Origin of the sequence: Streptomyces sp. NBC_00236, from assembly GCF_036195045.1 — a bacterium.
GTDB lineage: Bacteria > Actinomycetota > Actinomycetes > Streptomycetales > Streptomycetaceae > Streptomyces.
Genome location: NZ_CP108100.1, coordinates 7540316 through 7597986, shown reverse-complemented (window position 1 = coordinate 7597986; position 57671 = coordinate 7540316). Strand labels below are relative to the sequence as shown.

General features: G+C 71.2%; 51 protein-coding genes and 1 riboswitch (2 of these 52 running past the window's edge). Of the genes, 17 read left to right on the top strand and 34 right to left on the bottom strand.

All coding sequences use genetic code 11. From position 1 onward, the window contains the following. Together OG446_RS33820 and OG446_RS33815 are read left to right on the top strand one after the other, a co-directional pair. Positions 1 to 681: the 3' portion of a transketolase gene (locus OG446_RS33820; RefSeq protein ID WP_328897602.1), read on the top strand. Its footprint begins 21 nt before the window's first position; the window shows 681 of its 702 coding nt (coding positions 22-702); the start codon falls outside the window, past its left edge; its stop codon occupies positions 679 to 681. A 57-nt stretch (positions 682 to 738) separates the two neighbouring features. Then, entirely contained in the window at positions 739 to 1641 is a 903-nt protein-coding gene (locus OG446_RS33815; RefSeq protein ID WP_328897601.1) for a transketolase family protein, read from the top strand. A 127-nt stretch (positions 1642 to 1768) separates the two neighbouring features. On the opposite strand, the gene OG446_RS33810 is transcribed toward OG446_RS33815, so the two are convergent. Continuing rightward, positions 1769 to 2716: an NAD-dependent epimerase/dehydratase family protein gene (locus OG446_RS33810; protein WP_328897600.1), complete on the bottom strand. Its 948-nt coding sequence runs from the start codon at positions 2714 to 2716 to the stop codon at positions 1769 to 1771. Between the two features lie 144 nt (positions 2717 to 2860). Between OG446_RS33810 and OG446_RS33805 the strand changes: the two genes are divergently transcribed. Beyond that, positions 2861 to 3592, top strand: coding sequence for a TetR/AcrR family transcriptional regulator (locus OG446_RS33805; RefSeq protein WP_328897599.1), 732 nt, complete (start codon positions 2861 to 2863; stop codon positions 3590 to 3592). Positions 3593 to 3664: 72 nt separating this feature from the next. Here OG446_RS33805 and OG446_RS33800 read toward each other — a convergent pair whose 3' ends face one another. The 5 genes from OG446_RS33800 to OG446_RS33780 form a co-directional block, all read right to left on the bottom strand. Then, positions 3665 to 5863 carry a right-handed parallel beta-helix repeat-containing protein gene (locus OG446_RS33800; RefSeq protein ID WP_328897598.1) on the bottom strand — a complete coding sequence of 733 codons (2199 nt, stop codon included), beginning with the start codon at positions 5861 to 5863 and terminating at the stop codon, positions 3665 to 3667. Continuing rightward, on the bottom strand, positions 5860 to 7326 hold the full coding sequence (locus OG446_RS33795; protein ID WP_328897597.1) for a M1 family metallopeptidase: 1467 nt from the start codon (positions 7324 to 7326) through the stop codon (positions 5860 to 5862). Before OG446_RS33795 ends, OG446_RS33800 begins: the two co-directional genes overlap by 4 nt. After that, positions 7323 to 8996, bottom strand: a complete 1674-nt coding sequence (locus tag OG446_RS33790; RefSeq protein WP_328897596.1) for an extracellular solute-binding protein — start codon at positions 8994 to 8996, stop codon at positions 7323 to 7325. Before OG446_RS33790 ends, OG446_RS33795 begins: the two co-directional genes overlap by 4 nt. A 57-nt stretch (positions 8997 to 9053) precedes the next feature. After that, positions 9054 to 9914, bottom strand: a complete 861-nt coding sequence (locus OG446_RS33785; protein ID WP_328898499.1) for a carbohydrate ABC transporter permease — start codon at positions 9912 to 9914, stop codon at positions 9054 to 9056. 82 nt (positions 9915 to 9996) lie between these two features. Beyond that, on the bottom strand, positions 9997 to 11019 hold the full coding sequence (locus OG446_RS33780) for an ABC transporter permease (protein ID WP_328897595.1): 1023 nt from the start codon (positions 11017 to 11019) through the stop codon (positions 9997 to 9999). A 339-nt stretch (positions 11020 to 11358) separates the two neighbouring features. Between OG446_RS33780 and OG446_RS33775 the strand changes: the two genes are divergently transcribed. The 5 genes from OG446_RS33775 (at position 11359) to OG446_RS33755 (ending at position 19416) form a co-directional block, all read left to right on the top strand. After that, positions 11359 to 12348: a hydroxyacid dehydrogenase gene (locus OG446_RS33775; protein ID WP_328897594.1), complete on the top strand. Its 990-nt coding sequence runs from the start codon at positions 11359 to 11361 to the stop codon at positions 12346 to 12348. A gap of 62 nt (positions 12349 to 12410) precedes the next feature. After that, positions 12411 to 13505 carry a LacI family DNA-binding transcriptional regulator gene (locus tag OG446_RS33770; RefSeq protein WP_328898498.1) on the top strand — a complete coding sequence of 365 codons (1095 nt, stop codon included), beginning with the start codon at positions 12411 to 12413 and terminating at the stop codon, positions 13503 to 13505. A gap of 158 nt (positions 13506 to 13663) precedes the next feature. Then, positions 13664 to 15022 (top strand): M60 family metallopeptidase, encoded by a 1359-nt coding sequence (locus tag OG446_RS33765; protein ID WP_328897593.1) that lies wholly within the window; start codon positions 13664 to 13666, stop codon positions 15020 to 15022. Positions 15023 to 15045: 23 nt separating this feature from the next. Then, entirely contained in the window at positions 15046 to 17445 is a 2400-nt protein-coding gene (locus OG446_RS33760) for a polysaccharide lyase 8 family protein (RefSeq protein ID WP_328897592.1), read from the top strand. 33 nt (positions 17446 to 17478) lie between these two features. Then, on the top strand, positions 17479 to 19416 hold the full coding sequence (locus OG446_RS33755; RefSeq protein ID WP_328897591.1) for a DUF2264 domain-containing protein: 1938 nt from the start codon (positions 17479 to 17481) through the stop codon (positions 19414 to 19416). 21 nt (positions 19417 to 19437) lie between these two features. Here OG446_RS33755 and OG446_RS33750 read toward each other — a convergent pair whose 3' ends face one another. The 10 genes from OG446_RS33750 to OG446_RS33705 all read right to left on the bottom strand — a co-directional run bounded on the left by OG446_RS33750 (position 19438) and on the right by OG446_RS33705 (position 28876). Then, on the bottom strand, positions 19438 to 20028 hold the full coding sequence (locus OG446_RS33750) for a GAF domain-containing protein (RefSeq protein WP_328897590.1): 591 nt from the start codon (positions 20026 to 20028) through the stop codon (positions 19438 to 19440). Then, positions 20025 to 20594 (bottom strand): GTP-binding protein, encoded by a 570-nt coding sequence (locus OG446_RS33745; RefSeq protein WP_328898497.1) that lies wholly within the window; start codon positions 20592 to 20594, stop codon positions 20025 to 20027. Before OG446_RS33745 ends, OG446_RS33750 begins: the two co-directional genes overlap by 4 nt. Positions 20595 to 20802: 208 nt before the next feature. Continuing rightward, complete coding sequence (locus OG446_RS33740; RefSeq protein WP_148017001.1) at positions 20803 to 21174, bottom strand: DUF742 domain-containing protein; 372 nt, start codon at positions 21172 to 21174, stop codon at positions 20803 to 20805. A gap of 2 nt (positions 21175 to 21176) precedes the next feature. Beyond that, positions 21177 to 21611, bottom strand: coding sequence for a roadblock/LC7 domain-containing protein (locus OG446_RS33735; protein ID WP_148017000.1), 435 nt, complete (start codon positions 21609 to 21611; stop codon positions 21177 to 21179). Between the two features lie 7 nt (positions 21612 to 21618). After that, entirely contained in the window at positions 21619 to 23595 is a 1977-nt protein-coding gene (locus tag OG446_RS33730; protein ID WP_328897589.1) for a sensor histidine kinase, read from the bottom strand. A gap of 382 nt (positions 23596 to 23977) precedes the next feature. Then, positions 23978 to 24973, bottom strand: coding sequence for an alpha/beta hydrolase (locus tag OG446_RS33725; protein ID WP_328897588.1), 996 nt, complete (start codon positions 24971 to 24973; stop codon positions 23978 to 23980). Continuing rightward, the gene (locus OG446_RS33720) at positions 24970 to 25686 is read right to left on the bottom strand and encodes a C39 family peptidase (RefSeq protein ID WP_328897587.1); all 717 of its coding nucleotides are present in this window, start codon (positions 25684 to 25686) and stop codon (positions 24970 to 24972) included. Before OG446_RS33720 ends, OG446_RS33725 begins: the two co-directional genes overlap by 4 nt. 226 nt (positions 25687 to 25912) lie before the next feature. Further along, a complete protein-coding gene (locus OG446_RS33715) occupies positions 25913 to 26935 on the bottom strand; it encodes an ArsR/SmtB family transcription factor (protein WP_328897586.1) in 1023 nt (340 codons plus the stop codon). A 141-nt stretch (positions 26936 to 27076) separates the two neighbouring features. Then, entirely contained in the window at positions 27077 to 28336 is a 1260-nt protein-coding gene (locus tag OG446_RS33710; RefSeq protein ID WP_328897585.1) for an MBL fold metallo-hydrolase, read from the bottom strand. A 99-nt stretch (positions 28337 to 28435) separates the two neighbouring features. Beyond that, positions 28436 to 28876: a PPOX class F420-dependent oxidoreductase gene (locus OG446_RS33705; protein WP_328897584.1), complete on the bottom strand. Its 441-nt coding sequence runs from the start codon at positions 28874 to 28876 to the stop codon at positions 28436 to 28438. Between the two features lie 317 nt (positions 28877 to 29193). Here OG446_RS33705 and OG446_RS33700 point away from each other — a divergent pair, with 317 nt between their 5' ends. Next, positions 29194 to 30402, top strand: a complete 1209-nt coding sequence (locus OG446_RS33700) for a glutamate dehydrogenase (protein ID WP_328897583.1) — start codon at positions 29194 to 29196, stop codon at positions 30400 to 30402. A gap of 80 nt (positions 30403 to 30482) precedes the next feature. Then, complete coding sequence (locus tag OG446_RS33695) at positions 30483 to 31073, top strand: TetR/AcrR family transcriptional regulator (protein ID WP_328898496.1); 591 nt, start codon at positions 30483 to 30485, stop codon at positions 31071 to 31073. A 51-nt stretch (positions 31074 to 31124) separates the two neighbouring features. Here the strand turns inward: OG446_RS33695 and OG446_RS33690 are convergent, their stop codons facing one another. Continuing rightward, positions 31125 to 32126, bottom strand: a complete 1002-nt coding sequence (locus tag OG446_RS33690) for a DUF6745 domain-containing protein (RefSeq protein WP_328897582.1) — start codon at positions 32124 to 32126, stop codon at positions 31125 to 31127. A 70-nt stretch (positions 32127 to 32196) separates the two neighbouring features. Beyond that, positions 32197 to 32523, bottom strand: a complete 327-nt coding sequence (locus OG446_RS33685; RefSeq protein ID WP_328897581.1) for a hypothetical protein — start codon at positions 32521 to 32523, stop codon at positions 32197 to 32199. A gap of 174 nt (positions 32524 to 32697) precedes the next feature. Here OG446_RS33685 and OG446_RS33680 point away from each other — a divergent pair, with 174 nt between their 5' ends. Genes OG446_RS33680 through OG446_RS33655 form a run of 6 tightly spaced genes read left to right on the top strand, consistent with a single transcriptional unit; the run spans position 32698 to position 38865 of the window. After that, positions 32698 to 33651: an STM4015 family protein gene (locus OG446_RS33680; RefSeq protein ID WP_328897580.1), complete on the top strand. Its 954-nt coding sequence runs from the start codon at positions 32698 to 32700 to the stop codon at positions 33649 to 33651. 7 nt (positions 33652 to 33658) lie between these two features. Beyond that, positions 33659 to 34633, top strand: a complete 975-nt coding sequence (locus tag OG446_RS33675; protein ID WP_328897579.1) for an STM4015 family protein — start codon at positions 33659 to 33661, stop codon at positions 34631 to 34633. Continuing rightward, positions 34614 to 35756, top strand: a complete 1143-nt coding sequence (locus OG446_RS33670) for an STM4014 family protein (RefSeq protein WP_328897578.1) — start codon at positions 34614 to 34616, stop codon at positions 35754 to 35756. Before OG446_RS33675 ends, OG446_RS33670 begins: the two co-directional genes overlap by 20 nt. A gap of 37 nt (positions 35757 to 35793) precedes the next feature. Continuing rightward, a complete protein-coding gene (locus OG446_RS33665; protein ID WP_328898495.1) occupies positions 35794 to 36609 on the top strand; it encodes an STM4013/SEN3800 family hydrolase in 816 nt (271 codons plus the stop codon). After that, complete coding sequence (locus OG446_RS33660) at positions 36606 to 37970, top strand: STM4012 family radical SAM protein (protein WP_328897577.1); 1365 nt, start codon at positions 36606 to 36608, stop codon at positions 37968 to 37970. The genes OG446_RS33665 and OG446_RS33660 overlap by 4 nt, the downstream gene beginning before the upstream one ends. A 7-nt stretch (positions 37971 to 37977) precedes the next feature. After that, entirely contained in the window at positions 37978 to 38865 is an 888-nt protein-coding gene (locus OG446_RS33655; RefSeq protein WP_328897576.1) for an STM4011 family radical SAM protein, read from the top strand. 14 nt (positions 38866 to 38879) lie between these two features. Here the strand turns inward: OG446_RS33655 and OG446_RS33650 are convergent, their stop codons facing one another. Both OG446_RS33650 and OG446_RS33645 read right to left on the bottom strand, forming a co-directional pair. Next, positions 38880 to 39716 carry an SGNH/GDSL hydrolase family protein gene (locus OG446_RS33650; RefSeq protein WP_328897575.1) on the bottom strand — a complete coding sequence of 279 codons (837 nt, stop codon included), beginning with the start codon at positions 39714 to 39716 and terminating at the stop codon, positions 38880 to 38882. A gap of 262 nt (positions 39717 to 39978) precedes the next feature. Beyond that, complete coding sequence (locus OG446_RS33645; protein ID WP_328897574.1) at positions 39979 to 40920, bottom strand: M23 family metallopeptidase; 942 nt, start codon at positions 40918 to 40920, stop codon at positions 39979 to 39981. A 3-nt stretch (positions 40921 to 40923) separates the two neighbouring features. Continuing rightward, positions 40924 to 41082: riboswitch (cyclic di-AMP (ydaO/yuaA leader) on the bottom strand. Between the two features lie 484 nt (positions 41083 to 41566). Between OG446_RS33645 and OG446_RS33640 the strand changes: the two genes are divergently transcribed. Continuing rightward, complete coding sequence (locus OG446_RS33640) at positions 41567 to 42379, top strand: tyrosine-protein phosphatase (RefSeq protein ID WP_328897573.1); 813 nt, start codon at positions 41567 to 41569, stop codon at positions 42377 to 42379. Between the two features lie 69 nt (positions 42380 to 42448). On the opposite strand, the gene OG446_RS33635 is transcribed toward OG446_RS33640, so the two are convergent. The 14 genes from OG446_RS33635 to OG446_RS33570 form a co-directional block, all read right to left on the bottom strand. Further along, positions 42449 to 42625: a DUF6126 family protein gene (locus OG446_RS33635; RefSeq protein ID WP_168713529.1), complete on the bottom strand. Its 177-nt coding sequence runs from the start codon at positions 42623 to 42625 to the stop codon at positions 42449 to 42451. A 47-nt stretch (positions 42626 to 42672) separates the two neighbouring features. After that, positions 42673 to 43281, bottom strand: coding sequence for a helix-turn-helix domain-containing protein (locus OG446_RS33630; RefSeq protein WP_328897572.1), 609 nt, complete (start codon positions 43279 to 43281; stop codon positions 42673 to 42675). Between the two features lie 84 nt (positions 43282 to 43365). After that, positions 43366 to 44763, bottom strand: coding sequence for an aspartate aminotransferase family protein (locus tag OG446_RS33625; protein ID WP_328897571.1), 1398 nt, complete (start codon positions 44761 to 44763; stop codon positions 43366 to 43368). Beyond that, a complete protein-coding gene (gene dxs, locus OG446_RS33620) occupies positions 44760 to 46688 on the bottom strand; it encodes a 1-deoxy-D-xylulose-5-phosphate synthase (RefSeq protein WP_328897570.1) in 1929 nt (642 codons plus the stop codon). Before dxs ends, OG446_RS33625 begins: the two co-directional genes overlap by 4 nt. Positions 46689 to 46861: 173 nt before the next feature. Next, positions 46862 to 47881: an adenosyl-hopene transferase HpnH gene (hpnH, locus tag OG446_RS33615; protein WP_328897569.1), complete on the bottom strand. Its 1020-nt coding sequence runs from the start codon at positions 47879 to 47881 to the stop codon at positions 46862 to 46864. Positions 47882 to 47886: 5 nt separating this feature from the next. Continuing rightward, entirely contained in the window at positions 47887 to 48546 is a 660-nt protein-coding gene (locus tag OG446_RS33610; RefSeq protein WP_328897568.1) for a phosphorylase family protein, read from the bottom strand. Next, entirely contained in the window at positions 48546 to 50549 is a 2004-nt protein-coding gene (shc, locus tag OG446_RS33605; protein ID WP_328897567.1) for a squalene--hopene cyclase, read from the bottom strand. Before shc ends, OG446_RS33610 begins: the two co-directional genes overlap by 1 nt. 107 nt (positions 50550 to 50656) lie before the next feature. Beyond that, positions 50657 to 51760, bottom strand: a complete 1104-nt coding sequence (locus OG446_RS33600; RefSeq protein ID WP_328897566.1) for a polyprenyl synthetase family protein — start codon at positions 51758 to 51760, stop codon at positions 50657 to 50659. Beyond that, on the bottom strand, positions 51757 to 53145 hold the full coding sequence (gene hpnE / locus OG446_RS33595) for a hydroxysqualene dehydroxylase HpnE (protein ID WP_328897565.1): 1389 nt from the start codon (positions 53143 to 53145) through the stop codon (positions 51757 to 51759). Before hpnE ends, OG446_RS33600 begins: the two co-directional genes overlap by 4 nt. Positions 53146 to 53264: 119 nt before the next feature. Next, complete coding sequence (hpnD, locus tag OG446_RS33590; protein ID WP_328897564.1) at positions 53265 to 54185, bottom strand: presqualene diphosphate synthase HpnD; 921 nt, start codon at positions 54183 to 54185, stop codon at positions 53265 to 53267. A 29-nt stretch (positions 54186 to 54214) separates the two neighbouring features. Next, on the bottom strand, positions 54215 to 55135 hold the full coding sequence (hpnC, locus tag OG446_RS33585) for a squalene synthase HpnC (protein WP_328897563.1): 921 nt from the start codon (positions 55133 to 55135) through the stop codon (positions 54215 to 54217). 446 nt (positions 55136 to 55581) lie between these two features. Beyond that, complete coding sequence (locus OG446_RS33580) at positions 55582 to 56367, bottom strand: ABC transporter ATP-binding protein (RefSeq protein ID WP_326656260.1); 786 nt, start codon at positions 56365 to 56367, stop codon at positions 55582 to 55584. Next, positions 56360 to 57289 (bottom strand): ABC transporter permease, encoded by a 930-nt coding sequence (locus OG446_RS33575; protein WP_328897562.1) that lies wholly within the window; start codon positions 57287 to 57289, stop codon positions 56360 to 56362. Before OG446_RS33575 ends, OG446_RS33580 begins: the two co-directional genes overlap by 8 nt. A 108-nt stretch (positions 57290 to 57397) precedes the next feature. After that, positions 57398 to 57671, bottom strand: partial view of a glycosyltransferase family 2 protein gene (locus OG446_RS33570; RefSeq protein ID WP_328897561.1) — the end only. It continues 599 nt past the right edge of the window; the window shows 274 of its 873 coding nt (coding positions 600-873); its start codon lies beyond the right edge, outside the window; it ends in the stop codon at positions 57398 to 57400.

Here is a 57671-nt window from a genome sequence, read left to right as displayed (position 1 = left end):
CCGGCGTCCACTTACACCGACCTGCCCCGCCTGATGAGCCTGATGACGGGCGACGAGAAGCACGGCCCCGCCGCGACCTCGACCCTGGACGCACTGTGGGTGCTGTACGACCGGGTGCTGCGGGTGTCACCGCAGACCGCCGACGCGCCGGACCGCGACCGGTTCCTGCTGTCGAAGGGGCACGGCCCGATGGCGTACTACGCCGTCCTCGCCGCGCACGGGTTCTTCGACGAGGCACTGCTGGCGGGCTTCGGCTCGTACGGCTCGCCGCTCGGTCACCATCCCGACCGGCTGCTGGTGCCCGGCGCCGAGGTCGGCAGCGGCTCACTGGGGCACGGCCTGCCCCTCGCCGTGGGGAGCGTGCTGGGACTGCGGGCCCAGGGGCTCACCGGACCGCGGGTGTGGGTGCTGACCGGCGACGCCGAACTGGACGAGGGCAGCAATCACGAGGCGATCGCCTACGCCGGTCCGGCCGGCCTGGAGCAGCTGCACACCGTGGTGATCGACAACGCGTCGGCAACATACGGACGCCCCGGCGGGATCGCGGAGCGGTTCGCGACCGCGGGCTGGTCGGTCGCGTCGGTGGACGGACGCGACCACGAAGCTCTGTACGCCGCCTTCACCGCGGCGCATCCCGGGCAACCGCGGGCCGTGGTCGCCCGGGTCGCCCCCAAGAACTGAGTCGCGCAGCACACGCAACCGCTCGAAGCCTGCAACGGAAGAAGAGGTACCACCCCCATGGACACGATGCGTGACCGCTTCATCGCCACCACCACACGGCTGCTCGACGAGGATCCCCGTCTGGCACTCGTACTCGCCGAGATCAGCCGCGACGGATTCGGCCGGGCCGAACGGGACCATCCCGACCGGGTCGTGAACGTCGGCATCCGTGAGCAGCTGCTCGTCGGGGCCGGAGCCGGGATGGCGCTCACCGGGATGCGGCCGATCGTGCACACCTTCGCGAGTTTCCTGGTGGAGCGGCCGTTCGAGCAGGTGAAGCTGGACTTCGGGCATCAGGGGGTCGGCGGGGTGCTGGTGAGCGCCGGCGCCTCGTACGACTGGCCGGCCGGCGGGTTCACTCACATGGCCCCGGGAGACGTCGCGCTCATGGACACCCTGGACGGCTGGACGATTCACGTTCCGGGCCATCCCGACGAGGCCGAGACACTGCTGCGGGAGGCAGCCGCCGGGGACGGGCGGGTCTACGTGAGGCTGTCACTGCAGTCCAACGACCGGGCACGCCCGGTGGGCGGGGCGGGCGGGTTCACCACCGTGCGCGAGGGGACGGGCGGGGTGGTGATCGCCGTCGGGCCGATGCTCGACAACGTTCTCGCCGCGACGGAGGGACTCGACGTGACCGTGTTGTACGCGACCACCGTGCGGCCGTTCGACGCCCGCGGACTCCGCCGGGCGGCGGGTGACCGGGCCACCGCCGACGTGGTGATCGTCGAGCCGTATCTGGCGGGTACCTCGACGGGCCCGGCCAACGACGCGCTCGCCGCCCTCCCCCACCGGATCCTGGGGCTCGGCGTGGCCCGCGAGGAGCTGCGGCGGTACGGGCAGATGGACGAGCACCTCGCGGCGCACGGTCTGGACCCGCGCGGCCTGCGGGACCGGATCAGCGGCTTCCTGGGCGGGTGAGGAGGGGGACGCGGGCCGGAACCGGCCCATTGACGCGTGGACCACGCGCGGACCCGCTCGCCCTCGGCAGGCTCCGCTCGGACATCCCGTCGGCGGACAGCGGTCGGGCCGGCGCACCCCTGTACCGTCAGGATGCGGCCAGGAGTTCCCCGTACCACGCAAGCGTCCGGTCGACCGCGGCGTCAAGGGGACGGGGCATCAGTCCGTACGCCTTCTCGATGGCCGAGGAGTCGACGATCTGGGCCTCCGTGTGCTGGTAGAACATCTCCGCGTACTCCGCCATGAACACCTCGTCGAACGGGCCGAACGGACGCGGCTGCGCCACGACGGTCAGGTTCAGGGGGCGCCCGACGCGTTCCTCCACCATGGTCAGGATCTGCCGGGTGGTGAGCGCCGGAGCCGTGGGCAGGTGCCAGACCCGGCCGTCACCGTCCGGGTTCTCGCCCAGCGTCGCAAGACCCGCCGCCACGTCACCGATGTACGTGTAGCTGTGCGGCAGGTCGATGTCACCGAACGCCGGGACCTCTCCCCCGGTCAGCGCGGCCGGGAACACCGCCCCGCCCAGGGTGGAGTGGAGGACCCCCGGCCCCACGAAGTCGGCCGACCGGCCCAGTACGACGCGCAGCCGGCCGTCGGCATGGGCGGCCAGGTAGCGGGCGTCCAGCTCCGCACGCATCCGGCCCTTGCGGGTGGTCGCGTTCCACGGGGTGTCCTCGGTCATCACCGCACCGTGCGTCTCTCCGTACGGATAGAGGGTGTCGAGGACGACGAGGCGAGCGCCGGCCGCCCCGGTGGCTGTCAGGACGGCCTGCTGGATCCGCGGCATGACCTCCACCTGGAGGTGGTAGCCGACGTTCACGCAGTGATACACGACGGCCGCACCCTGTACGGCCGCACGGGCACCCTCCGCAGTAGCCACATCGGCGGCGAACCGGTCGACACCCGTCGGTGCGGCCCCCTCGCCCGACCGGTCGACGAGCCGCACGGGATGCCCGCGACGGGCCAGCTCGGCGGCGAGCGCGGTACCGGCGGGGCCGGCGCCGAGAACCACGTGGAGGTCATGCGTTGCAGTCATGGGGTGCTCCCTGAAATCCGGTCCCGGAGGTGCGCTACCGCCCCTCACTTCTGTTAGAGACAGTAACTCTCGCGATGAGCCATCGCAACCCTGACTGTTAGACTCCGTAACCGAAGTGAGCTTGCCTAGCGAAAGGTGCCAGGAATGGCCGAGGCGCAGCAGGGGCCACGGGCCCGGTACCGGGAGCAGACCCGGGCGGAGATCAAGGAGGCGGCACTGCGGCAGCTCGCCGACGGGGGTGTGGCCGCGCTCGCGCTCACTCGGATCGCGAAGGACATGGGCCTGTCCGGACCGGCGCTCTACCGCTATTTCGCGAACCGGGACGATCTGCTGAACGCCCTGATCAGGGACGCGTACGACGATGCCGCGACGGCGATGGGCGTGGCCGCGGCCCGGTCGGAGGCGGCCGGTCACGGCCCGCGCGAGCGGCTGCGGTCACTGGCCACGGCCTACCGGGCCTGGGCCATCGGCGAACCGCACCGCTATCTGCTGATCCAGGGCTCGCCGGTGCCGGGGTACGTGGCTCCCGCCGACACACTGGAGCGCGCCCGTGCCGTGCTCGGGCCGTTCCTGCCGGTGTTCGCGGGCGGGGTGCCGGGTGCGGGGGTGGCTCCCGTGGTGGCGCAGATGGCCGCCTGGCTGGGGTCGGAGTCGGAGAGTGCCGTGGGCGACTGGGTGGCCGAGTACGCGGCGGACGTCACCGGTGACCCGGCGGCGTCGGCCCGCGCACTGGCCGGCGCGGTGCTCGCGTGGGCGCAGCTGCACGGCTCGGTGGGCCTGGAGGCCGCGGGGCAGTTCGCCGGGATGGGCCACGACGGGGACGTCCTGCTGGCCGCGCAGACCGACATGCTGGCGGACGCGTTCGCCTTGGGGTGAGACCCTCCAGGACGACGCCGGACGCCGGACCGGCCTGAAGGGCCGGTCCGGCGTCCGTGTGCTGTGCCGGGGTCAGGAGTGGATGAGGACCTGGGAGAGGGCCACCCGGCCCGTGCCGGAGGCCACGATCCTCACCGTGCGGGTCCGGCTGTCGAGGTCGATCACGGTGGGGCGGAGCGCCTTGCCGCTGACGTGCACCGTCCCGTCGTCCGTCACGATGTCGAAGTCGGCCGTGGTGGAGGAGGAGTTGTTCCAGACCTCCACCTGCCGCACGTGCCGGACGCTGCCGAGGTCCACCTGCCACCAGGCACCCGCTTCGGCGAGCGTGCGGGTGTCCGTGTTGGTGTCGGCGTCCAGGGCGAGTGCCGCCGTCGCCGTTCCCTCGGTGGAGGACTGGGTGGCCGTGCCGGTGCGCGCGAGGTCGGTGCGCAGCTGCTCGACCGGGCCGCCGCGGGCACCCGCACCGGCGGCGACTGCGACCGCTTCGGCGGGCAGCCGGTCAAGGCCGGTGAGGTTGTCCGTCATGACGGAACCCCGGCCGCCGAGCGCGGGCGCGGCGGTGTCGGTCCAGTTGTTGCGGGCGGTGTTCTCGATGCCGTAACCCGCCCAGTTGGAGACCCACTTGTAGCCGATGCGGGTGATGACGTTCTTCTCGACGGTGATGTGCGAGGACTGCTCGTCGAGGTAGATGCCGTTGCCGTCGCGCTCGGTGTTGCCGTACGCGGAGCGGTTGATGTAATTGCCGCTCAGGACGGTGCCGGGCTGGGCGCCCTGGGTGTAGATGGCGCCGCCGTCGTGCTGCTCCTGGGCGACCTCCATGACGTCGGTGATGCGGTTGTTCGTCACCTTGTTGTCACGCAGTACGGACTTCTGGGCCTCCGGCTGGTTCCAGCCCCAGCCGACGGAGATCCCGGAGTACGGCAGGTGGTCCAGGCTGTTGTGGTCGACCGTCAGCTCCGCCTCGTAACCGGCCCAGATGCCCACCGCGTCGGTGTACTCGACGCCCGTGCGGCTGATGGTGTTGTGGGCGACGGTGTTGCGCTCGCCGGTGAGTTCGGCGCCGGGCATCGGCTCGGTGTCGCCGACGTACACCGCGCCCGAGGACAGGTCGGTGAAGGAGGACCGGGTCACGGAGCTGTCCTTCGTGCCGGCCTCCAGGATCGCGCCGGCCCCGCCGAGGTGGGTGAACCGGGTGCTGTCGATGCTCACCCCCCGGCCTCCGCGGACGGTGACCGCGGCGGCCGGCTTGGTGTAGAAGCGGCCCGCGTGGTCGACGGGTCCGGTGGCTCCGGTCAGGGTGAGACCGGCCTGCATGCCCGCATAGCCCTCGTCGGTGTCGGGCTGTCGGTACGCCGCGTACGCGAAGCCGATCCCGCTGACGGTGACGTCGTGGGCGCCGTCGACGACGAGCAGCTGCTCGGTGGACGGGGTGACGGCCTGCGCGTGGCGCATGTTCTCGCCCTTGCGCGGCAGGTAGGTGACCGTGCGGTCCGTCGAGTTCCACACGAACTCGCCCGGCTGGTCGAGGAGTTCGGGCGCGTTCTCGAAGAAGGCGACACCGCTGTAGCGGGAGGAGTCGACCGCCGTGGTGTCCCAGGAGGGGCCGGTGCGCTTCGTGCCGCTCGCCGAGTTCGTCCAGCAGGGCTGGACGAAGGTCACGACGTCGCCGTTGACGGCGTCGATGCGGCAGTGGTAGTTGCGCCAGCGGACCCGGATGACGGCCTCGGCGTCGGTGGGCCGCTGCCACCGGTCGATTCCGGTGGCGGTGGCGCCCGTCATGCCCTTCTCGGTCGCGTCGCACGTGGCGGCTGCGCAAGCCTCGCCGCGGGCCCGGATCGCACGCTTCCCGCCGATGAAGAGCTGGCGCGGGGTGACGCCGGCAGGGGCGTCGGCGCTCCAGGTGCCGTCGGCGTTATGCCGCCAGCCCGTGATGTCCTGCCCGCCGGACAGGACGGGACGGGCGCCGGGGGCCGCGGCCCAGGAGACGCCCGAGTCGGCGGCGCCGAGCTTCAGGGGTTCGTCGAGCCGGTACGTCCCGTCCTTGAGAAGTACGCGGACATCATGTCCGGTCACCGTGCGGGCCAGATCACGGGCCGCTTCCGGCGTACAGGGGCGGGCAACGGTGCAGGAGGTGCCCCGGCCGTCCGGGGCCGCGAACAGGGTGCGGGTGCCGGGTGCGGCCTGGGCGGCCGGGGCCGCGAGAAGCGCGGTCAGGACGGCGGCGGTGGCGGCAGCGGCTGTTCCTCGTACGACGTTCATGGAGCGGTTCACGCAGAAGCCTTCCAGTCGGGGTGGCCGGGCATGGGAGGGTTGACGGCTCCGAAGAGCCAGTCACGCAGGAACGGGTCGACGGACCGGTCGCCCGTGACGTCGACGGCGTGCCGGATGAAGGCCTCGCTGGTGTAGGTGGAGTCCTTGAAACGCTTCACCCACTCACGCATGACCTGGTCGAACGACGACCGGCCGATCCGCAGGCTCAGGGCGTACAGGACGAGTGCGCCGCCGTCGTAGATGTTCGTGCCGCCGAGCGCCTTGGGCAGTCCGGGCGGTCCGTCGGCGGCGCGGACCGCGTCGAGCTTCTCGTACGTCGCCTTCATCTTGTCGGCGAAGACGGACCAGCCCCGCTCCTCGCCGTACAGGCCCGCGTAGTACACGGCGGGGCCCTCGTTGAGCCAGGCCTGCTGCCAGTCGTTCGGGGTGACGGAGTCGCCGAACCACTGGTGGACGAGCTCGTGGACCATGGTGGTCTCGTAGCCGGGCTGACCGTTGGCGTTGAGCTTGAACCAGTTGGTGGAGAAGAGGGAGAGGGTCTGGTTCTCCAGGGCGTCGGTGTAGCCGTCGTAGATGTGGAGTCCGTAGACGGAGAACGGGTAGCGACCGAACTTCGCCTCCAGCCAGGCGAGATGGTCGGGGGTACGGGCCACGATCGGGGCGTACTTGTCCTCCTGGCCCTGCGGGACGATGTGCCGCAGGGGCAGGCCGCGGTGGCTGCTGCCGTACAGATAGGTGCCCTTGACGACGGCGATCCCGATGAGTTCGGTCGCCATGCGCTCGCGGAGCGCGAAGTGCCAGACGGTGGAGCCGTCGGCGCGCGGGGTCCTGTGGGTCAGCTCGCCGTTGGCGGTGGCGACGAAGCCCTCGGGGGCGCTGATGTGGAAGGTCCACGTCGCCTTGTCGGACGGGGTGTCGTTGCACGGCAGGAAGGTGTCGGCGCGCGAGGACTGGGCGGCCGAGGCGAAGCCGCCGTCGGTGCCGAACTTCCAGCCGGTGAGGCCGAGTCGGGGCGCCTTGCCGTTGCCCCGGTAGCGGATCTCGGTGGTGAACGCCTGCCCGTGGTGGAGGGGGCGGGCGGGTGTCACGGTCAGTTCCTGGCCGCTCTTGCCGGGTGTGAGCGCCCAGGTGGCGGGGCGGCCGGCGACGGTGACGGAGTCGATGGTGTGGCCGTCTGTGTCCAGGTTGAAGGCGGAGAGATCCTGGGTGGCCTTGGCGTTGATCTTCACGGTCGCGGTGAAGTCGTACGTCACCGGGGTGAAGTCGAAGGTCAGGTCGTAGTGGACGACCTGGTAGCCGCCGTTGCCGAGCGTGGGGAAGAGCGGGTCGCCGACGCCGTCGGAGCCGGGCTTCGGGTCGAACCCGTGCGGCCGGGCGGAGGCGGGAGAGCCCAGGGCGGGGACGGCGACGGCCGCGGCGACCGCGGCCCCGCCGAGTGCGAGTACCGAGCGTCGTGTGGTCATTTCTTGCCCTTCTGGAAGGCTTCCTCGAACTCGCCGCGCGCCTGCTCGCCGCCCTTGGCGAGGTAGTCCTTGACCAACTGGTCATAGGCAGACATGGGCTTGCGGCCGGAGATGATGTCCTTCAGCGCGTCCGACTTGAACGTGTAGAGGCTGCCGGAGCCCTTCGAGTCCCAGGTGGGCGAGGAGTACTGGAGCGTCGGGTCCTGCTCCATCATCGGGATCATCCTGGTGAAGGCGTCGTGGACGTGACGGACGCCCTCCTCCGAGTCGGCGCTGAAGACGGCGGGCACGGCGGAGGCCATGAACTTCCAGGGCACGGTGACGTCCTGGGTGCCCTGCTTGGTGAGCGCCGGGTTGCCCTTGGCGTCGCGGGTGAAGTCCTTGCCCTCGACTCCGTAGTTGATGAGGGTGTACTCCTGGCTGCCGAACGGCGAGGCGGCGAAGTCTGCCAGCGCGAGGACCTGCTTCACACGGTCTCCGGACGCCTTCTTGATGTGGGTGTTCTCCAGCTTGACGTTGTCCATCCAGGCGACGGCGTCCTTGCCGACCGGGACGAAGGGGCGGGGGTCGTACTTCTTGTCGATGGCCCCCATGGCCGCGATGTAGCCGACGCCCGGCGCCAGATAGGTGGGCATACCGTCGTAGACGTAGGCGCCCTTGCCGTTCTTGAACATGTCCGTGTACTGGGCCTTCTGTGCCCCGGACATCTGGAGGGTTCCCGGATAGAAGCAGCCCGCCTTGTACAGCAGCCGGGCGGTCTCCACGGCCTTGCGGAACTCCGGCGTCTCCAGGTCGCAGGTGAACTTGCCGGTCTGCGCGTCCAGCCGCCAGTAGTAGGGCGCTCCCGCGGACATCGCGAGCATGGTGGTGGCGCCGGCGATGATCGCGTACTGGTCCTTCTTGGGCCGGGTCAGTTCCTTGCAGACCTCGACGAAGCGGTCGAGTCCGGTGATCTGGTCGAGACTCGTCACGCCGACTTCTTCGAAGAGGTCGTGGCGGTAGACGCCGGCGCCGCCGGTCCCGGTACGCGCGATCGGGATGCCGTAGAGCTTCCCGCCGAAGATGGCGGCCTGCCAGGCGCCCTTCGGGATCGCGGCCAGGTTCGGGTAGTCCTTGATCTTGTCACCCGCGAGGTAAGGCGTGAGGTCGGCACATGTGGCCTGGAGGAAGCCGGACTTGTTGTCGACGCCGCCGACCTCGGGGTACATGAAGAGATCGGGGAGGCTGTCGCTGGCGACCATGGTGGAGAACTTGGTGCCGTAGTCGTCGGCGGGCACGGCGGTGATGTTCACCTCGCCGCCCAGCAGCTTCTCGATCTCCTGCCAGGCGGCGTTCCTGCCCCGCGCGGGCGGCGGCGGGGAGAAGGTCTCCAGCGTGGCGCTGATCGGCTTCGCACCCTTGAGCGGCGTGCCCTTCGTGGCCCGCAGCGGCTGGGCGGGGTAGCTGAAGAAGCCCTGCGGGACACCGGCGGCGGTCCCGGCCAGGTCGGGCTTCAGACCGATGTTGCGGACTGCGGTGTCCGGAAGCAGCGAGGCGCTCTTGGCCTCCGCCTTGGCGGTCGTACCGCCGTCGCCGCAGGCGGCGAGCAGCGGGGCGGCGGCCAGTCCCAGACCGACGCCCGCACCCATGCGGAACAGTGCTCTGCGATTGATGGGGGTGGAGCTCGACACCTGAATCTCCTTGGAAGTGGGAGAGGGGAGGGAAGAAGTGGGGGGCGGTGGCCGCGCTCAGCCCTTGACGGCGCCTGTGAGCACACCCTTGGTGAAGTAGCGCTGGAGGAACGGGTAGACACAGAGGATCGGGACGACGGCGATCACGAGGACCGCCATCTGGACGGCCTGCTGCGGGGCGAGCACCTCGCCGGCCGACGCGGCGTTCAGGCTCTGGCCCTGGAGGACGTAGGTGCGCAGCACCATCGGCAGCGGCCACTTGTCGGTGTCGTTGAGGTACAGGAGCGAGTTGAAGAAGGCGTTCCAGTACGTCACCGCGTAGAAGAGGCTGATCACGGCGAGGACGGCCTTGGACAGCGGCAGGACGATCCGTACCAGGATGCGGAAGTCACCCGCGCCGTCGACCTTCGCCGCGTCGTACAACTCCTCCGGCAGGTTCATGAAGAAGGACCGCAGGACGACCAGGTTGAAGGCGCTGACCAGGGTGGGCATGACGAGCGCCGCGTAGGTGTCGTACAGGCCGAGGCCCTTGACCAGCAGGAAGTTGGGGATGATGCCCGCGTTGAACAGCATGGTGAACAGGGCGGTCATCAGGATGAAGCGGGAGCCGGTGACTTCGCGGCGGGAGAGCCCGTACGCCATGCCGACGGTGACGAGCAGGCTGGCGAGTGTCCCGAACACGGTGATGCCGACGGAGACGAGCAGCGCCCGGGTGACGACACCGCCGGTGAAGATCGTGCGGTAGGCGTCCAGGGTGGGGTGGTCCGGCCACAGGACGAGGCCGGAACTCTTGATGATGTCGGTCTGCGAGGCGAAGCTCGTGCCGATGACGCCGACGAGCGGATAGGCGACGGCCAGGACGACCACCACGACGGCGACCGCCTTGGCGGTCGTGCCCATCCGGGTGGGCCGCTCCATCCACGGCGGCCGGCCGTCGGACCTGCGTACGGGGGCGGGGCGGGGCGCCGGTGCGGTGCTCCGGGTCTTGGCGCGCGTCTTCTCAGCGGTCAGCACCGCGGTACACCCCTTCGTGGCCGAGCCGGTGGGCGAACTTGTTCGCGCCCAGCACGAGTGCGGTGCCGATGACCGCCTTGACGAGTCCGACGGCCGCGGCGACGCCCCAGTCGTTGTCCTTGATGCCGTGGTAGTAGACGTACGTGTCCAGGACCTCACCGGCGTCCGGGCCGACCGCGTCCCGCTGGAGCAGGATCTGCTCGAAGCCGACGGAGAGGATCTGCCCGAGGTTCAGGATCAGCAGCAGGATGAGTACGGGTGCGATGCCGGGCAGCGTCACGTGCCACAGCCGGCGCCGGGGTCCGGCGCCGTCGATGGCGGCGGCCTCGTACTGCTGCCGGTCGATGTTGAGCAGTGCGGCGAGGATGATGATGGTGCCCCAGCCGGCGTCCTTCCAGGCCACCTGGAGGGTCAGCAGCCAGGGGAAGGCGTCGGGGTCGCTCATCATGTCGTAGCGCGGCAGACCCATGCCGCCGAGGACGTCCGGCAGCACGCCGGCGCCACCCAGGATCTGCTGGAAGATCGAGACGATGATGACCCAGCCGATGAAGTGCGGGAGATAGACGACGCTCTGCACGAACCGCCTGATGCGGTCGCTGGCGATGCTGTTGAGGAGCAGGGCCAGCGCGATGGGCACCGGGAAGAAGAACACCAGCTGGACGAGGGCGATCTCCAGCGTGTTGAACGTCGCGCTCCAGAAGGCCGGTTCGGCGAACGCCGCGGAGAAGTTGGCGAAGCCCACCCAGACGCTGTGCATGTATCCGAGGTACGGCTGGTAGTCCTGGAACGCCACCACGTACCCGAGGAGCGGGACGTAGTGGAAGACGACGAAGTAGAGCAGGCCGGGCAGGGTGAGCAGCAACATCACCCGGTCGCGCTTGATCCGCTGCCCGAGCGTCAGCCGGCGTGGGGCGACAAGGGCCCGGTCGGCCGGCGGGACGGGTTCCTCGACCCGCTTCCGCCACTTTCGCCGCTTTTCCCGCGGCAGCGGGGGTGCTGTGTCAGCCATGGTGCGTCCTGTTCGGCTGGGTGGCGCATGGTGAGCCTTCTGCGGCCGCAAGTTAGTAAGCGGTTAACCCAAGCGTCAAGAGATCCAGTCGAACGTCTTTGTTTCGCGATGCCCTCCACAAGGAAGTTCGCCCACCGAAGCCCTGAATACCCTGATAAATAGGGCAGTTGGGTAGCGGAAGAGCTTGACGGTCACCCATCACGCTCCTTAGCGTGCCGGTCATTCCATAGAACGCGATTACTGTCCGGAGGCAGGGTGCGAACCACCGAAGAGGCGCCGGCTCCGTCCGGTACCGATGCTGCGGCCCCGCCCGAAAGGCGCCCGCGCACGGTCCTGGTCATGAGCCCCGGGCTGCTGGACGACGTCTTCCCACCCCCTGTCCGGGCCCGTCTGGAGGAGACCGCGGACCTGATCGACCCGTCGCTGATCAGCGAGTTCGACTCTCCCGACGCCGTGCGGGCGCTGGCCTCGGCGGAAGTGCTGCTCACCGGCTGGGGGTGCCCGCCGGTGGACGCCGGCCTGCTGGAGCGGACACCACGGCTGCGGGCGGTGATCCATGCGGCCGGCACGGTGAAAACGTTTCTGTCACCGGCCGCCTTCGACCGCGGGATCACCGTCTCGTCGGCAGCGACGGCCAACGCGGTCCCGGTGGCGGAGTACACCCTGGCGGCGATCATCATGGGCGCGAAGCGGGTGTTCCCGCTGGCGGGGCTCTACCGCGCCCGCCGCACCCACCGCACCGGCGCCGACCTCGACCGGCAGCACTGGCTCGGTACGCACGGACTGACCGTCGGGGTCGTGGGCGCGTCCCGGATCGGGCGCCGGGTGATCGAGCTGCTGCGGGTGGTGCTGGACGCGGACGTGCTGCTGTACGACCCGTACGTGGGCGCGGCCGAGGCCGAACTCCTCGGGGTGACCCGCACGGACCTGGACACCCTCGTGGCCACCAGCGACGTGGTGAGCGTCCACGCCCCGGACACCCCCGAGACGCGGGGCATCATCGACGCGCGCCGGATCGGCCTGATGCGGCCCGGCACCCTGCTCGTCAACACCGCACGCGGCACCCTGGTGGACACCGAGGCGCTGACCGGGCATCTGGTCAGCGGGCGGCTCGACGCGGTCCTGGACGTCACGGCACCCGAGCCCCTGCCCGCCGGTCATCCCCTGTGGGACCTGCCCAACGTCTTCCTCACCCCGCATCTCGCGGGCGCCCAGGGCAACGAGGTGGGCCGGCTGGGGGCACTCGCCGTCGACGAGCTGACCCGGTACGCGCGGGGGGCGCCCTTCGCCCATCCGGTGCACCGGGCCGACCTGGGGAGGATCGCATGAACACCGTCCCCCGCCAGGCTCTAGGCTCGGCGTCACACAACAGCCACCAGGGGGTGAGCCGGATGCGCCGGCAGAGCACGGCCGCGGACGGACAGCGGCGGGCCACGGTCACCGACGTCGCACGGCGCGCAGGCGTCTCGACGGCCACCGTCTCCCGCGTCCTGAACCGCAACTACCCCGTCGCGGAGGCCACCCGGGAACGGGTCGAGTCGGCCATGCGCGAGCTCGGCTACGTGGTCAACGCGCACGCCCGCGCCCTGGCCGGCGTCTCCAACCGCACCGTCGGCATCATCGTCAACGAGGTCATCGACCCCTTCTACGCCTACATCGCCCGCGGTGTGGAGCGCGAGGCCGCGCTCGGCGGGCGACTCTGCCTGGTCTGCTGCACCCAGGGCGACCCCCAGCGCGAGCTGGCCTTCATCGACCTCATGCACGAGCGCAGGGCGGACGCGGTGGTGGTGGTCGGCGGGTCGATCGCCGACCGCGGCTACACCTCCGAGCTGGCCCGCCGGGCCCGCGAGCTGGACGCGGGCGGCTCCAAGCTGGTGCTGTGCGGCCGGCCGCCCCTGGGCGAGGAGGCTCCCACCGCGGCGGTCGAGTACGACAACGAGGGCGGCGCGTTCGCCATCACCGACCATCTGCTGATGCAGGGCCACGAGCGGATCCTCTACCTCGGCGGACCGCCCAAGCTCTCCACCACCCGTGACCGGCTGGCCGGCCACCGGCGCGCCCTGGAGCTCCGCGGGATCGCCATCGACCCGGAGCTGGCCCAGCCCGGCGCCTTCAGCCGCAACTTCGGCTATCGGCGGATGGCCGAACTACTGCGGGACGGACCGGAGTTCACCGCGGTGTTCGCGGCCAACGACGTGGTCGCCGCAGGTGCCGCCCAGGCGCTGGAGGAGGCCGGGGTCCGGGTGCCCAAGGACATCTCCCTGGTGGGGTACGACGACATCCCCGTCGCCCAGGAACTGCGCCCCCGGCTGACCACCGTCCACGTACCGCTGGAGGAGATGGGCCGCCAGGCCGTGCGGCTCGCGGTCTCGGGCGGGGACGAGGACGACTGGCGGGAGCCCACCACGGGGGCCCTGCGACTCGGCACTCACATCGTGGTACGCGATTCCGTCGCGCCCCGGGCCGGCAGGTCCGGCCGTATGTGACCGGTTACTACCCGCCTGTCCCCAGTCGGCCATAGAAAATCACAGTAACTTCGCGACTCCCCTTGCGGCACGACAGCAACCGCTTACATGCTGACGAGCGCCCCACCTCCGTTCCGCACGCTTCCGCCCCTCATTCGTTTCTGCAGGGAGAGTTCCGCATGCGTAAGTCCAGCCCCTCCAGCCCGGTTTCCCCCGCCGTCGGCCGTCGCGCCGTTCTCGCCGCAGGTGCGGGAGCGGTCGCCGCACTCGGCGCCGGTGCCGTCTCCGCGCAGGCCGCGACCCCACGCCCCGCCGTCCGCCCGGTCTCGCTGACGGTCACCGCCCGTCCGGCCGCCGAGGCCGAGCGCCTGCGCCTGGCACAGGCCCTGCGCGGCTCCGAGTTCCAGCCCACCGGCCTGTACGCCCCCGCAGGTACCCCGCTGTCGCTCACGGTCCAGCCGTACGACGACCTGGTGCCCACGCTGTGGATCGGCGCCTGGGACTACTACGGCGACGTCGCCGAACCGCGCAGCTACCCGCTCGTCTCGGGCACCAACACGGTGACCGACCCGCACGGCGGCCCGGTCTATCTGACGCTCACCGGGCAGGGCGAACGGGCGGGCGTGCTGTTCCGCTCCGGCACCGTGCCCATGCCGGTCTTCACCCTGGGCAGCACCACGGAGTCCGCCTACCAGCACCAGCTCGACACCCTGACCGCCTCGCCGTGGGTGGAGCTGCACGGCCCGAACACCATCATGACGCTGACCCGTGAGGGCGCGCTGCTGTACCGCGGCGAGGACCATGCCGCGCTGCTCCGGCTGGTCGAGACGATCATCGACTCGCACGCCCGGATCAGCGGGCTGGACGGTTCGAAGCCGGTGCACCGGCGCAAGGCGGGCCCGTACCACTTCACCGAGGTCAGCAAGGTGCCCACGGGTGTCGGGGCCTACGCCACACACGGCTACAACGGGTTCCCGAGGGCCTATCTCGACAGGGCCACCACGGTGGAGGGGCTGCGCACGCGCGGCTGGGGGCTCTACCACGAACTCGGCCACCTGCACCAGCAGATGGCGTACAAGCCGGGTGGGCTGACCGAGGTCACGGTGAACATCTACTCGCTGGCCGCCCAGCGCACCCTCGGCCGGCCGTCGAACCTGCTCACGGTCGACCCGAAGACCGGGCTCACCGTCTTCCAGACCTCGCGCGCGAAGTTCGGCACGGACGGTCTGACGTACGAGAAGTCCTTCGGCTCGTACGAGAAGCTGGTGCCGCTGCGTCAGCTGGAGCTCGCGTACGGGGACGACTTCTGGCCCCGGATGCACAAGCTGGTGCGCGAGGAGAATCCGCAGTCCGACTACACGGAGAACGACAAGCGGTACCGGGCACTGGCCACCTACTCCAGCCGCATCGCGGGGTATGACCTCACGGACTTCTTCGTGAACACCTGGGCGTTCCCCATCGATGCCACCGGCAAGGCCGAACTGGCGGCGCTCAACCTGCCGAAGCCGCCGGTCGACCCGAGCACCCTCAGCGACTGACCGAGCAGGAAGAGGGAGTCACCATGCAGTGGAGCAGAAGGGCCCTCCTGGCGGCGGGCGGCGCCGCCGCCTCCGGAGTCCTGATCGCGGGCCCAACCCGGGCTACGGCCTCCGAAGGTGCGGCGCTCGGCGCCGAGAAGGATTTCGACGGGCTGCTCGCCCGCGCCGAACTCCTCATGACCGGCGGCGGGTTCGACCCGTCGGACCCCGACTTCGCCGCCGGTGTCGCATCCCTGGACGGCACGGCGAACGGGCTCTGGGACAGCCTGGACCGCACCGCCGGCCGCACCGCACTGTGGTCCGATCTCGCCCCCGTCACCGCTCCGGGCAACTTCGGGCAGAGCTATACCCGGCTGCGCACCCTCGCCACTGCATGGGCGACCCCCGGCACCTCGCTGTCGGGCAGTGCGGAGGCGGCGGACGCCCTCGTCTCCGCACTGCGGTTCGTCCACGACACCGCCTACCACCCCACCGCCCGGGAGAGCGGCAACTGGTGGTTCTGGGAGATCGGTGCGCCGCGCGCCCTGATGGACACCTGTGTCCTGCTGCGCGGGCGGCTGCCGGCCGCCGATCTCGCGGACTATCTGGCGGTCGTGGACCGCTTCTGCCCGGACGCGGACCGCCGTACCAACTCCCCCGCCCTGGCCGAGACCTGCGCCAACCGCACCGACAAGGCCGTGATCGTCGCGCTGCGCGGGCTGCTCGGCAGGAGCACCGACAAGCTGTCGTCCGCCCGCGACGCGCTCTCCGACGTACGCGACTCCGGACGCAACAGCCTGTTCCGATATACGAGTTCGGGTGACGGGTTCTACGAGGACGGCTCGTTCGTCCAGCACGGCGTGGTCGCGTACACCGGCTCGTACGGCACCGTGCTGCTCGGCGGCGCCGCCCATCTGCTGTCCCTCCTCGCCGGCTCGCCGTGGGCGGTCGCCGACCCGAAGGTCTCGGTGATGTACGACGCCGTGGAGCGGAGCTTCGCCCCGGTGATCTTCGACGGGCTGATGATGGACGCGGTACGCGGACGCGCCGTGTCCCGGGAGCGTGCCGGCGACCACCGGGACGGGGCGACGGCCGTCGCGGCGATCCTGCTCCTGGCATCGGGTGCCCCGGCGGACCGGGCGGACCGGTGGCGGGCACTGGCCAAGGGCTGGCTGACCCGCAACCGCACCACCCCCTTCGCCGCCCTCGCCACGCTCCCCCAACTCGCCCTGGCCAAAGCCGTACTGGACGATCCGGCGATCCCGGCCGGCGCTCGCACGACGGGCAGCTTCGTCTTCGCCGACATGGACCGGGTGGTGCACCGCCGCCCCGGCTGGGCGTTCGCCCTGTCGCTCTCCTCCCGGCGCATCTCCGCGTACGAGGCGGGCAACGGCGAGAACCTCCACGGCTGGTACACCGGCGACGGCATGACCTACCTGTACGACGGTGAGGACCTCGGGCAGTTCAACGACGGCTTCTGGCCGACCGTCGACCCGTACCGTCTCCCCGGCACCACGGTCGACACACGGCAGCGCGCCGATCTCGGCACGGGCGGCGGGACCTCCACCTACCGGCCGGCGAACGCCGTCGCGGGCGGTGCGGTGCTGGACGGCCGGCACACGGTCGCCGCGATGGAGCTGGTGGGTGCCGGGGGCAGCACCCTGCGGGCCAGGAAGTCGTGGTTCCTCCTCGACAACGCGGTGGTAGCGCTCGGGGCCGGCATCACGGCGAGCGACGGCCGGACGGTCGAGACGGTCGTGGAGAACCGCAGCCTCGGTGCGAAGGGTCGCAACCGGCTGCTGGTGGACGGGGTGGAGCAGGGCGGAAGCGGCGCTGTCTCCCGGGCGGACTGGGCGCATCTCGACGGTACCGGCGGCTATGTCTTCCCCGGCGCGACCGCTCTGAACGTCCTGCGCGAGGAGCGCGCCGGCACCTGGCGGTCGATCAACACCGGTGCGGACACCGGGGGAAGCACCGACTCCGTGGCGCGTCGCTACGCCACGCTGTGGCTGGACCACGGGGTCTCCCCCACCGACGCGGGCTATGCCTATGTGCTGCTGCCCGGCGCGTCGGCGGCGGCCACCGCGGTGTGGTCGCGCTCGCGGCCGGTGCGGATCGTGGCGAACGACACCACCGCGCAGGCCGTGGAGGACCGCAGGTCCGGGCTGACCGCGGTGCACTTCTGGGGCGCCGGTTCGGCGGCCGGGATCACCGCGTCCGGTCCGGTGACGCTCCTCGTACGGCGGCGGGGCGCGTACCTGTCCGTAGCCGTCGCCGACCCGGGCCGGACCGGGACGGTGGTCTCGGTCGAACTCCCCTTCCGTGTCCGGTCGGTCGCCGCGGCCGACGACACCGTGACCGTCACCCCGGGGGCCCGGCCGGTCCTCACCGTCGCCGTCGGCGGTTCCCGGGGCCATACCCACTGCGCCGAACTCGTCCGGTAACCACCCCCACCGATTCCTGGGAGCAGCACCACCATGTCCGTCGCCCCGCACCTGCGTCTGCCGCCCACCGACCGAGTCCTGTCGTCACGCACCGGATGGACCCGGGCGCACTGGGAGGCGACCGCCGACCGGATGCTGGACGCGCTGACGCCGTACGCGACCCCGGGTTTCGCCCAGTACCGGCTGCCGGGCCGCGGCAGCTGGTCCGGGGTCGTGTCCGACGGGCTGGAGGGGTTCGCCCGGTCGTTCCTGCTCGCCGCCTGCCGGATCGCGGGCGCGGGCGGGGCGGTCGACCCCGCCCTGACGGAGCGGTACGCGGCCGGTCTGGCGGCGGGCACGGACGCGGCGAGCGGGGAGGCGTGGCCGCGGCTGACGAACTGCTCGCAGCAGATGGTGGAGGCGGCCTCGATCGCGGTCGCGTTGCACGAGACCCGGCCGTGGATCTGGGACCGGCTGGACGCGAGGGTTCAGGAGCGGGTCGTCGACTGGTTCTCCGGGTTCGTCGGCGGCCGCACCTGGGACAACAACTGGCGGCTCTTCCAGGTGGTGTCCGAGCAGTTCCTCGCCTCGGTGGGCGCCCCGTACAGCGCCTCGGACATCGAGGAGGGGCTGGACAGGATCGAGGACTGGTACGTAGGTGACGGCTGGTACACCGACGGGGACGGCCGCAACTTCGATTACTACATCGGCTGGGCGATGCATCTGTACCCGCTGCTGTGGGCACGGATCGCCGGCCCGGGTGGCGACGGCGGCCGGGCCGAGGTCTACCGGCAGCGCCTGAGCAGGTTCCTGGAGGACTACCCGCACTTCTTCGGGGCCGACGGCGCCCCGGTGCACCAGGGCCGCTCCCTCACCTACCGGTTCGCCGCGCTCGCTCCCGTGTGGATGGGCGCGCTGGCCGACTGCACACCGCTCGCCCCCGGCCTGACCCGCCGCCTCGCCTCCGGCACCCTGCGGCATTTCGCCGAGCGCGGGGTGCCGGACGAACGGGGGCTGCTGACGCTGGGCTGGTACGACACCTTCCTGCCGTCCACCCAGCCCTACTCCGGGCCCGCTTCCCCCTACTGGGCGAGCAAGGGCTTCCTCGGCCTGCTGCTTCCCCCCGACCACGAGGTGTGGACCGCGCGCGAACTCCCGCTGCCCGTCGAGGAGTCCGACACGTACACCGCGCTGCCCGCCCCCGGCTGGCTGCTGCACGGCACCCGGCACGACGGCATCGTCCGCCTCGTCAACCACGGCAGCGACCACAACCCGCCCGCCCCGGACCCCGCGGGGACCGAAGCCGGCGCGGACCCGGACCCGGGGGCCGGTGAGGACGATCCGCACTACGCGAAGCTCGCCTACTCGACGGCGACGGCCCCCGAGTCCGCCCCGCACGCCCTGGCCCGCGATATCGACGGCCATCTGGCACTGCTCGCCCCGGACGGCACCCCGTCCCGGCGCCGCCGGATCCATCCACTGCGCTGCGAGGACCGCGTCGCGTCCTCCTGGTCGGCGGCGCGGCTGCCCGGTGACGAGCGCGCCTACCGCATCGAGACGACGAGTGTGCTGCACGGCCCGTGGGAGATCCGGGTGCACCGGGTCGAGGCACCCGGCGGCGCGGTGGTCCGCGAGGGCGGCCACGCGGTCGCGGACACGCAGGCCCCGTTCGCCTCGTCGGCGCCCGACTGGGCGCTCGCTCGCACGGCCGACGGGCTGAGCAGCGCACTGGTCGCGCTGTACGGATGGGACGGGGGTGTGGACGGCGCCGCCGTGGCACGCGATGTCGGGTCCAATGCGTACGGCCCGCACTCGGCGGTGCCGTATCTGCGCAGCGCACCGCATGCGGGCGGCCGCAGCGTGCACGTCTCGCTCGTCGTGCTGTCCCGCGACGGCATCCACCCGGAGGCGTTGCGCACGGCCGTGCGGGTGCGGGTGGACGGTGACACGGTCGTGCTCACCTTCCTGGACGGCCGCACGGTGGAGGCCTGACGGCGGGGTCCGGCGCGGGGCTCAGATGCCGAGGATGTTCTCCTCCCGCTGGTCGATGTGCCCGACGAGCTCCTGCGCCAGTGACTTGATCGTGTCGAGCCCCGCCCGTCCCCACGGGCGGGGCACGATGTCGACGGCGCAGACGGCCCCCAGGGCGATGCCGGTCCGGTCGATGAGCGGCGCCCCCAGGTAGGAGCGGATGCCTATGTCGTCGACGACCGGGTTCCCGGCGAACCGCGGGTAGTCGCACACGTCCTCCAGGACCAGTGCCTTGCGCCGGACGACGACATGCGGGCAGAAGCCGTGGTCGAGGGCCACATAGCGCCCCCGGCGGCCGCTGCCCGCCGCCGCGGCCCCCAGGTCGGAGCCTTTCCAGGTACCCGCCGGGGTGTGCAGTCCGGCGAAGAACTGGCGGTTGCCGTCGATGAAGTTGACCATCGAGTAGGGCACCTCGGTCACTTCGGCCACCCGGTCGGCGAAGGCGTCGAAGTTGTCGAACGAGGCGTCGGGCCGCTCCCCCAGGCCGAGGCTCCGCAGCCGCTGGGTCCGGACGTCGGTGTCGCTGTCGACGGGCGTCAGCAGCAGCCGTCCGAGGGCGTGCGGGGTCGTCACGGATGGACTCCGTAGCTTCCGTGGGCGGTCAGCGGGGCGGGTTCGGCGGTGGCGTTGATGAGGTGCTGGACCAGGGTGACCAGCGCACCGGTGCCCGAACTCGCGATGCGGGCGTCACAGAGGACGACCGGGACCGCGGGTGCAAGGTCGAGGGCCGCCCGGACCTCGTCGGGGCCGTAGCGGAACGCGCCGTCGAACTCGTTGACCGCGACGATGAAGCCGATTCCTCGCCGCTCGAAGAAGTCGACGGCCGCGAAGCACTCCTCCAGTCTGCGGGTGTCGGCGATCACGACCGCTCCGAGCGCACCCTGGGAGAGTTCGTCCCACATGAACCAGAAGCGCTCCTGTCCCGGTGTGCCGAACAGATAGAGCACATGCTGCTCGTCCAGCGTGATGCGGCCGAAGTCCATCGCCACGGTGGTGGAGGTCTTGGACTCGATGCCTTCGAGGCTGTCCGTCGCCGCGCTGACCTGGGTCAGCAGCTCCTCCGTGCTCAGGGGCGCGATCTCGCTGACCGCGCCGACGAACGTCGTCTTGCCGACGCCGAAACCTCCGGCCACCAGCACCTTGAGCGCGACGGGGAAGCCCTCGGGGCTGCCGGGGGCCTCCTCGTAACCGGCCGTGCGGGTGCCGTCCTCGTACCCGGAAGGGGCGGATCCGTCCTCGTACCCGGTGTGGCCCGGCGGAGCCGCGTAGCCGCCGCCCGGGGCGTCCGCGTAGCCGACGTGTCCGGGGCTCGCGGTCCCCGCGTACGGGGCGGAGCCGTCGAAGCCGTCAGAGCTGTCGTCGTAAGCCATCGAGCACTGCCTCCAGCAGGGATCGGTCGGTGGGCATGTCATGGAAGGCGGGCGGGTGTGCGGTGACCGCGCCGCAGTCGACCAGGTCCGAGAGCAGGACCTTGGTGACGACGGCGGGCAGCCGCAGATGCGCGGCGATCTCGGCCACCGAGGTGGGACCGCCGCACAGCCCGAGCGCCACGGAGTGCTCGGGGCCCAGGTGCGTCTGCGGAACCGTACCGGTGGCCATCACCAGGGAGAGCAGGTCGAGCACGGTCGTGGGACGGGTGCGGCCGTTGCTCACGGTGTAGGGGCGGATGAGGCGGCCTGCCGCATCGTCGAGCAACGGCCCGTCCTGCGTGGCCGGCACGGTCATAGTCCCGAGGCGCCCGGCACCCCGGCCGCTTGTCTCGTCGGCGTCATGAGATAGGGCCGGACGCTCTTGACCAGCATCGTCATCTCGTAGCCGAGCACGGCGGCGTCGGCGTTCCGCCCGGCGAGCACGGCCAGACAGGTGCCGGAGCCGGCGGTGGCGACGAAGAGGAGCGTCGAGTCGAGCTCCACCACCACTTGGCGGACCTCTCCGTTGTCCCCGAAACGGGCCCCGGCACTGCGGCCGAGCGAGTACAGGCCGGCGGCCAGCGCGGCCATGTGGTCGGCGCTGTCGGCGTCCATGCCGTGGAGGGATTTCACCAGCCCGTCGGCGGAGAGCAGGACCGCGCTGCGCGTGTACGGCACGCGCTGTACCAGCCCGCTCAGCAGCCAGTCGAGGTCCGAGACCTGACCGGACGGCATATCGGTCGCCATGGTGCATCTACTCCTTGGTGGTGTTCACGTTCGCTTCGAGTGGGTCTTGATCACTGTGGTACGAGCCGTCCCCGAGCAGCTCCACGGGGACGGCGCCACGGACCGGGAGCGGCTCCAGCGGCGCCCTGACCGGTGCGGGGGCCTCCCGGCCGGTCCGCACGTCCCTGGACCCGCCGGCGTCCGCTCCGGTGCCGGCGGGCGCCCCGAACCCGGTGCCGGTGTCCGGTGCGGGATCCGCCTCCGACTCCTGCCGCGCCTCCGCGAGGTCGATCCCCCGCCGGAAGGCCGCCACCAGCCCCGGGTCGTGCAGCGTGGGCTCCTCCTCGGCGCGCGGGGCAGGAGCCTCCCTGAGCTGCGGGACCAGGTGTTCCTGGTTGGCCCGCCTGGGAAGCTGGGGCCGGCCCATCGTGCCGCGCACGACTCCGGTCTCCTGGGGCAGGACGGGGACCGCGTCGTCCGTGGTCCGGGTGCCGGAGCGCTCGTCGGCGGGGGCGGGCCGGTCGAGGCGCTCGGCCCGCAGCGGGAGCGGGGGGCCCTCGCCCTCGCGCGGCGTCTGCTGAGGTGCCTGATGCAGCCGCAGTTGCTGCTGTTTCGGTACGTAGGGGCGCCGCTGCGGTTCGGGGGCGGCGGCCCGTTCAGGGGCGGGGCCGAGGCGTCCCGCGGAGTCGTCCGGGGGCGGTGGGCGGTGCACGGGCCCCAGGGGTGGGGCCGGTGCGCCGGCGGCCTCGGTGTGCGTGTCCTCGTCGGCTCCGAGCAGGGACTGCGGGAGGACGAGGACGGCCTGGGTGCCCCCGTAGATGTTGCTCTGGAGACGTACGGCGATGCCGTGCCTGCGGGCCAGCGACGCCACCACGAACAGGCCGATCCGGCCGTCCTGGAGCAGGCGTGCGACGTTGACCTGGTCGGGGTCGGCCAGCAAAGCGTTCATCCGCTTCTGCTCGTCACCCGGCATGCCGAGGCCCCGGTCCTCCACCTCCAGGGCGAGGCCCGCGGTGACGCGCTGGGCGCGGAGCAGGACCTGGGTCTGCGGGGCCGAGAACACCGTGGCGTTCTCCACGAGTTCGGCCAGCAGGTGGATCACGTCGGCCACGGCGTGCCCGCGCAGAGTGCCGTCGATCGGGGGGACGAGTTTGACGCGGGGGTACTGCTCGACCTCGGCGATCGCCGAGCGCAGCACCTCCGTCATGGTGACCGGGTTGCTCCACTGCCGCCGGGAGACCGCGCCCCCGAGGACGGCGAGGTTCTCGGCGTGCCGGCGGATGCGTGTGGCCAGGTGGTCGACGTGGAAGAGCCCCTTGAGCAGATCGGGGTCCTCGACCTGGTGCTCCAGCTCGTCGAGCAGCTGGATCTCGCGGTGCACGAGCGACTGCAGACGGCGGGCGAGATTGACGAAGACCTCGACCTTCTGGTCCTCGCCGGTGTGTTCGGGCAGTCGGGACAGCCGGGATGCCTGGACGACGGCGGCCACGGCTCCCTCCTGCTGGCGTCCGATCTCCTGAGCGAGCAGCTCGAAGGGGTCGCTGCCGGGGGCGACGGGCTGCGGGGAGCGTCGCGCGGGCACGGGTTCGCCGTTGCGGAGCTGTTCCACCACCCGTTGCAGATCGGCCTGGCCCTGGACGCTGGCCCGGCGCAGGGCCAGGCAGCGGCCGAGGACGGTGGTGGCGACCCGGTTGGCGGCCAGGAAGGCGGCCACCATCGCGGCGGCCGCCAGCGTTCCCGCGGCGCCGAGCGCCGTCCAGAGTTCCCTGGACGGGCGGACGCCGCCGGAGCGGGCGGTGAAGATGACGGCCGCGGTGCCCGCCAGTGCGACGGCGACGGCCGGCAGCACTGCGGTGCGCAGGAGTTGGGGGCGTATGCGCGCCTCGGGAGACGGCCGGGCAGCCCGCGGCCTGGCCGCGGCCGAGTGGGAACGGGGACCCGGTCGGCCGTGCCGCCCGCCCTCTCGTCGTTCCGGTCGCGCGTCGGGTGCGCGAAGTTGAGACATCAGCGTCCTCGGTACGTGGGGCCCCAGGCATCGGCGTTCATGTGGTGGCACCTACGGTGGTCGGTCATTCTCGGGTCATCGGCCGGGCAGGCTCGGAAAATATGAGCCCACCGTTGATCACCGGGCACACACGGTAGTCGCCCGGTACGAGGGCGCGACGGGCAGTTGTGGAACTTGCCCGCCATCCGTCCCGCTCTGGTATGACCTCTCGCACGAGCGACCGATTCGGCCGGCCGGATTCCCGGTGGTCCGGCACCCGATCGGCGGTAGCGCGGCCCGGGGACGCAGTGCCGCTCGCGAACGCGGCAAGCCCCCTCGATCTCCGCCGAGGGGGCTTGCAGGGTGTGCGAGGGCGCTGTGCCTTGCGGAGTGCGCGGGGTCCCTACGCCTTACGGAGTCTGGCGATGATGCCGTCGAGGTCGCGCTGGAACATGTAGTCGCGGAAGACGTGCCCGCCGGGTTCCTCGTGCCACTCGTGCGGGATGCCTGCGGCGCCGAGAAGCGCGCGGAACTCCCGCTGTCCGGCCAGCACCTGGTTCTCGTTGACCTGGTCGAACCAGTTGACCGGGTCGGGGCTGGTGCCCGCGACCAGGAACACCCGCTTGTTGCGGTAGCTCTCGATCCGCTCGACCGGATTGTCGGCACTGACCCGTGCCTCGTCCCACAGCGGAACGCCGTAGACCGTGCCGCCGGCCAGTTCCACCGCGGCCGAGGAGGCGTTGGCCCAGTGACCGACCAGGCCCGCGTCACGGCGCAGACTGGCGGGGCCGGAGTGGGCGCTCACCGAGGCGAAGTGTCCGTAGTACCTGGCCGCGTACTTCAGCGCGCCGAAGCCGCCCATCGAGAACCCGGCCACGGCGCGGCCGTCGTACTCGGCGTACGTACGGAAGTTGGCGTCGATCCAGGGCAGCAGCTGGGCGATGTGGAAGGTCTCCCAGTTCCGGGGACCGGCGTTGGAGCTGACCGGGTTGGAGTACCAGCCCGCGTGTCCGCCGTCGGGCATCACGACGATGACCGGCCTGCCGGCCGTCCACGCCCGGATGCCCGCGCGGTCGAACGTGATGAAGTCCTGGTCCGTGCCGCCCCCGTGCAGCAGGTAGAGCACCGGGTAGCGACGGCCGTCGGTGTGGTAGCCGTCGGGGAGCAGGACGTTGACCGCCGGGTCCCAGCCGATCGCGTCGGTCGCGAAGCGGTAGTACCGCATACGGGGGTCGCTCTCGGCCCGGTCCACGATGCGCAGCCCGAAGCCGTCGCCCGCGGCACTGGCGGCCGTTGCCGTGGCGAGGGCGCTTCCGGCGCCCAGGGCCATGGCGGCGGAGAGGCCACCGGCGGCCCTGAGGAGGCTTCTGCGGGTGGGGCGGCGCTCGTGCGCGCTCATGCCGAGTAGCCCTTCGGCGGGATCAGCGTCGCGAGCTGATCGAAGGAGATCCAGTAGATCTGGTTGCCGCTGAAGGAGGCGGGGTCCGCGATGAGGACGGTGCGGTCCACCTCGTCGTAGCCGAAGACGGTGAAGTAGTGGTAGATCGTCTGGTCCGACGGGTAGCCGGGCGGCTGGTTGCCGGGCGGGGCCACGATGTTGGCCACCAGCGGGTAGTTGCGGTCGATGTCGAAGACGATGTCGTACCACAGCAGGTCCCGCTGGGCCTGGGTGGGCGGGTCGTTCGGCATCTCCTTGGTCTCGTACCAGCCTCCGCCGAGGTTCGAGTTGAGCACGTTCGTGACCTGGCCGATGTGATCGGTGCCGTTCTGGGTGGTGCCGAGCTGCCAGGCCAGATCTCCCTGGCTGGGCGGTGCCATCCGGGCGGAGAGCGCGATACGGGTGGCCGCCGGACCGCACCAGTAGCCGGTCTCCTGGACCTGGTAGTCGATCTGCAGCCAGTGGGCGCTCTGCGTACGGCCGGCGGCGACCTCCAGCCGGGTGCCGGGCTTGTTCTGCCCGCTGACGACGGCCGTTCCCGCCTTCGAGTCATGAGCGAGCACGGACACGGGCGCGGGGTGCGGTACGGGGGATGCCTGGGCCGGCAGCGCGGGCTGGAGGAGGGCTCCGGCGGCGGCGACGACGATCGCGGTGGACACAAGTCTCTTGCGCATGAAGGCTCCTGAGAAGGGTGGGGGGTGGCCTTGCGGGCAGAAACACGTTCGGGAAGCGCCCAGCCGTGCGGGGCGCCGGGAATCAGCGTCGCCGTAGACGCGCGAACGGGGCAAGCGGTGAAAGCCCTGGCTTACGCCGGCACTTGAGCGCCCGTCATACTCCGAAGCCGTTGACCTCCGGGGTTCACGCTCCGGAGGTCACGCTGCGGGGTTCACGCTCCGGAGGTCACGCTCCGCGCTCCGGCGAGCTGCCGGACCGGTCCTCGGCTGCCAGCAGGGCCCTGCCCTCCGCCGTCGCCATATGGAAGGAGCGTCCGGCCTTGCGTACCGTGGCGACCAGCCCTGCCGCCCGCAGTACGTTCAGGTGCTGGCTCACGGCGGGGTGCGTCACGGCCAGGAGCCGGGCGGCCTCGACGGTGGAGCAGCCGGTGCGGGTGGCGCGCAGGATGCCCGCACGGGTGTGCCCGAGGAGCGGCCCCAGGGGCCCGGCGCCGTCTGCGGAACGGGACCCGGGGGCGGGCGCGGCGGGTCCGGCCCAGTCCTCGGCATGATGGATGGGATAGACGAGAACGGGCGGCAGATCCCCGTCGGCCAGGGTGATCGGCGTCGGCCAGCAGAAGAACGACGGCTGGAGTACGAGACCCCGTCCGCGCAGGCGCAGTTGCTGATCCACGGGATACGCCACTTCCAGGACGGGCGGGCGCCAGCGGAACTGCGGTCCGAGTCCGTTCAGCAGGCCCTCGGTCCCGCCGTCGAGCAGGCTGTGCAGCCGGACGGCGCGATCGGCGTCGATGTGTGCGTGGACGCGCTGCCAGTACGGGGCGAGCGCCTCACGCTGGTACGTACCCAGCGCTCCGCCCAGCCGCCGGAGCGCATCGGCGTCGCCTCCGGCCAACGACCCGACCCAGCTGGGCAGTTGCAAGGAGGCCGCCAGGTGCGTCAGGTCGGTCCGCAACCGTGGCCGCGGGGTGCTCATCAAGGTGTCGAGGGCTGCCTGCAACGTGGCGCGGTCGCCGGTCGTGGGCGTGAGGAAATCGGGTGAGTAGCCACGTGGGGGCAGCAGGGAGGAGAGCAGCCGGGGAGTGCCGGAGAGCCGCGGCCGCACCCAGCGGCGCCAGGCGCCGAACACCCTTTCGCCGTCCCGCCGTTGAAGGGTCTGGACGCTGTTGCTGATCTCCCAGAGGAAGTCCGGGCCGGGGGCCACTGTGACTCTCGCCAGGTCCTCGGACGTGAAGTGCACCCGCAGCATGGCCGCTCCCCCGGGATGTGAGCTCCTCCGGGCGCAGCGTACCGCCGTTCGAACCGCCGCCCACCCCGTCCGGGCGTCACGGCACCGGCCGCCCGTGGCGTCCGTCCCCCCACGGACAGCGGGGCGGCCGGCGCGCCCGGCTCACACCTGGGGAGCCCGGTCGAGGTCGGGGGCGGCCGCGGCCTTGGCTCCGCCGGGAAGCGGTACGTGCACCGGGGGCCAGTTGCCCCATCCCGGTGCCGGTTCGGCGGCCACACCGCGCCACCACGGCTCGACCGCCGGCGTATCGGCGGGTTCGAAGGGCTGGCCCGGTCGCGGGGCCGCCATCGTCACTCCGGCGAACTGCGTGGCGCGCATGGACCATTCGGCGGGTTCGGCCCAGGGGTGAAGGGCGAGGTTGAACGTACCCCAGTGGATCGGCAGCATGATGCCCGCCGACGGGTCGTCGCCCTGAAGGTCGAGGTGGGCCCGGACCCCCTCGTCGGGGCTCATGTGGATGTCCGGCCAGGCGCCGGGTTCCGGCCTGCTGTCCGTCCGGTCCTTCGGCCAGTACTGGCTGTACGCGCCGATCTGGATCATGGTCGCGTCGAAGGGGCCGTGCTCGGCGCCGATCTCCCTGAACCCGGGGAAATAGCCGGTGTCACCGCTGTGGTAGATCCGGTGCTCGGGCCCCGCGACGGCCCAGGATGCCCAGAGGGTGTGCTGCTGGTTGCGCAGACCGCGGCCACAGAAGTGCCGGGCGGGTGTGGCGGTGAGGCTGATTCCGGCGACGGTCGTGGACTCGTTCCAGTCGAGCTCGTGGATCCGGTCCAGGGGCACGCCCCAGCGCTCCAGGTGCGCACCGACGCCGAGCGGCACCGCGAAGACCGTGGCGGTGTCCGCGAGCGAGCGGATCGTCGGCAGGTCGAGGTGGTCGTAGTGGTCGTGCGAGATGACCACCACGTCGACCGGGCCGAGGGCGCCGAGCGGCACCGGGGCGGGGTGCACCCGCTTGGGACCGGCGAAGTCGAAGGGTGAGCAGCGCTCGCCCCAGACCGGGTCGAAGAGCACGCGGCGTCCGTCGATCTCGGCGAGCACGCTGGAATGCCCCATCCAGGTGAGCCGCAGACCGGAGGCGGGCGGCTCGGCGAGGTCGGCGAGGGTCGTGGCGTGCACGGGGACGGTCCCGGTCGGCGCCCTGAGCACCCGCTCCTCCTTGCGGAAGTAGACCTTCGCGAATTCCAGGGCCGACCCGGAGGGCCTGATCCTCGCCCCCACCGGGTTCTGGAAGGTCCCTTCGGCGAAGTTGGGGGAACGACGGATGCGCTCCATGCGTGCGCCGGCCGGGTCGGCCCCGAAGGCTGCGGGACGCAGCGCACGCAGTCTGGTGCGGAGCGGAAGCTTGGAGTCAGCGCCGGTCACAAGGTCTCCTGAGGGAGTCGGTATCGTCTCATTATGGACAGGTGGGACGACTGTGCGAGGGCGGAGCACCCAACGGGATGGCGCTCCGGATGGACCCGTTCAGCCACGCTGCTGCCCGTACACGTGCTCGACGTGGAGCCGTAGGACGATCCGCCGGTCCCTGACCATGGCTTTGCGGTAGTCGTCCCAGTCGGGGTGCTCGCCCTGGACGTCGCGGTAGAGCGTGATCAGTTCCGCCACGGTGGCGTCGTCGGGATCGGCGGCCACCGGGCTCAGCTCGGCCGTGCCGTCCACGACGGTCCAGGCCCAGCGGTCCTGGCTGGTCACGTGGTAGCTCGCCCGCGGGTCCCGCGCCAGGTTCCGGGTCTTCGCCCGGCCCTCGGTGACGGAGACGCGGACGATCCGCTCGTCGGGGTAGTAGAAGTGATTGACGTTGGAGAGCTGGGGCCTGCCGTCCCGCCTGAGGGTCACCAGCACACCGCCGTCCTCCTCGCCGACCAGCCGTAGCAGTGCCTGCTGCCGTGCATCGAATCCCGTCATGCCGAATCCAACGTCCGGCTCGCCCGCAGGATTCCGCATCCGGTGGCGGCACGTTCCGCCTACGGCCGGATCCAGCCACCTCCGGGCGCTGCCTGCTCCGGTGCCGGGGGGGCGGTCGGCGCCTGCCGCACCGGCGGACTCCGGCCACTGGGCTGCCGTGGGGCACAGGCCGCATTGACAGTGCACTCCCGGCTCCCAATACTGACTGGCGATTCAGTAAAAGATCGTCGGCCGGCCTCGGGGCGGCGGGTCGGCCGCCCGGAATCCCGGGCCCCGCCCGGTCCCGTCCCGACCGCCGTGACCGAGGAGAGCCCCCGATGACGACACCACCGGTGTCCCCGCCCGCCCCGTTGATCTCACTGACCTGGACGGACCACGTCACGGGCCGCCAGGGACACCTCGTCGTCGACCGGCTGGTGCGTGGCGTGTCCAGCGGCGGTCTGCGCATGCGGGAGGGCTGCACGCTGGAGGAGGTGGCAGGGCTCGCCCGCGGTATGACGATGAAGGAAGCTCTCCACTTCGATGCGGACCGGTCCGGGGTGCGCTACATACCGCTGGGCGGCGCCAAGGGCGGCATCGACTGCGACCCCCGTGATCCGGCGGCGTACGGCATCCTGGTGCGCTTCCTGCGGGCGGTGCGTCCGTACGTGGAGAGCGCCTGGACGACCGGCGAGGACCTCGGGCTCACCCAGGACCTGATCGACCGGGCCACCGCGGAGGCCGGGCTCGTCTCCACCGTCCAGGCGGTCTATCCGCTGCTCGACGACGAAGCCGCGGCGCGCCGGCGGCTGGCCGACGCCTTCGCCGTGGAGGTGGACGGCATCGGCCTGGACGAGCTGGCCGGGGGCTGCGGGGTCGCCGAGTCCGCGCTCGCCGCGCTGGACGGGGCCGGAGTCGCGTACGGGGACGCACGGGTCTCGCTCCAGGGGCTCGGCACCATGGGCGGGGCGACCGCCCGGTTCCTGTCCCGGGCCGGCCTGCGGGTGGTGGCCGTCGCCGACGTCAAGGGGACGATCGCGAACCCGGCCGGTCTCGATGTCGAGGCGCTCCTCGGCGCCCGCGACGCCTACGGCACCGTGGACCGCGGTGTGCTGCGCGGCACGGACCTGGAACTGCCCGCCGACGCCTGGCTGGACCAGGACGCGGACGTCCTCGTACCCGCCGCCGTCTCCTACGCCGTCGACCTGACGAACCAGGCCCGGATCACGGCCCGCTGGGTCGTCGAAGCGGCCAACATGCCGGTCCTGCCGGAGGCGGAGGCACTGCTCACCGCACGCGGAATCACCGTGCTGCCCGATGTGGTCGTCAACTCCGGTACCAACGCCTGGTGGTGGTGGACCCTGTTCGGCGACATCGGCGCCGACGCGGACGAGGCCTTCGCTCACATCCGCCGGTCCATGCGCGCCCTCATCGAACTCGTGCTGTCCCGCGCCGCGACGGACGGCTGCACTCCGCGCGCGGCGGCCCATGCCGTCGTCGCTGACCGGCTGCCGGTGATGGCCGACCGCTTCGGCTGGTACCGCTGACCGCAGGCCCGGGCCAGGGCGTGCGGGGCGGGCTCGGGGGCATTGGTTAGGGTGACGCCGTGGCACGAGTGCGGTTGGGTGTGGCGGAGCGGCGTGAGGAGTTGCTGCGCGCTGCCGTCGAACAGATCGAGGTACGGGGTGTCGCGGCGGTTCGGATCGCCGATGTGGCGTCCGTGCTCGGCGTGAGCAATGCCCTTGTGCTCTACCACTTCTCCACCAAGGAGAAGCTCGTCGCCGCCGCGTTCGCACACGCCGCCGAAGCCGATCTCGCCCATCTGCGCAAGCTCCTGAGCCGGCGTACCACCGCGGTCCGCAGACTGCGCGCCGCCGTGCGCTGGTACGCGCCGACGGGCCAGGCCAAGGGCTGGCGGCTGTGGATCGAGGGCTGGGCCGCCTCCCTCCGCGACCCCGTGCTGCGCAATGTCGCGGGCGACCTCGATCAGCAGTGGAAGGCCGAGCTGGCCGAGGTCATCGAAGAGGGTGCGGCCGCAGGCGAGTTCGAGTGCGAAGACCCGATGTCCGTGGCCTGGCGGCTGACCGCGCTGCTGGACGGGCTGGCGGTGCAGATGACGTCGTACGCGGGTCCGCTGTCCCGGGCCACGATGCTGGAGTGGACCGAGGAGGCGCTCGCCCGTGAGCTGGGCATCGACCACGCGACCCTGACGGCTTGACGCCTCGGTCCACCGCCGGTCCCGCCTGCCCGCCCGGCCGCGGGATGCCGGTCAGGTCTGGCGCAGAGGTGCGTAGGATTCGCCCTCGAGCCCGAACGTCCACGCGACGCCGTCCTTGGCGGTCCTCGTCCTCGGCGGCACGCGCAGCCAGTACGTGCGATGCGTCCCGTCCGGCTCCGGAGTGGAGTTGACCACTTCGACCATGGCCACGTCCTCGTCGCCGTCGAGAGATATCCGCCAGAGGATGCCCGTCTCGTCCCGGTGGACCGGTTCGGCGCCGGACTCGGTGAGGTAGCGGTCGTATCCGTAGAACTCCAGCATCACGCGGCGGAGTTCCGCGTTCTCCTCGGCACGGATGCGCTCGGGGGTCAGTGCGCCCAGTTCCGCGAGGAAGTCGGCGGGTACGGGCATACCGCGCCAGGCGTACAGGGCGAAGCCGTCGCGATAGGCGAGCGCGGGGCCGTCCCCGCTGTCCAGTCGGCCCGCCTCGTCGCGGTGGAGCACCTCGGGGCGGTCGCTGATGACCACCGTGCGCTCGTAGGGCCACCACCAGCCCGCGTTCCTCGCCACTGCCGCGAGCCCTTCGAGCCGGTCGCCCCGCCCGTCGAAGGCGGCGAGCCAGGCCGCGTCGTGCTGGCCCAGGACCGCGTCGAGCAGAACCAGCCGGACATCCGACTCGTCCTCGGGCTTCACCGCAAGCTCCGCCACGATCCCCGCCCGTATGCGGTCGGCGAGCGCCGACGTGGTCTCCCAGAGCTGGGCGCCGGTGGCGGACCACAGCGCGGACCAGCCGGACGGGCCCAACTCGTCGTACATCCGGCGTCGTTCCTCGGCCCAGGGCCGGGTCCGTACGTCGTCACGGACCGATCGCCCCGCGTCGGTCAGTTTCTCCACCGCCTCGACGGCGGCCCGCGGCGAATCCGCCCACACGAACTCCACCGGCTCGGCCAGGCCCGCGCTGCGGTAGGCGAGCCGCACCCCCTCCTCGGCCGCCGCCCGGTCCGCCGCACCGGTCGCCGCCGCCACGGCCCGCCATGAGTCCACGTACTGCATCGGTTCCCCGTCCCCTGTTCCTGTGTTCCTGTGTTCCTGATATTCGGTACGTCCGGATGTATCCGGTTTCTCAGTCCGCGACGACGCGGAACGCCCCCGGTGTGTACTCGCGCTGGCGCACCACCCGGAACCAGCCCTTCGGCAGCGAGATCACCGCGTGTTCCTCATGCACCACGCGCCCGCCGTCGGGGAGGTGGAGCAGCATCGGGCCGAACACCCCGCCCTCCCTGATCAGCCGGCCCGGCCCCGGCACCGCGTGCGCGTGTCCGGTGACCTCGCCGAGCGCGAGCACCAGCCGGCCGCGCCCGTCGCGCAGTTCGCCCGGTGCCTCCAGGAGGTTCGCGGGCACCGCGGACTCCTCCAGCGCCATGATCAGTACGTCGCCCTGCCGGTACACAGACGTCTCCCCTCCGCGGCGGCACCCGCTGTGCCGGCCACGTGGAAAACGCTACGGCGGGGGTCTGACAATCGGCCGGTGAGCGTCGGCGGGCGGGGCCGGTCGTCCCGTTGTCAGTGGGCCTTGATAGACCTTGCGGACATCAACCGTCGCCGTCATCAGGAGCTCAGGGCCATGTCCGATGTGGACCACCTGCACGAGTTGCTCGGCCTTCCGGCCGTCGATTTCCAGTCCGGGTCGAACGACAGCTCCCGGCCGGCCGCCGACGCGGCGGCCTGGCGCGTCTTCGTCGAGCCGTACGAGGACGAGGACCGTACCTGGGAGCAGGAGTTCGCCGCGTTCCTGGAGGAGGTGGACCCGGCCGGTGTCCGCGCGCTGATCATCGGGCAGTGGGGCGAGTCGTACGAGGAGAAGTCGTCGTACCCGATCGGTCTCGTGATCGCCGCCGCCGAGCGGCTGACGTCGCTGGAAGCCGTGTTCGTCGGCGATCTGACGATGGAGGAGGCGGAGATCTCCTGGATCGAGCAGAGCGATGTCACCGCACTGCTCACCGCCTTTCCCGCGCTGGTGGAGCTCGGGGTACGCGGCGGTTCCGAGCTCGTCTTCCCCGCCACGAAGCACGAGCGGCTTCGTTCTCTCACCATCGAGACCGGCGGGCTGCCGGTGCAGGTCGTGCGCGGGGTGCTGGACAGTGAACTGCCCGCCCTGGAGCGGCTCGACCTCTGGCTGGGGGTCTCCGCCTACGGGGGCGACACCGATGTCGCGGATCTCGCCCCACTGCTGTCGGGGACGCGATTCCCGGCCCTGCACCATCTCGGCCTGCGCAACAGCGAGGTGGAGAACGAGATCGCGGCCGCCGTCGCCTCGGCCCCGCTCGTGGCACGACTGCGCACCCTCGACCTGTCCTGCGGCACCCTCGGTGACGAGGGGGCGGCGGCGCTGCTGGAGGGGCAGCCGCTGACACATCTCGACGTCCTCGATCTGCACCACCACTTCCTCACCGAGCCGATGGAGCGCCGGGTCACGGAGACCCTGGAGCCGCACGGCGTGCGGGTGGACCTGTCGGAGCGCTGCGAGCCGTGGGGCGACCGCGGGGCTGCGGGCCGGTACGTCACGGTGTCGGAGTGAGGGCGCAATGACGGATATCGAGCACCCCGAGACGTTCCACGGTCTTCCCGTCTTCACCCTGCCGGTGCCGGCCGAGGACGGTTCGGCCCCGGCGGCGCTGCCCGGGACGGGGTCCGTGGCCTGGCGGCTGGACTGTGCCTGGGAGGGGCCTGCGTTCCCGGGACTCTGGCAGCACTTCCTCGACACGGTCGACCCTGCCGAGGTACGTGCCCTGCTGATCGGTCCCTGGTGGCCGGAGGAGTACAGCTCCTTCGCCCCTGTGGCAGAGCTGGTCGCCTCGCACGCGGGCCGTTTCCCGGCGCTGCGCGCGCTGTTCCTCGCCGATGTCGTCGGTGAGGAGTGCGAGGTGTCCTGGCTGGAGATGTCGGACGTCACCTCGCTGATCGAGGCGTTTCCACGCCTTGAGGAGCTGGTGGTGCGCGGCGGCGGGGATGCCGTCCCCGAGAAGGAGAAGCTGCAGCTGCGACCGGTGCGGCATCTGGCCCTGAAGTCGCTGAGGTTCGAGTCCGGGGGGCTGCCCGGCCATGTCGTCAGGGCGGTCGGTGCCAGCGAACTGCCCGCTCTGGAGCGGCTGGAGCTCTGGTTCGGCGCTACGTGGTACGGCGGCGACGCCACGGTGGAGGACATGAGCCCTGTCCTCTCCGGCGGCTCCTTCCCCCGGCTGCGCCATCTCGGTCTGCAGAACAGCGAGATCCAGGACGAGATCGCCGCAGCGGTGGCGTCGGCTCCGGTCGTCGCGCAGTTGGAGTCGCTCTCGCTCGCCATGGGGACGCTCAGCGACGCCGGGGCCCTGGCGCTGCTCGACGGCCAGCCGCTGACCCATCTGACGTCGCTGGACCTGCACCACCACTACCTCACCGATCCGGTGATGTCCCGGGTCCGGGAGATGGGCGCCCGTGAGGGTGTTCACGTCGATCTCGGCGCGGCGGACTACTGGGACCCCGAGGACGACGAGCCCCGCTATGTCGCCGTCGGCGAGTAGCTCGCCGCGTCTGGCGGTCGTCGGCAATCCCGGCAGCCGCCGGACCGGCCTCTTCCAGGACGCCGTGCGCGCCGCCGGGCTGCCGCGGGCCCGCACGGTGTCCTGGCTCGACGTGCTGAAGGGCGAGGCGGACTTCCTGCCGGGGGAGACCGTGCGCATCGACTCGCCGGGCGAGGATCCGGAGGTCGACCACCTGCTGCGCGGGGTCGACGATCCGACGCGGGTGGAGGGCTCTGCCCTCTGGTACGCACGGTTCACCTCCGCCGTGAGGGACGTGGCACGGGCCGCGTCGACGGCCGGCGCGCTTCTGCTGGACGGACCCGCCGACATCGCGGTGCTGTTCGACAAGCGTCTGTGCCACGGTGTCCTGGACGCCGCGGACATCCCCGTACCCGCCTCACCGACGTCGGGACCGGGCGCGCGTCCGGTGCGGGGCTGGGCGGATGTGCGTGCGCTGATGGCCGGGCACCGGATGCCACGCGTGTTCGTGAAGCCCGCGCACGGGTCCTCCGCCTCCGGGGTGATGGCCGTGGAGACGGCCGGCCCCGGCCGGATCCGGGCGGCCACCTCGGTCGAGCGGGACCCGGCCGGCCGGCTCTACAACTCGCTCCGGGTCCGCCGCCTCACCACCGAGCGCGAGGTCGCGGCGATCGTCGACGCACTCGCGCCGGACGGTCTGCACATCGAACGCTGGCTGCCGAAGGCCTCGCAGCGGGGCCGGATCGCGGATCTGCGGGTGGTGGTGGTCGACGGCCGCGCGACTCATGCGGTCGTTCGTACCAGCCGCTCCCCCATGACCAACCTGCACCTCGGCGGTGCGCGCGGCGATCTCGACGAGGTGCGGGCCGCCGTCGAAGCCGCGGGCGGGAGCTGGAGCGAGGCGTTGGCCGTGTGCGAGAGGGCGGCCGCCGCCTTCCCGGACATGCTGTGCGTGGGCGTCGACCTGCTGCCCGCCACCGGCTGGCGGCGCTTCGCCGTCGGCGAGGTCAACGCCTTCGGTGACCTGCTGCCGCGACTGACCGGTCTGCCGGGCAGTGGCGCCGAGGGCCTGGACACCTACGCGGCGCAGGTCGCCGCCGTACTGAACCGAACAAGGAACCACCGTGTCAGCGCAACATCCTGAACCACCCTCCGACCGCACGGACGCCGTCGCCCCCGACATGAGCGAGGTCGTGGGCAGCCACGATCTGCTCCTCGTCACTCTGGACACGCTGCGGTACGACGTCGCGGTGGAGCTCGCCGCCGACGGGCGCATCCCGAATCTGGCCCGGCATCTGCCCGGCGGCGTCTGGGAGGAGCGGCATGCCCCGGGGAGCTTCACCTACGCCTCCCACCAGGCGATCTTCGCGGGGTTCCTGCCCACCCCGGCCGCTCCCGGACCGCATCCCCGGCTGTTCGCCGCACGCTTCGCGGGCAGTGAGACCACGGCGGAGCGCACCTTCGTCTTCGATGCGCCCGATCTGGTCTCGGCACTCGCCGGTGCGGGATACCGCACGGTGTGCATCGGCGGCGTCGGGTTCTTCAACCGGCAGGCACCGCTCGGCTCGGTGCTGCCCGGGCTGTTCCAGGAGGCGCACTGGGAGCCGGAGTTCGGCGTGGCCTCGCCCACGTCGTTCGAGGCGCAGGTGTCCCGCGCCGAGCAGGTCGTCCGGGAGCTCCCGGACGGTCAGCGGCTGTTCCTCTTCGTCAACGTGTCGGCGCTGCACCAGCCGAACTGGTTCCACCGGCCGGGGGCCACCCGCGACGCGGGCGACAGCCGCGCCACCCACGCGGCCGCGCTGGAGTACGTGGACGCCCACATCGGGCGCCTCTTCGCCGCCGCGAGCAGCCGCCGCCGCGCCTTCGCCATCGTCTGCTCCGACCACGGCACGGCGTACGGCGACGACGGCTACACCGGCCACCGGCTCGGTCACGAGTCGGTCTGGACCGTTCCGTACGCGCATTTCTTCCTGGAGCCGGGAGCCACCGCACGATGACCAGTCCGCACACCACCCGCCCGTACCAGAGTTACGTCTACGCCTACCCGCACAAGACGGCGTACCGCAGGCTCTCCGGGCGCCCGGGCGGGCGGCCCGCGTTGAGTGACCTGTGGGCGGGCGAGAGCAAGGACGCGCTCTCGCTCTACCTCCACATACCCTTCTGCGAGGTCCGCTGCGGCTTCTGCAACCTCTTCACACGCATCGGCGCGCCCGACGAGCTGACCACCCGCTACCTCGACGCGCTGGACCGGCAGGCGACCGCCGTCCGGGACGCGCTGGGCGACGGGGAACCGGTGCGCTTCGCCGCGGCCGCGTTCGGCGGGGGCACGCCGACCTTCCTGACCGCGGGTGAGCTGGAGCGACTGTGCGACATCGCGGAGAAGCGCATGGGCGCCGATCTGCGGTCCGTGCCGCTCTCCGTGGAGACCTCGCCGTCGACCGCGACGGCCGACCGGCTGGCCGTCCTCGCGGACCGGGGGACGACCAGGATCAGCATCGGTGTGCAGAGCTTCGTCGAGGCCGAGGCCCGTGCGGCAGTCCGTCCGCAGCGGCGCGCCGATGTGGAGACGGCCCTGGGCCTGATCAGGGACAGCGGCATCCCGGTCCTGAACATCGACCTGATCTACGGCATCGACGGCCAGACCGAGCGGAGCTGGCGCACCTCGCTGGACGCCGCGCTCCAGTGGCGGCCGGAGGAGCTGTACCTCTACCCGCTCTACGTCCGTCCTCTGACCGGGCTGGGCCGGCTCGGAGCCGCCGACGAGGCCGCGGCGGACGCGGCCTGGGACGAGCAGCGGCTGCGGCTGTACCGGGCCGGCCGCGATCACCTGCTCGCCCGCGGCTACGAGCAGGTGTCCATGCGGATGTTCCGCCGCGCCGACGCCCCGCGGGCCGGGGGCCCGGACGACCACGCCTGCCAGACCGACGGCATGATCGGCCTGGGCTGCGGCGCCCGCTCGTACACGTCGCGGCTGCACTACTCCTTCGACTACGCGGTGGAGATGCGTGAGGTGCGGGCCATCATCGACGGCTACACCGCCACCGAGGACTTCTCGCACGCCGAGGTGGGCCGGTTCACCGACGACGACGAGGCGCGCCGCCGCCATCTCCTGCAGTCCGTCCTGCAGGCCGAGGGGCTGCGCGTGGCCGAGTACGGCGAGCGGTTCGGTACGGACCCGGACGAGGACTTCGCCGAGGAGCTCGCCCGGTTCGACGCCCGGGGCTGGCTCGACCGCGACGCGTCGGCCACCGGCCTGCTGCGCCTGTCGCCCGAAGGACTCGCCCACTCCGACGCGCTGGGCCCCGATCTCTTCTCCCCTGCCGTACGGGCCGCGATGGCCGCGTACGAGCTGAAGTGAGCCCCGCATGGACCTCACGATTCTCTACCGCGGTCCGCTCGCGTCGTGCGATTACGACTGCCCGTACTGTCCGTTCGCCAAGCGCCGCGACAGCCGGGAACAGCTGCGGGCCGACCGGGCCGCGCTGGAGCGCTTCACGGCGTGGGTGACGGCGCAGAGCGCTGACCGGATCTCGGTGCTGTTCACCCCCTGGGGCGAAGGGCTGGTCCGCTCCTGGTACCGCCGTGCGGTGGTCGAGCTGGCCCGGCTCCCGCATGTCCAGCGGGTGGCGATCCAGACGAACCTCGGCGGACGTACGCAGTGGCTGGCCTCGGCCGGTGCCGCCGGTCGCGACAAGATCGCGCTCTGGTGCACGTACCACCCGGGCCAGACACCGTACGAACGCTTCCTCGGGCGGTGTGAGGAGCTGGTGGCTCTGGGGATCCGCCACAGCGTGGGAATCGTCGGCCTCGACGGCCACCTCGACGAGGCGCGACGGCTGCGGGCGGCGCTGCCCGAGCAGGTCTACCTCTGGGTCAACGCCGCCGAGGGCCACACCTATACGGACGAGGAGGCGGACCGGTGGACGGCGGTCGACCCGCTGTTCCCGTACAGCCGGCATCCGCACCGTTCGGCGGGGCTGCCCTGCCGGACCGGTGAGTCGGTGATCTCGGTGGACGGCGACGGCACGGTGCGCCGCTGCCACTTCGTCCGCGCGGAGCTCGGCAATCTCTACGACGGCAGCTACCGCGCGGCGCTGGGTCCCCGGGCCTGTCCGCTCGCCGTCTGCGACTGCCACATCGGCTATGTGCACCTGGAGACGCTGCCGCTCTACGACGTCTTCGCCGGCGGAGTGCTGGAGCGCATACCGGCGCGGCCGGTGTCCTCCGTCGCCCCGTTCGCCCGGGGCGACTGAGGACTGCGAGCCTCTCAGAGAGGCAGCAGGTCGGGCCGCTTGGCCTCCACGTGGTCCCCCGAGGACTCACCGCGCAGCCGCCGGCCGATCCACGGGACCAGGTACTCGCGTGCCCAGTGGATGTCGTCGCGCCGCACTTCGAGCGTTCCGCGCTGGGCCTGCGGCGGCCACTCCTGGTCCGGATCGGCGGGTACGCCGAGGCCGAGGACCTGGGCGGCGCGCAGCGCGACCCGGGTGTGGCCCTCGGGCGACAGGTGCAGCCGGTCGTCGTCCCAGGCGCGCCGGTCCTGGACCGAGCGCAGGGACCACAGGTCGAGGACCGGGCAGTCGTAGCGGTCGGCGATGGACCGTACATGCGCGGTGTAGGTGGCGATCTTGCCGCGCAGATGGCGCAGCACGGGCACGTTGCGGGTGTCGAAGCCGGTGGTGACCATGACCGTGCCGACCGACCGGGTCAGGTCGGCGACCGCGCGCTCGAAGCGCTCGGCCACGTCGTCGGGATCGGTGCCCGGCCGGATGATGTCGTTGCCGCCGGCGCAGAAGCTCACCAGATCGGGGGCGAGTTCCTTGGCGCGCGGCACCTGCTCCTCGACGATCTGGTCGAGGAGACGTCCTCGTACGGCGAGATTGGCGTACCTGAAGTCTGCGTGAGCGGTGCCCGTCGCCGCGCCCGGGTCCGGGAGCTGGTCCGCGAGAAGGACCGCGAACCGGTCCGCCCAGCCGACGAACGTTCCGTCCGGGCCGGGGTCACCGACTCCCTCGGTGAAGCTGTCGCCAATCGCCGCGTACGACCCGATGGCGCCCTGTTGGTTGATGACGCCCTGCTGGATGTTGTTCGAATCGTCTGCCACAAGGGCATATCCTGCACCGCCGAATGTGACCTACGCGACCGTAATAAGGGGTTGACGGGTGGTGAGATAGACCACCCGGTCAGTTTTTGGTAAAGGGGGAATAAGAGTGGCCACCACCCACCGCCACCATTCACCGCCGCCGCCCCGGAGCCGCGCGCCTCTTCCGAGCACGGACAGCCAACGGCAGAGGGACGGTGCGCCGCCGCGCACCGTCCCTCCATGCATTGCTCAGGCCCGGTTCACCGGACCGGTGTTGCCCGGATCAGACGTTGATGCCGTGCGACGCCAGGTAGGCGATCGGGTCGATGTCCGAGCCGTACGCCGGACCCGTGCGGACCTCGAAGTGGAGGTGCGGGCCGGTGGCGTTGCCGGTGGAGCCGGACAGGCCGACCTGCTGGCCCGCGGTCACGGTCTGGCCGGCCGAGACGGAGAGCGAGGACATGTGGCCGTACTGCGAGTAGTGGCCGTCGGCGTGCTTGATGACGACCTCGTTGCCGTACGCGCCGCCCCAGCCGGCGGTGACGACGGTGCCGGAGGTGATCGCCTTCACGCTCGTGCCGGTGGACACGGGGAAGTCGATGCCGGTGTGGCTGCCGCTGGACCAGTTGGCACCGGAGGCGCGGTACGCGGTGGTGTGGTTGCCCGGGACCGGGTGGACGTAACCGGAGTCGTTGCTCTGGGTGGCCGGCGCCGAGGTCTCCTTGGACGACGAGTCGTCGGAGGAGGACGAGTCGGAGGCCGTGGAGGCCTTCGTCTCGGTCTTGGCCGGGGCCTTGGAGGGGGCCTTCGACGGGGTGGTGGTGCCCGTGGAGGTGGTCGAGGCGTGGCCCCAGGCCTTGCCGCCGAGGGTCAGCTTCATGCCCGGGAAGATCAGGCTCGGGTCGTCGCCGACGACCTTGCGGTTGTCCTGGTACAGCTTCTCCCAGCCACCCTTGAGCTTGTGCTCGGCAGCGATCTTCGACAGGTAGTCGCCGGAGACCACGGTGTAGGAGGTGGCGCCGGCCTGCTTCTTCGCGACCGGCTTGGCCGGGGTGGTGTGAGCGGCGGCCGACTTCGAGGTGACCGGAGCGGACTGCTCCGCGGCGTGGGCACCGGTGGCGCCGAGCAGCGGAAGCGCGATGACGGCTCCGCCGGCGCTCGCGGCGACGACGCCACGGGCAATGGTGCTGGACTTGGGACGACGGTGCTTACCCGATATGGGCATGAAGGTTTTCCTCTCCGGCGCCTGCGAGGTGAGCTGTCGGGTTCGGACTGGAGATGTCCGGTCGCGGCTGGCGCGACTTCACCCCGAGCCGTCCGGTTTCCCGGCCGGCGGCTTACCTGGTTCCCCCGCTCCTGCCACGCGGTGAGTGGGTGCGAATTCCGGGCGGCGGCAGGATTAGGCGGTCCGTCCGGATTGCAGCGAACGTAAGCGAGCCGGGACGGCGGAAACAAGCCACGGGTTCCGTGCGGGATTCCGTGCCGGAAATTCGGCGAGGAATTCCGGTCACACTCCGTGGATTACGGATCTTGGATTTCCGCGCCGCGCACGGAATACCCAGCGGCCCCGCCGCCACACACCGTCACGGATATGATCCCGCTCACGAGAGGGCGATCATCTACCGTAGAAGTAGGGCATGTTCGACTAAAGCCCTAATACGGACATGTCATGCCCATCGCTTCCGCTCCGTCGCATCGTCCGCGTGGATCCAGGGCCGCGCGGCCGTGCGGAGAGATCCGCCCGGCGGACTGCCACAGGGGCCCGAAGTGCGGGTACGACCAAGATGATTGCCTGAGGAATCAATGTCGTATCGTCACGAGAGTGGACCCGCGGGCGACACGCGCCGGCGGCAGAGCCCCCAGGAGTGACCGTGACGCAGCAGCTGCCGCAGACCCCGTCGACGGAGCCCGAGCTGGCGGGTGTCCGCAATTTCCGTGACGTGGGCGGCCTGCCCACCTCGGACGGCCGCCGGGTGCGGTACGGGCGGCTCTACCGCAGTGGTCACCTGGCACACGCCACGGCCGAGGACACCGCGTTCCTCACCGGTCTCGGTCTGCACACCGTCTTCGACTTCCGCAACGGCGCCGACCACAAGCTCGACGGCCTGGACGTGGAACTGCCGGGCGTGCGCAATGTGAACATCCCGCTCAGCGACCCGGCGGACGGCGCGGAGTTCTGGCGGATGGTGCGCGACGGCAACATGAACGAGCTGCGGTCGATCCTGGCCGACGGCAAGGGGACCCACCGCATGGTCGCTTCCTACCGCCGGATCATCCTGGACCGCACGGCAGAGCACAGCCGGGTCCTGCACGCCCTGGCCGAGGACAGCGTGCCCGCCCTGATGCACTGCGCCGCGGGCAAGGACCGCGCGGGTCTCTCCATCGCGGTGTCCCTGCTGGCCGTCGGCGTCGAGCGCGAGGCCATCGAGGCCGACTACCTCAAGTCCAACGACGCGCACCGCCGCTACAAGGTCCGCCGCAGCGACACCTCCGCCGCCGGGATGTCGCCCGAGGTGATGGAGCTGCTCAATCCCCTCTTCGGCGCCCACCCCGACTATCTCGCCGCCGCCTTCACCACCATCGACGAGACCTGGGGCGGCACCGACCGCTATCTCGCCGAAGGCCTCAGGATCAGCCAGGAGACGCGGGAGCGGCTGCGCGAGCGCCTGCTCGACGCGGGCTGACCGCCCGGGCGGTCAGCCCGCGTCCACGCCTGCCCGCCCGGCGGCTGCCCGACTCGCCCGTCCGCCCGCCTACTGGTTGTGCATCCCCACGGCGAACAACAGATAGAGGAAGCCGGCGATGACGTGCCCGGCCACCAGGTAGGCGAAGAGCCTGATGACGAGCCCGCGGGGCATCTTCTTCTCCTGCGGGTCGTAGTTCTTGGGCCGGCCCGGGCCGAGCGGGTCGTAGTTCTCGGAATCGGACATGACAGGTCCTCTCTGGCGACCGGCTGGCCGGTGGCGACGACAGCGCCTCAGCGACGGTGGATCCCGCTGCCGAGACACAGCTCGGCAGCGGGGCTCTGCAGCAGGGTGTGGACGAAGAGCAGCTCGGCACCGTCACGGTCGAGGGCCGCGATCCGGTGCGGAGTGAGCGAATCGAAGTGCGCGCTGTCGCCCGGGGCGAGGTCATGGACCGTCTCGCCGAGGGTCACCCTGAGGTGCCCGGCCAGGACGTAGAGCCACTCCTCGCCGGGGTGCACGCGCACCAGGTCCCCCTGGGCGCCGTAAGGGACCCGGACGCGCAGGGCCTGCATCGCCCGGCCCGGGCCGCCGGCCTGCTGGTACATCCAGCCGTCGGCCTCGGCGCCCTCGAACCTGCGGCCCCGGACGATCGCGTCACGTTCCGGGGGGATCTCGCCGAGCAGCTCGGAGACCGTCGTACCGTAGATCCTGGCGAGCCCGAGCAGCATCGGCAGCGAGGGCTGGCGCCGGCCCGTTTCGAGCCGGGACAGGTGGGCGGGCGAGAGTCCGGCCCGTTGGGCGGCGGTCTCCAGGGTGAGACCACGGCTGCGGCGCAGCTCGCGCAGGCGTGGTGCGACCCCGGGCAGCTCGTCGGCCGCCCCGCCTTCTGGAGGATTCATGTCTCCATTGGGCCAGGACCTTTCCTCGGAGGCAAATTTCTTGCCTCCGAGGCAATCTTTGAAGGGGCCGGCCCATCGGGCGGGTCAGCGGTTGGCGACGGCCTGCTTCACCAGGGTCCGCCCGAAGTCCCACATCAGTCCGCCGCCACTGTGTGCGTCGTCCATCACCGCCGTGAACGCGGCCACAAAGCGGTCCACGTCCGCCTCGTCGATCACCAACGGCGGAATCAGCTTGATCACTTCGAGGTGGTCGCCGGAGACCTGCGTCAGGATCCGGTGCTTCTGGAGCAGCGGCACCACCACCATCTGCGCGAACAGTCCCTTGCGGGCCGCCTGCAGCATGGTCCAGCGGCTGCGCAGTTTCAGCGAGGACGGCCGGCCGAACTCGATGCCGATCATCAGCCCGCGCCCCCGCACCTCGTGCAGCAGCTCGTACTGCCCGACGAGCGCGGCCAGCCGATCGCGGAGCAGGTCACCGGTGCGGCGCGCGTTCGCCACCGTCTCCTCGTCCTCCATCACGGCGAGGACCGCGAGTCCGGCCGCCATCGCCTGGGCGTTGGAACCGAAGCTCGCGGAGTGGACCAGGACCCGGTCCATCGACGAGTAGACGCGTTTGAAGATCCAGTCCTTGCCGAGGGTCGCCCCGACGGGCACGTAGCCGCCGGAGAGCGCCTTGGCGACGCACACCAGGTCGGGTTCCACGCCCTCCTCGTGCTGGTACGCGTAGAAGTCCCCGGTCCTGCCCAGGCCGGTCTGCACCTCGTCCGCGATGAGCAGGGCCTTGTGCTTGTGCAGCAGTTCCTGGGCCTGGCGCAGGAAGCCGGGCGGCGAGGCGTGCACGCCCTTGCCCTGGATCGGTTCGACGACGAGACCCGCCACGTCGCCGCGCTTCAGCTCGCGGCGCAGGGCGTCGAGGTCACCGAGCTCGATGGCGGTGTCGGGCAGCAGCGGGGCGAAGCCGTCCCGGAAACCGGCCTCGCCGTTGACGGAGAGCGAGCCGGTGGTGAGCCCGTGGAAGGCGTGCGTGCAGTACAGGATCCTCGGTTTGCCGGTGGCGTACCGGGCGAACTTGAGGGCCGTCTCCACCGCCTCCGTGCCGCTGTTGCCGAAGAAGACCCGGTCCAGGTGCGGACTGTGCGTGAGCAGCTTCTCGGCCAGCAGTCCCGGCAGCGGCTGGCAGTCGAAGCGGGTGAGGTCGGCCAGCGAGGCGTCCAGGACGTCGTGCAGCGCCTTGCGTACGACGGGGTGGTGCCGGCCGAGCCCCATCACCCCGAAACCGGCGAGCATGTCCAGGTAGTCGTTGCCGTCCGCGTCCCAGAAGTGCGCGCCCTCGGCCCGTTCGTAGACCTTGTCGAAGCCGATGGTGTGCAGCATGCGCGGGAGCTGGTGGTTGAGGTACTTGGTGTGCAGCTCGTAGCGTTCGGCGCCGCGCTCCGCGAGGAGCCGCGCCACATCGAAGCCCTTGGGCCCGTCGTCCTTCATGCCCCGCTCTCCTTGTGCCCGTTGCCCCGGGCGTGGTGTCCCCTGCCGGCGGCCGTGTCCCCGGTGGCCAGCGCGGCGCTGATCCGGCCCGCGATCTCGACCGGTGTGAGCCCGATGTCGGCCAGGATCTCGGCCCGTTTCCCATGGGCGAGGAACTGGTCGGGAATCCCGAACGTCCGCAGCGGTACGTCGACCCCGGCGTCCCGCAGCGCCTGCCCCACGGCCCAGCCGACGCCTCCGGCACGGCTGTTGTCCTCGACGACGGCGACGAGGCGGTGCTGTGCGGCAAGCGGCGCAAGGTGTTCGTCGACCGGCTTCACCCAGCGGGGGTCGACCACCGTGCAGCGGATGCGGGCGCCCGTCAGCAGATCGGCGGCCTGCAGGCAGACCGGCGCCATCACGCCGACCGCGACCAGCAGCACGTCGGCGTCCTGTGCGCCGTGCAGGACGTCCATGCCGCCGATGGTGCCGATCGCGGGGACCGGCTCCCCCACCGATTCCTTGGGGAACCGGATCAGGGTCGGTGCGTCGTCGACGTCGACGGCCTCGCGCAGTGCGGCGCGCAGCCGGTCGGCGTCGCGCGGCGCGGCGATCCTGAGGCCCGGCACGACCTGGAGGACGGACATGTCCCACATGCCGTTGTGGGAGGCCCCGTCGGGCCCGGTGACCCCGGCCCGGTCGAGCACGAACGTGACGCCGCACCGGTGCAGGGCGACGTCCATCAGCAGCTGGTCGAAGGCCCGGTTGAGGAAGGTGGCGTACACGGCGACGACCGGGTGCAGTCCCCCGGTCGCCAGTCCGGCGGCCGAGACCGTCGCGTGCTGCTCGGCGATCCCGACGTCCCAGACCCGGTCGGGAAACGCCTCGGCGAACTTCGTCAGCCCGACGGGATGCAGCATGGCCGCCGTGAGGGCCACGACGTCCCTCCGCTCCGCGCCGATCGCCGCGATCTCGTCCCCGAACACGGAGGTCCAGGACGGACCGGCAGCGGGTGCGAGCGGGGCACAGGTCAGCGGGTCCATCGCGCCGACGGTGTGGAACCGGTCGGCCTCGTCCCGGAGGGCGGGGAGGTAGCCGCGGCCCTTCTCCGTGATGCAGTGCACGAGCACGGGGCCGTGGAAGCGTTTGGCACGGTGGAGTGCGGACTCGACGGCAGCGGTGTCGTGGCCGTCGATCGGTCCGACGTACTTCAGGCCGAGGTCCTCGAACATGCCCTGCGGGGCGAAGGTGTCCTTGAACCCCTTCTTGGCGCCGTGCAGCGACTCGTACAGCGGCTGCCCGATGACGGGTGTCTGCTGGAGGACTCCCTTGCCCCAGGACAGGAAGCGCTCGTATCCGTCGGTGGTACGCAGGGTGGAGAGGTGGTTGGCGAGGCCGCCGATCGTCGGGGCGTAGGAGCGCTCGTTGTCGTTGACGACGATGACCAGCGGGCGGTCCCCGGCGGCGGCGATGTTGTTCAGTGCCTCCCAGGCCATCCCGCCGGTGAGCGCCCCGTCACCGATGACCGCGACGACGTGGTCGGGCCGGCCGAGGAGTTCGTTCGCCTTGGCGAGACCGTCGGCCCAGCCGAGCACGGTGGAGGCGTGCGAGTTCTCGATGACGTCGTGCTCGGACTCGGCGCGCGAGGGGTAGCCGGAGAGGCCGCCCTTGCCGCGCAGCTTGGAGAAGTCCTGCCGCCCGGTGAGGAGCTTGTGTACGTAGCTCTGGTGACCGGTGTCCCACAGGATCCGGTCCACCGGGGAGTCGAAGACCCGGTGCAGGGCGATGGAGAGCTCCACCACCCCGAGGTTGGGGCCGAGATGGCCACCGGTCCTGGCCACTGCATGGACGAGGAACTTCCTGATGTCCTCGGCGAGTTCGCCGAGCTGCGGTTCGTTCAGTGCCTTGAGATCGTGTGGCCCCCGGATGGACTGCAGCAGCGTCATGCCCGGGCCCCCTCTCTGGTCCTGTTGTCGGCTCACGATGACGGCTGGGACCCCCGGTGCGCGTTCCCACCGACTGCCGCCGGGCCCGGCCCGGACGCGCCGCACGGTGCGTCCGGGCCGGGCCGGCGGAACGGGGAGAGCCGGTGCGTGCCGGCTCTCCCGCGGTCATCACGTCACCGGTTTCCGCCGATGGTCTCCCGCGCCGCGCGCAAGGACTCCTTCAACGACCCCATGGTGGCGAGGACGGCGGTGGGCTCGTAGCCGCAGTGCGCCATGCAGTTGGCGCAGCGCGGGTCCTTGCCGCGGCCGTACTTGTCCCAGTCCGTCTCCTCGATGAGCTGCCGGTACGTCGGCACGTAGCCATCGCTCATGAGGTAGCAGGGCCGCTGCCAGCCGAACAGGGAGTAGTTCGGAATGGCCCAGGCCGTGCACGGGAAGTCCGCCTTGCCCTCCAGGAAGTCCAGGAAGAGCGGCGAGTGGTTCAGGCGCCACCTGGCCCGGTTGCCGCCCGCGAAGGACTTCTTGAACAGCTCGCGGGTCTGTTCGACACCCAGGAAGTGCTCCTGGTCGGGTGCCTTCTCATAGGCGTAGGCGGGCGAGATCATCATCTCGTCGACCTTCAGGTCGTCGTTGAGGAAGTTGAGGACCTCGATGATGGTCTGGGGTGTGTCGGTGTTGAAGAACGTCGAGTTGGTCGTGACGCGGAAGCCGCGCTGCTTGGCCTCCTTCATGGCCGCGACCGCCTCGTCGAACACCCCTTCCTTGGCGACCGATTCGTCGTGACGCTCGCGCAGCCCGTCGATGTGGACGGCGAACGCGAAGTAGGGCGACGGGGTGAACTTCTCGAGCTTCTTGCGCATCAGCATCGCGTTGGTGCAGAGGAAGACGTACTTCTTCTTCGCCACCAGCTGCCGGACGATCTCGTCGATCTGCGGATGCATCAGCGGCTCGCCGCCCGCGATGGAAACCATCGGGGCGCCCGATTCGAGCACGGCGCCGACGGCCTGAGCCACCGGCATGCGCTGCTTGAGGACTCCGGCCGGGTGCTGGATCTTCCCGCAGCCCTCGCAGGCGAGGTTGCAGGCGAACAACGGCTCCAGCTCGACAATCAACGGGAACTTCTCCCGCTTTCGGAGCTTCTGTTCAATGAGGTACGTCGCAACCTTGATGGACTGACGGAGCGGCATGGCCATCTAGCTCACCTCCTGGGGAGCAGCAAAGATCGGTGCCATTCATAGAAAGCCGGCAGGACGGCACGGAGAACGCGGAAAGCTGATATTCCACCGCGGACCGTGCCGATGCGGACGAGCTCATGCTCCGGAGCGTCCACGACCACCCGTACGGCCGCAACCGGGCGTGGCCCGGACCGCAGGGCGATGCGCAGGGTCGCGGCGGACTCCATGTCCACCGCGATCGCTCCGGTGGCCCGCAGACCGGCCCGCTCATGCCCTCGTACGACATGGTCGGAGCCGGTCAGCGGACCGGTGTGGACGGTGCGTCCGGGTACGGCCCTGGCAAGTGCGTCGGCAAGAAGTTCCGTACCGGTGCAGGCGTCCGACTGCCCGGCTGTCCGGGTCTCGTCGGCCACCACCAGGTCGCCGGGGTGCATACCGGGTGCGAGCCCGGCGCAGAATCCCGAGGCGATGACGGCGGCGCCGGCTGCCCGGCCCTCGCCGAGCGCCCTCGCCACCGCCGTCTCGGCCGCCTTCGGCCCCATGCCCGTACGCAGTACGGTCACGGGGCCCGGGGCGGTGCCCGCCCTGGCCCTGCCGGTGCGCAGGGCCAGGTGTTCGATGCCCAGCGCGCAGGCGATGAGCAGCGGGGCGGTGGGGCCGGCCGGCCCCGGGGCATCGCCCATCAGGCCCCCTCGCGGACCGCCGTGCGGCCGGCGAACGGGTCGCCGTGCACGTACCGTCCGAGTGCGGTCAGGGGGAAGACCTGCCGGTAGAGGTGGTAGTTGATGGAGAAGTCCCAGGGGAAGCCGGTACCGGTGAAGTACGGCTCGTCCCAGGAGCCGTCGGCCAGCTGGGTCTCGGCCAGCCAGGCGATGCCCCGTGAGACGGCCACGGTGTCCCGCCGGCCGGCCGCGAGGAGCGCCAGCAGTGCCCAGGCGGTCTGGGACGCCGTCGAGGCTCCGTGGCCGATCCACTTGTCCTCGTTGTAGGAGCGCAGGTCCTCGCCCCATCCGCCGTCGTCGTTCTGGACGGATTCCAGCCAGCCGACCGCGCGCCGGATGGAGGGGTGCGAGGCGGGCAGTCCCGCGGCGACCAGGGCGGGCACCACCGACCCGGTTCCGTAGACGTAGTTGACGCCCCAGCGACCGAACCAGCCGCCGGCCGCGTCCTGTTCGGCGAGGAGCCACTCGATGCCCCGCCGGGTCGCGGGGTGAGCGGAGTGGCCCTCGATGGCGAGCATCTCCACCACGTGCCCGGTGACGTCGGCGGACGGGGGGTCGATGACCTCGCCGAAGTCGCAGAACGGCAGCCGGTTGGGGAACGCGCTGGTGTTGTCGGCGTCGAAGGCACCCCAGGCGCCGTTACGGGACTGCATCCCGACGTTCCAGCGCACGCCGCGCTCGATGGCGGCCTCGACCCGCGCCTGGTCCGGATGGCGGACCCGGCGCAGCGCGAGGACCACTTCCGCGGTGTCGTCGATATCGGGGTAGTTGTCGTTGTGGAACTCGAACGCCCAGCCGCCCGGGGCCAGTTGGGGCCTGCGCACCGACCAGTCGCCGGGCCTGGCGATCTCCTCGCCCAGCATCCAGTCGGCCGCCTTCACCAGCGCGGGGTGGTCGGCGCCGACCCCGGCGTCGGCGAGTGCGATGGTGGCGAGGCAGGTGTCCCAGACCGGGGACTGGCAGGCCTCGATCATGCGGGCGCCGTCCTCGCGCCAGACCGCGAACCGGTCGAGGGACTCGAGTCCGGCCCGCATCACCGGGTGGTCGAGGTCGTATCCGAGCAGGTGCAGGGCGATGACGGAGTACACGGCGGGTGGCTGGATGCCGCCCCAGCAGCCGTCGTTCTCCTGGCGTTCGATGATCCAGCGGGCGGCCGCGTTCATGGCGACCCGGCGCAGTCTGCGCGGGGCGAACCGGTGATAGACGTGCAGCGCCTTGTCGAGGCGCTGGAAGACACCGTCCCAGCTGGCTGCCGGGGCGGGGCGGCGGGCGGGGTTCGGTTCGTCCGGATCGGTGTGCAGCTCGTCCAGGGCGAAGGGCGCGGGCCGTACCGGCCGCTTCGCGGAGACGATGGTGAGCGGCACGATGGTCTGGCGGGCCCAGCAGCCGAAATCGTAGATGTTGAGCGGGACCCACTTGGGAAAGAACATCAGCTCGGGCGGGAGCTCCGGCAGGTCGTCCCATTTCCACCAGCCGAAGAGGGCCAGCCAGATCCGGGTGAACACGCGGCTCGCCGCGATCCCGCCCTGCTCCCTGACCCATCCCGCGGCGCGGGCCATGTGCGGTTCGTCCGGGCGGTCCCCCGCCAGACGCAGCGCGACGTAGGCCTCGATGGTGGCGGAGAGATCTCCGGGGCCGCCGTGGAAGGTGGCCCAGGTGCCGTCGCCGAGCTGTTCGCCGCGGATGAAGCGGCCGGCCGCCTGGACCGTGGCGGGATCCTGAATACCGAGGAACTGCCGGAGCAGGAGGTCCTCGGCGTCCATGGTGACGTTGGTGGCGAGGTCGCCCTTCCACCAGCCCTGCTCGTCCTGCCTGCCGAGGAGGTGCTCCACCGAGCGTTCCGCGGCCCGCCGCGCGACGGCGAGTACGTCGTCCGCGGCGATGGTTGATTCGGTTGTCGGACTACTGGCCGAGGCTGCCCGGGGGTCCACAGCCCCGGAGCTTCCGTCGGTCGTCGCTGTCATGGCTTCCCCTTCGTGCAGTTGGTCCTCTGCTGTGCTGGGGTCTCCGTCGGCCGGCGCCCGTGACGGGCACCGGCCGGCGACTGCGAGTCATATGGAGCAGATGGTCATCATCTCTTTCGTACGACGACGAAGTCCGCGAGCGCCGTGAGCTGCGCCCGCACGGTTTCGGGCATGTCCACACCATGCAGCGCCTCGATGGCGACCGCATGCTGACGACGGGCCTCCTGGGCGGTCCACTCGCGGCCGCCCGCCTCCTCGATGAGCGCCGCACGGGCGGCGAACTCCTCTTCGGAGAAGCTGTCGAAGTCGTTGCTCTTCGCGTCGGCGGCGAGCAGTTCGCCCAGGCGCTCCGAGGCCGGTCCGCCCGCGGCGAGCGCGGCGACGACCGGCAGGGACTTCTTGCGCTGGCGCAGATCGCTCCAGGTCTGCTTGCCGGTGGACTCCGGGTCGCCCCAGATCCCGAGCAGGTCGTCGACCGCCTGGAAGGCGAGGCCGAGGTGGTAGCCGTACGCCTCCAGGACGTCGGCGGTCCGGTCGTCGGCACCGCCGAGCACCGCGCCGATGGAGCAGGCGCAGGCGAGCAGGGCGCCCGTCTTGTTGCCCTCCATCTCCAGGCACTCCTCGACGGTGACCCGCTCGCGGTGCTCGTAGGAGATGTCCTGGGCCTGGCCGTCGATGAGCTTACGGGTGGCCGTGGTCAGCCGGCGGGCCGCGCGGCCCGCCTCGACGGTGCCGAGCTCCAGCAGGATCTCGTTGGCCAGCGCGAACAACGCGTCGCCGACGAGGATCGCCTGGGCGGGGCCGTGCACCTTCCACACCGTGTCACGGTGGCGCCGCTGCTCGTCGCCGTCCATCAGGTCGTCGTGCAGCAGCGAGAAGTTGTGCACGAGTTCGACGGCCACCGCGCCGGGGATGCCTGCCTCGGCGGCGGCGCCGGCCGCCTCCGCGGACAGCAGGGCCAGCGCCGGGCGGACGGCCTTGCCGCCGTCGCCGTCGGAGGGCCTGCCCTGGGCATCGATCCAGCCGAAGTGATACGCGGCCACGGTGTCCATGGGCGGTGCGAGCCGGTCAACGGCGGCCCGGAGCACCGGCGCGGAAAGGGCCCGTCCGCGCTCCAGAAGCGCGGTGACGTCCGTGGTGTCCGCCACGGTGTCGGAAGCCGGATTCGCCGGGGTCACTGACTCTCCTCTTGTTCCGGTGGTACTGCTCATGCCGCCTCCTGCAGCGGATGTTCGTGGGGGCGGCCGAGCGCCAGGAGTGCGGCGTCCGCGGCGCCGGCACCGCTACGGACGGCGCCCTCCATGGTGGCGGGCCAGCCGGTGGCGGTCCACGCGCCGGCCAGGAAGAGGCCGGGGGCGCGGGTGCGCGTCCCCGGTCGCAGCCGGCCGACGCCGGGCGCGGGGGCGAAGGTCGCCGTCCGCTCCCGGGTGACGAAGAAGTCCCTGATCCCGGCCCCGCGGGCGGCGGGCAGCAGCCGCTCCAGCTCGGGCAGGTAGCGCGCCCGGAGCTCGGCGACGGGCAGCTCGATCTCCTCGTGGGCGGCGGACTGGGAGACCGCGAGGTACTGGCCGGGCCCGGTGAGGCCGGAGGCCGCGGTCCGGTCGAAGACCCACTGCACCGGCGAGCCGAGCGCGGCGAAGAACGGCTGCCTGAGCACCTTGCGGTCGTAGACCACGTGCACGTTCAGAATCGGCGAGGTGCCGATCTCCAGCAGCCGCTCCGGTGCGTCGAGCGCGCCCTCGGGCAGCAGGTCGTGGGCCTCGCGCTGGGGCACGGCCAGCACGACGGTGTCCGCCTCGATCCGCTCGGCGCCGGTGTCGACCACCCAGCGTCCGTCGTCGGTGCGGGTCAGCGCGCCGGCCTTCGTCCGCAGTTCGGTGCGGACGCCGGCGGAGTCCAGGGCCTTGCGGCTGAGGGTGTCGTGGACGTCCCCGAGCGGCACGGAGGCCCAGCCGATGTCGGCTGCGCCGGGCTCGGAGAGGAGGCCTGTCTTGAAGACCTTCGCGGCGAGCGCGAGCGAGGAGTTCGGTGCGGTGGCGTTCAGCGTCGCCACGCCGACGAGATCCCAGAGTGCCTCGACGGTGCGGGGCGACTGGCCGTGCCGGGCGAGCCAGCTGCCGAAGTCGGTGTCGTCGAGTGCGGGGTCGTCGGGGTCCAGCCGGCCGAGGGCCAGCGCGGCCCGACCGACGCTCGCGCGCTCGGCGAGCGAGAGGTGCGGATAGGCGGCGAGTCCGGCGGCGAGGTGGAGCGGGACCGGGAGGCCGTTGCGGCGCAGCCGTCCGAGGCGGGGGCCCGCAAGCCGTCCCACGTCGAGAACGGGCACGTCCAAACGGTTTTGCAACGGCGCCAGCGCCGCCCCGTCGACCCGGTCGAGGAACCAGCGGTAGGCGGTGCAGCAGCGCAGATAGACATGCTGGCCGTTGTCGACCGTCAGCTCGCCGCGCCGGAAGGAGAAGGCGAGGCCGCCGAGCCGGGGCCGTCCTTCGAGCAGGGTCACGTCAAGCCCGGCGTCGGCCAGCCGCAGGGCCGCCGTCATGCCCGCGAGCCCGCCCCCGATCACGACCGCGCGCGAGGAACGCGGGGCGTCGTCCGTCATGCGTCCCCCTCTTGCCAGGTCTTTTCAGTCAGGGACGCATGCACACGGCAGAGGGTTGCCCGCGGCACGGAGTGATCATCCATGATGCACATGGTGCGCGAAATGTCCGTGTGAGGCACTCAGACACGCCCCCTGATCGTGCGGCGCGAGATGTGGCGCGCATCGAGGCCCGACAGACCGCGCACCGCCACGTACGCCTTCTCGTGGCCCGGCAGCGAGACCCGTCCGCGCAGCACCGCCTCGGGGTCGCGCTCGATCCGGTCCAGGAGCCGCCGGTAGATGCCGGCCATGGCCGCCACACAGGCGCCGCTGCGCCGGTCGAGCATCGGCAGCAGACGGTAGCCCTCGGCGAAGAGGGCCCGGGCACGCCGGACCTCGAAGTGGACGAGCCCGGCGAAGTCGGAACCGGGCGGCGGGGTGGCCCGGTGGAAGCCGGCGGAGCAGCCGAACTTGGCCAGGTCGTCGGCGGGCAGATAGGTACGCCCGTTGCCCGCGTCCTCGCGCACGTCGCGCAGGATGTTCGTCAGCTGGAGCGCGAGGCCGAGCGTGTCGGCGTACTCGGCGGCGCGCTCGGCGCCCGGGGCGCCGGGTTCCGTACCGAAGACGCCCAGGCTGAGGCGGCCGATGGCGCCCGCGACGCACCGGCAGTAGATCTTGAGGTCGTCCCACGTCTCGTAGGTCGCGCCGCGCACGTCCATCAGCACGCCGTCGATGAGCTCGTCGAGCCCTTCGAGCGGCAGCGGGAAGCGGCGGGCGGCGTCGGCGAGCGCGACGGCCACCGGGTCGGTGTCGTCCTCGTCGACCGCTCCGCCGCGGATCCGGTCCAGCACCGCGCGGGTGCCCTCCAGGCGGACGCGCTTGGTCTCCGGCTCCAGTTCGCCGTCACCGATGTCGTCGACCCGCCGGGAGAAGGCGTACAGGGCCGACATGGCCTGCCGCTTCTCGACGGGCAGCAGCCTGATGCCGTACGCGAAGTTACGCGCCTGCTGTCCGGTGACCGCCTCGCAGTAACTGTATGCGGCCTGTACCGGTGCCGACATGTACGTCGTCTGTCCCTCCACGGTCCGGCTCACCCCTCTCTACGCGCTCTTCGCAAAACAACTCCCACCTCGCGCAGCAGGCTGGGCTTGGTGGGTTTGGGGGGTCCGGGCAGTACGTCGAACCCGGCGGCCGCGATCGCGGTGAGGGCGGCACGCCCCCCTCCCACGAATCCGGCGAGAAGCAGCTTGAGCCTGCCGTGGACGCTACCCACCAGAGGGGGGCCTTCATTCAGCAGGTACCCGGCGCGTTCGGCCTCGTACGCGATCAGCGCCCGCACCGCCGCGCCCCCGGAGGGAGCCGCCAGGTCGGATTCGGTGACATGGAACCTGGCCATGTCGTCGGCCGGCAGATAGATCCGGTCGCGGCCGAGGTCCTCGGTGACGTCCTGCAGATGCTCGACGATCTGCAGCGCGGTGCAGACGGCGTCGGAGCGGCGGACGCGTTCGGGACTGGCGGTGCCGGTCAGCTGGAGGACCAGGCGGCCGACGGGGTTCGCGGAGAGCTCGCAGTAGGCGAGGAGCTCCTCGTACGTCCCGTAGCGGCGGATCTTCTGGTCCTGCCGGTTGGCCTCGATGAGGCCGAGAAAGGGCTCGGGGGTGAGTGCGCGGCGCCGCACGGTGGGACGCAGTGCCTGCAGGAGGGGGTGGTGCGGGGTTTCGCCGGTGGTGGCGAAGATCCTTCGCAGGTCCTTCTCCAGCGCGTCGAGCATCGCGAGCCGGTCCTCGCCCTCGGCCGGGTCGAGACCGAGGTGCCGGGCGTCGGCTCCGCCGGGAGCGAGGTCACCGTCGCCGATGTCGTCGACGAGCCGGGCGAAACCGTAGACGGCCATCAGGTCGTCGCGCCAGGCGCGCGGCAGGAAGAAGGGGGCCACCGGAAAGTTCTCGTCGGCGGCCTTGTCAAGGGTTCCGGGTACGGCGGAATCAAGCCGCGTCTGCGGGGTACGGGTCACTGCGGACCGCCCTGCGCGAGGACGGCGTGAGTACCTCGGAGCTGGAGATCTTCCGTCATAGCCGTCACATCTCCCGTTCTACACTGCCGACCCAAAACATCCCATTCCGGACACGCCGCCCGCTCTCCCGAGTGCGGAGGACGACGACGAGCCGTCCTCCCAGGCGGTATCGCCCCACTTGCCACGAATCAGCACCGGTACAGCTTACGTTGTACAACGCTCATCCATACGCCGGGGTGTGGGGCGCGCAACACCTGCGCGCTTCGCCCTGTCAACTTTCCCCTTGTGCAAGGAAATTGACGTCATCCGGCGGGAGGAGATCGTGCCGGTCGCCGTACGACGAGCCGTGGACGTCCGGGAGGCGGCCGACGATCCGGAAGCAGCGCAGCGGCCTTTGCCGGAAGGCTCCGGCAAAGGCCGCTGCGGTACGCGACTTCGGTGACGCCCTACTTGCCCGTCTCGCGCTCGTACGCCTTCAGGACCTCGTCGGTCGGACCGTCCATCAGCAGTTCGCCCTTTTCCAGCCACAGCACCCGGTCGCAGGTGTCCCTGATCGACTTGTTGCTGTGGCTGACGAGGAAGACGGTGCCGGCCTCCTTGCGGAGCTCCCGGATGCGCTCCTCGGAGCGGATCTGGAACTTGCGGTCACCGGTCGCCAGCGCCTCGTCGATCATGAGGACGTCGTGGTTCTTGGCGGCGGCGATGGAGAAGCGCAGCCGCGCCGCCATGCCGGAGGAGTACGTCCGCATCGGCAGGGTGATGAAGTCACCCTTCTCGTTGATACCGGAGAAGTCGACGATGCTCTGGTACCGCTCGCGGATCTCCTCGCGGCTCATTCCCATGGCGAGCCCGCCGAGCACGACGTTGCGCTCGCCCGTCAGGTCGCTCATCAGCGCCGCGTTCACGCCGAGCAGCGAGGGCTGCCCGTCCGTGTACACCTTGCCGCTCTCGGTCGGCAGCAGCCCGGCGATGGCCCGCAGCAGGGTGGACTTGCCGGAGCCGTTCGTTCCGATGAGACCGATGGCCTCGCCGCGGTAGGAGGTGAAGGAGACGCCGCGCACGGCGTGCACCTTGCGGACACCCCGCTCCTCGCCCTTGCCGCGGCGCAGTATCCGGCTCAGTGCCGCGGTGGCGCCGCCCTTGCCACCGCCGCCGCCGTTGACGCGGTACACGATGTGCACGTCGTCGGCGATCACGGTGGGGATGCGCCCCGCGGTGTTGTCCTCAGCCACGGCCGTACCGCTCCTCTGCCTTCCAGAAGTACACGAAGCCCAGGGCACCCACCAGGAGCGCCCAGGCCAGACCCGCCACCCAGACGTGCGCCGGCAGGTTCTCGGAGCCGTACCCGTCGATCATCGCGAACCGGATCAGGTCCATGTAGATGGCTGCCGGGTTGTACTGCAGCACGTCTGCGATCCAGGCCGGCTTGTCGGCGAGCATGATCGGGATGGAGAACATGACGCCGGAGGCGTACATCCAGGTCCGCATGACGAACGGCATCAGCTGCGCCAGGTCGGGCGTCTTGGCCCCGAGCCTCGCCATGATCAGCGCCAGTCCGGTGTTGAAGAGGAACTGCATGGCCAGCGCGGGAATCACCAGCAGCCAGGAAAGGCTCGGATAGCTGCCGAGTCCCGCGGTCACCGCGACCAGCACGATCATCGAGTACAGCAGCTGCTGGAGCTGCTGGAGGGAGAACGAAATGGGCAGCGAGGCGCGCGGGAAGTGCAGCGCCCGCACCAGGCCGAGGTTGCCGGAGATCGCGCGGACCCCGGCCATCACCGAGCTCTGGGTGAAGGTGAAGACGAAGACCCCGGTCACCAGGAACGGGATGAAGACCTCCGGTTCCATCCCCTTCTTCGTGCCGAGGATCACTCCGAAGATGACGAAGTACACCCCGGCGTTCAGGAGCGGGGTGGCCACCTGCCACAACTGGCCCAGCTTGGCCTGGCTGTACTGGGCGGTCAGCTTGGCCCTGGAGAACGCCATGATGAAGTGGCGTCGCCCGCGGAGCTGGCGCACGTACTCGAAGAGCCCGGGCCGGGCGCCGCTGACCGTCAGGCCGTACTTCGCGGCCAGATCGGCTGGGCTCAGGCCGTCGTCGGCCGAGGGCGGGGTGCTCAACGCAACAGCACCGTCATGGGTTGTGTCACTCACCAGATGAAACTCTCGTATTCAAAACGCGCGGCCAGTCGCGGGCGCGGCTCAGGGCGGACAGGTCCCGACAAGAAAATTTACGCCTCATGCTCCCAGAGGCGAACCCTCTCAGATCACCGGAGGCCGGCCGAGTCTGGTCAGCCGCCACACCGTACGCCACTTCATCGGGCGCCGCGGTCCGCAGGGTGTCGACCAGCCTTCCCGGAAGCCGCCGAACCATGCCTTCAGCGCCGGGCCCGAGGGCTTGCGGAGCAGGGTCAGCAGCAGCCACACCCCGAGATACACGGGGACCAGGGGCGCGGGGAGGTTGCGCCGCGCCAGCCAGACCCGGTTCCGGGCGACCATGCGGTGGTAGACGGCATGGCGGGACGGAGCGGTCGTG

Coding starts and splice junctions, on each gene's coding strand:
- OG446_RS33815 (WP_328897601.1), top strand. CDS start 739: ATGGACACGATGCGTGACCGCTTCATCGCCACCACCACACGGCTGCTC.
- OG446_RS33810 (WP_328897600.1), bottom strand. CDS start 2,716: ATGACTGCAACGCATGACCTCCACGTGGTTCTCGGCGCCGGCCCCGCC.
- OG446_RS33805 (WP_328897599.1), top strand. CDS start 2,861: ATGGCCGAGGCGCAGCAGGGGCCACGGGCCCGGTACCGGGAGCAGACC.
- OG446_RS33795 (WP_328897597.1), bottom strand. CDS start 7,326: ATGACCACACGACGCTCGGTACTCGCACTCGGCGGGGCCGCGGTCGCC.
- OG446_RS33785 (WP_328898499.1), bottom strand. CDS start 9,914: ATGGAGCGGCCCACCCGGATGGGCACGACCGCCAAGGCGGTCGCCGTC.
- OG446_RS33780 (WP_328897595.1), bottom strand. CDS start 11,019: ATGGCTGACACAGCACCCCCGCTGCCGCGGGAAAAGCGGCGAAAGTGG.
- OG446_RS33775 (WP_328897594.1), top strand. CDS start 11,359: ATGAGCCCCGGGCTGCTGGACGACGTCTTCCCACCCCCTGTCCGGGCC.
- OG446_RS33770 (WP_328898498.1), top strand. CDS start 12,411: ATGCGCCGGCAGAGCACGGCCGCGGACGGACAGCGGCGGGCCACGGTC.
- OG446_RS33765 (WP_328897593.1), top strand. CDS start 13,664: ATGCGTAAGTCCAGCCCCTCCAGCCCGGTTTCCCCCGCCGTCGGCCGT.
- OG446_RS33760 (WP_328897592.1), top strand. CDS start 15,046: ATGCAGTGGAGCAGAAGGGCCCTCCTGGCGGCGGGCGGCGCCGCCGCC.
- OG446_RS33755 (WP_328897591.1), top strand. CDS start 17,479: ATGTCCGTCGCCCCGCACCTGCGTCTGCCGCCCACCGACCGAGTCCTG.
- OG446_RS33735 (WP_148017000.1), bottom strand. CDS start 21,611: ATGGCGACCGATATGCCGTCCGGTCAGGTCTCGGACCTCGACTGGCTG.
- OG446_RS33730 (WP_328897589.1), bottom strand. CDS start 23,595: ATGTCTCAACTTCGCGCACCCGACGCGCGACCGGAACGACGAGAGGGC.
- OG446_RS33725 (WP_328897588.1), bottom strand. CDS start 24,973: ATGAGCGCGCACGAGCGCCGCCCCACCCGCAGAAGCCTCCTCAGGGCC.
- OG446_RS33720 (WP_328897587.1), bottom strand. CDS start 25,686: ATGCGCAAGAGACTTGTGTCCACCGCGATCGTCGTCGCCGCCGCCGGA.
- OG446_RS33715 (WP_328897586.1), bottom strand. CDS start 26,935: ATGCTGCGGGTGCACTTCACGTCCGAGGACCTGGCGAGAGTCACAGTG.
- OG446_RS33705 (WP_328897584.1), bottom strand. CDS start 28,876: ATGACGGGATTCGATGCACGGCAGCAGGCACTGCTACGGCTGGTCGGC.
- OG446_RS33700 (WP_328897583.1), top strand. CDS start 29,194: ATGACGACACCACCGGTGTCCCCGCCCGCCCCGTTGATCTCACTGACC.
- OG446_RS33690 (WP_328897582.1), bottom strand. CDS start 32,126: ATGCAGTACGTGGACTCATGGCGGGCCGTGGCGGCGGCGACCGGTGCG.
- OG446_RS33680 (WP_328897580.1), top strand. CDS start 32,698: ATGTCCGATGTGGACCACCTGCACGAGTTGCTCGGCCTTCCGGCCGTC.
- OG446_RS33675 (WP_328897579.1), top strand. CDS start 33,659: ATGACGGATATCGAGCACCCCGAGACGTTCCACGGTCTTCCCGTCTTC.
- OG446_RS33670 (WP_328897578.1), top strand. CDS start 34,614: ATGTCGCCGTCGGCGAGTAGCTCGCCGCGTCTGGCGGTCGTCGGCAAT.
- OG446_RS33665 (WP_328898495.1), top strand. CDS start 35,794: ATGAGCGAGGTCGTGGGCAGCCACGATCTGCTCCTCGTCACTCTGGAC.
- OG446_RS33660 (WP_328897577.1), top strand. CDS start 36,606: ATGACCAGTCCGCACACCACCCGCCCGTACCAGAGTTACGTCTACGCC.
- OG446_RS33655 (WP_328897576.1), top strand. CDS start 37,978: ATGGACCTCACGATTCTCTACCGCGGTCCGCTCGCGTCGTGCGATTAC.
- OG446_RS33645 (WP_328897574.1), bottom strand. CDS start 40,920: ATGCCCATATCGGGTAAGCACCGTCGTCCCAAGTCCAGCACCATTGCC.
- OG446_RS33635 (WP_168713529.1), bottom strand. CDS start 42,625: ATGTCCGATTCCGAGAACTACGACCCGCTCGGCCCGGGCCGGCCCAAG.
- OG446_RS33630 (WP_328897572.1), bottom strand. CDS start 43,281: ATGAATCCTCCAGAAGGCGGGGCGGCCGACGAGCTGCCCGGGGTCGCA.
- OG446_RS33625 (WP_328897571.1), bottom strand. CDS start 44,763: ATGAAGGACGACGGGCCCAAGGGCTTCGATGTGGCGCGGCTCCTCGCG.
- dxs (WP_328897570.1), bottom strand. CDS start 46,688: ATGACGCTGCTGCAGTCCATCCGGGGGCCACACGATCTCAAGGCACTG.
- hpnH (WP_328897569.1), bottom strand. CDS start 47,881: ATGGCCATGCCGCTCCGTCAGTCCATCAAGGTTGCGACGTACCTCATT.
- OG446_RS33610 (WP_328897568.1), bottom strand. CDS start 48,546: ATGGGCGATGCCCCGGGGCCGGCCGGCCCCACCGCCCCGCTGCTCATC.
- shc (WP_328897567.1), bottom strand. CDS start 50,549: ATGACAGCGACGACCGACGGAAGCTCCGGGGCTGTGGACCCCCGGGCA.
- OG446_RS33600 (WP_328897566.1), bottom strand. CDS start 51,760: ATGAGCAGTACCACCGGAACAAGAGGAGAGTCAGTGACCCCGGCGAAT.
- hpnE (WP_328897565.1), bottom strand. CDS start 53,145: ATGACGGACGACGCCCCGCGTTCCTCGCGCGCGGTCGTGATCGGGGGC.
- hpnD (WP_328897564.1), bottom strand. CDS start 54,185: ATGTCGGCACCGGTACAGGCCGCATACAGTTACTGCGAGGCGGTCACC.